We start from the raw sequence: 55,632 nt of genomic DNA on the forward strand, positions 1-55,632 counted from the left end.
GCAGCGCGCATTGAGGGTTCGATTGAGTTCGACGGGCAGAACCTGTTGAAGGTTCGTGAGAAGGAGCTCGAGAAATTGCGCGGCGATAAGCTGGCAATGATTTTTCAAGAGCCTATGACATCATTAAACCCGGTTCTGAAGATTGGACTGCAGATCGCTGAGCCGCTAATGTTCCACAAGGGGCTGTCTCAATCGACGGCGTGGAAACAAGCCAAAAACCTGCTCGACTTGGTTAGAATTCCGGATGCAGCCACGCGCCTCAATCAGTATCCTCATCAGCTTTCTGGTGGCATGCGTCAGCGTGTCATGATCGCTATCGGTTTGGCGTGCAAACCGGACGTTCTGATCGCCGATGAGCCGACAACCGCGCTCGATGTGACCATCCAGGCTCAGGTACTTGCTCTGCTTAATGATATACGCAAAGAACAGGACCTCTCGATAATTCTGATCACCCACGATCTCGGTGTAGTCGCCAATGTAGCGGATCGTGTTGCGGTAATGTATGCTGGCGAACTCGTTGAGTTGGCCGACGTCGCGGATTTGTTTGAACGGCCGAGCCATCCCTATACGCAAGCGCTGCTGTCGAGCATACCGCGAGCGGATCGCACCGACCACCTTGTTCCAATTCGAGGCCAAGTGCCGCCGATCCACTGCATGCCGACCGGGTGCCGCTTTAGCCCTCGATGCGATGAAGTCACCAATCAATGCGATGCGAAACCTTACCTGCGGGGCGACACGCATTTAACAAGGTGCTGGATGCGGGGAGGCGATTAAATGACGCAAGACGTAATTCTGAAGGTAGACGGGCTTTCCAAGGTTTTCGAAAGTGGTGGCATTCGTTTTATAAAGGATCCGTATTCAGTGAAGGCAGTGCAGGACGTCTCATTTTCTCTGCTGCGAGGGGAGACGTTAGGTGTTGTAGGAGAATCTGGCTGCGGAAAATCTACCCTGGCGAGGTGCGTTCTCAATCTCATTAAGCCGACAACCGGCATGGTTTCTCTTGATGGAAACTCCCTTGAATATACGAGCAACAAAGAGTGGCGAAGGCTACGTCAGAGATTGCAGATCATATTTCAAGACCCATTTTCCTCCCTCAACCCAAAACTTAAGATTGGAAGAATTCTCGCTGAGCCACTGAAAGTTCATCGAAGGATGTCTTACAGGGATGCACTTCCCGCGTTGACTGAACTGATGCAGCAAGTTGGATTACCTGAAACGGCTCTAGATAAATATCCGCATGAGTTCTCCGGTGGCCAACGGCAAAGGATTGCAATTGCAAGAGCCTTGGTGCTCGAGCCTGATATTATCGTTGCGGATGAAGCAGTTTCCGCCTTGGACGTGTCTATTCAGGCGCAAATTCTCGAAATGCTAGGGAGGCTAAAGAAAGAGCGAAATCTCAGCTTTCTCTTCATAACTCACGACTTGGGTGTTGTCCGCAATTTCTGTGATCGTACTTTGGTCATGTATCTTGGTCGCGTCGTTGAGGCTGGACCGGTTGATCTTTTGTTGGATGCACCGCTCCATCCTTACACAAAGAGCTTGCGCGATGCCGCTCCCATACCGGACGTAAGCACGCGCCAAGATGTAGCGCTTCTAGAAGGTGAAATTCCGTCCCCGGCCAATCCGCCGTCTGGCTGCCCGTTTCACCCGCGGTGTCCAAGTGCGATCGACATTTGTGCCTTTGAGTTTCCAGAGACTGTTCAACTGGAGGGGCGCTCGTATGCCTGCCACAATCCAAATAACTGACGGATATATATTACTGGACACTTTCCTGGGCGTCTTTCAGTGCTCGACCGAAAATCGCGAGAAAATCATCAATGGTCGCGTCTCGACGCGAACTTAGGGCCCGAACGACATGAATTGGTAGCGTAAGTTTGTCTTTCAGCGGTACGAACTTTACGCCCGCTATCTCGGTTGTATGCTGGATTGGATGAACGACAGCAATGCCAATACCCTGGGCGACAAGTTCGATTACGGTGTTTGCTGTCGTGGCTTCAAGGACGACATCCAGCTTCAGTTCATGCAACAGCACCAGCCGTTCCAGAACATGGCGCGAGGCACTGCTTTCAGAATAGCCTATGAAAGGATGAGAACACAGATCATTCACGCTCAATGACCGCCTTTTCGCAAGTTTATGGTTCTCGGGAATGACGGCTACGAGAGGTCCGTCATCGAGCACCTTTGAGGTAAACTGGTCATGATCAAGCGGCTTCAAGACAATGCCAAAGTCGAATTTCCTTGCGAGGATACCATCGACGATGAATTCCGAACTGCGGATGTGAAAGGAGAGGAAGACATCTGGATATTTGCTAACGAACTCCTTCGTCGCTTGGGCAACCAAGGCCCCTGGAACCGCTGGCATCAATCCGATAGTTAGATGACCGCGATCCTCCTGACGAATAGTCTCAATTGCCTGCCCAATCTGATCGACACCACTGAATATACGATCGATTTCATCATAAAGGCGCATACCGCGTTCGGTAACGTTCATCTTACCGTGACCACGATCGAGCAGATGAAGGCCTGTATCTTGCTCTAAATGCGTAAGTAGCTTCGATGCGGCTGGCTGACTGATGAACAAAAGATCTGCAGCTTTGCTCACAGTCCCAGTCTCGACGAACGCTTTAAATGCCTGAATTTGACGGAGGGATGGTTGACGCAAGTTATAACCTTTCGACATATGCAGTGGCCAATTTCTACTTTTACTTTCTATAATACGCTTTGTAAATTCGTCCTATGAAAAACTACGATCTATGCATTATTGGCGGTGGAATCGTCGGCCTGGCCATTGCGTTTGGAGAAGTGCAGCGCGGGAAAAGCGTTGTTGTTCTCGATGGCGAGAGATCCGATAGGAAGGCATCTTTCGCCAATTTTGGCTTGGTTTGGGCGCAAGGTAAGGGGCGTGGCATGCCTGCCTACCAAGCGCTTACACAGAGATCGACGGACGCGTGGCTGGACTTTACTGGTCTGGTCGAGGACGCAAGCGGAATGACGCTGCAGTACGAACGGAACGGCGGGTTGGTTTTCTGTCTAAGCGAGGAAGAGTTCGATGCTCGCCAGCGACATCTAACTGCCCTGCAATTGACATCAGGTTTTGCTACTGATTGGGAAATGCTTGGCCGTAACGAGACCCAAATGAGGCTGGGGGATATTTCTCTCGGTCGAGAGGTTGTCGGAGCGAGTTATTGTTATCGTGATGGCGCGGTCAACCCATTGCATTTGGTACGATCTTTGAGCGTGGCAATCGAAAAGCTTGGTGGCAAGTTGAAGCGCGAGGCATTCGTCCAAACCTTACAACAGCAGACAGGCAGTTGGATCATCAAGACAGCTACTGAAAGCATACAGGCCGAAACCGTGGTCGTCGCTGCTGGTCTGGGATCGAAGAAGATTGCTGCTGATCTCGGTGTCGACCTGCCCATCGCTGCAGATAAAGGCCAGATTCTGGTGAGCGAACGACGGCCACAGGCGATGCAGCTTCCTGCAAGTGGGCTGCGACAAACCCAAACAGGCTCGTTCATGATCGGAGCGACCCATGAAGGTGATCTGGACCGAAGGTCAACGATATCTTCCGGTGCCAAGTTGGCCCGGAGAGCGGTTCGAACTCTCCCCGAACTCGAGCACGTTCCAATCGTTCGGCAATGGGCGGGGCACCGGATCGTAACCCCAGATACATATCCAGTTTACATGCAGCCGCTGGAGGGGCTCATATTCGCCGCCTGCCATTCGGGTATAACGCTGGCCGCCTTCCACAGCTCAAACTGGCTTGAGGATCCCAAAGTATTTGAGAGCTTTTCGGTGGAACGCTTTGTGGGCAAAGACAAAGAAAAAACTGCGGTGACGGCGTGATGATGGAATCAGGACGCAAACAAATAGACATCGCGCCATTTCGCAAAATTACACCTCGAATGGTTTGGAGTGTCACCACATGGTTGGTTTAGAAAAGACCTCCTTGCTTCAGCAATGTAGCATTTCTTGCAGAGAAACTCGGTCGACAGTTGCGAGCCGCGCGAATGTAACTGTCGGCTTCCTCTATCAATTTACCCGCAAAGTAATCGTTAACCAATCTCCTATCAGGGGTGCGGGTATTTCCTCTCGGTATCGACGAAGGCGTGGTCTGGAGCCGTTCTGGATATTGAAAAGTAGCTGACGCGGCGCAGGACAAAGATCATCAGACGAAGCCAGCAGAAAATTTGGACACAGAAACGAAGGATTAGCCCGATGGAGATCCTAAAATGCTAAAAAGTTCCAGCTTCGAATACCTCAAGTATCAACCGCCGTCGCGATGGGCTTGGGAGTTCTTGCGCCGCAATAGCGAATATCAAACGGACGCAGCGTCTCGGCCCGTTCTACGACCCGAAACGACGCCATCTACAGCTTCCGTTCGGGTGTATCGGATCGGTTCAGTACTGCCCGAGGCGGAGCGATGGGGACTGTGCTGCTTTCGCTGATCCGCTCTTGGACGCGCAACAAGCAGACGTTTTCTGGTGCTCGGATACCTATCGCCGTGTTCTTACCGCGATTGTCACGCGAGACCCCCAAGAAGGTCTGACGAGTGAATTTTTGTTGACTGAGTTCGAGAGCGATGTGGCGGTACTGATCGAGCCGTGCGGTGTTGAACAGGTGCTTTTGAGGCGCGACACGCGTATCGTTCAATTGCGTTGCGTTGGTGACAGCATCATTGTTGAACCGAGTGCGATTGGTCCGGTCATCAACGAATTCCCACAGATTCAAAATAAGGCCCAAGTGTTGCAGCGCCTCACGGAGCTATATCAAGGCGATGGTAAGCCAGACAATACGGCGTGGGCACCAGCCGCTCTTCGGCTTCGCGACGCGCTGATAGCTTTCGATGGCAGGGCGTTAGGAATGACTTATCGTGAGATTGCCATGCTGATTTTTGGAGAAGAGCGGGTCCACAGAGACTGGTCTGATATCGACCGCATCCTCAAAAACCGAACGATCAGAGCCGTGAAACGGGGGCGACGATTTGTTGATGGCGACTACGTCAAACTGTTGAGCTGACGAGCGCATTTTGCGCCTTCCTAGACGGCACAAAAAGACTACCTATTCGAGTTTTTCATATCGTCCAATCGCGTTTCTATGTCCCCGATTGCTCTGCGCAGCGTAGCGGCCAATGCGATCAGCAGATCCTGCGGATGATCTTCTGCCGCGAGTGTGTCTGGATCGAGCGCAGATGCCAAAAATTCTGTCAGCGTTGTCGCGCGAAGGCCAGCGGTAAGAGCTTCAAGAGCTTCGTCGGAAAGATCGTCGGATTCAGCAAATATCTGTCCGATTGGACCGAGCCTGATTTTGAACTCCACACTGTTCAAGACAGCAGATTCAACAATATGCGCTGGTATCAGTACTTTTGCCTCCCAAGCATCACCGCAGGACGTCTCAAAGAGCGCTTCATATCCGCTTGTTCCTGACCGCAACGTGGTTTCGTCTGCTCGGCGAAACACTGGAAACAGTGTAGTTAGGTTCTGATTGTTCTCATCTGTCGACAAGAGGACCTCCAAAAAAGCAGAAAACTGCAAATCCTTATTTCAAATGACTGGCTCAGGTAGCAAACTCGACATAGCGATCAAGCCGCTCCGGTTGAACGCTTTGTTTTCAATCAAGACGGTCTACTCTCGGCTCAAAAGTTCGGTGTGTCGAGAATACTCCGTGGTTAAATACTCTGCAACCACGGTTTCTCGTATACATGTCAATACGAGAAATCTTCGCTGCCAATCTGAAAAAGTACAGGCATGCAGCCGGCCTGTCTCAGGAAGAGCTTGCGCATCGTGCGGATATTGATCGCACCTATATCAGCTCGCTTGAGCGGTGCCAGTATGCGGCCAGTATTGATGTAGTTGCCAATCTCGCGCGCGAACTTGGCGTTGAGGCGGCAGATCTTTTGACGCGAACGCCTTCCGGCATGGATGAGTAAAGAACTTTGAACGGATGAGGCAGGACCGTCTTTGGTTCATCTCCGATCGTTGCGCGCCTGTCTGGCATCGCCAGACACCGGGCTCGCGTGAACCGAGCCGCGCCATGCGCGTTGCGGCCCTGTTAGGCGTTGATCCCTGGCGCTAGCTGGCGCGTGCCGCTCTGGAAAAAGGGCGCCGGGCAAGTCCGGCGACGCTATTTTAAGCTATTCCCCGGTCGGGCGGGGGGCCGTCGACCCTTGTAGCCCCGAGCGGTCCCGGCGCAACCGCTTTGGCTTTGTGTTCGTTTGAATTGTCTTTGATCTCCTACCAAACCGGTTGCGCCGCGCCCTGAAGGCTCGGGGCAGCGGGCCTCTTCGCCGCCCCCCACCCTCGGGGGGAACAGCGGCGCGGAGGACAGGAGGTGCGGGCATGCCGCAGCACAATCGACAGACCATCTATGAAAGCATTACACAGCGTATCGTGGGCGAATTGGAGCAAGGCCGCGTTCCTTGGGTCCAGCCTTGGGGCACTCCGGAGGTGGACACCCCGCTCGGCTTGCCGCGCAACGCCAGCACAACCAACAGCTATTCCGGGATCAATATTTTGATCCTCTGGGGCGCGGCGATCAAACACGGACGGCGCACCCAGAACTGGCTCACCTTCAAACAGGCATTGGCCTTAGGCGGTTGCGTTCGCAAAGGCGAGAAGGCCACCACGGTGGTCTATGCCGACCGTTTCGTGCCGAAGAAAGAGCACGCCAAGGCGCAAGACAGCGGCGATGATCCGCAGGCCATTCCCTTCCTCAAACGCTACAGCGTGTTCAATGCCGATCAATGCGACGGTCTGCCGGACGACATCTTTGCCGGGGCCGCACCGCTGCCCGACTCCGAGGCCATACCTCTTGCCGAGGACCTGATCGTAGCGACTGGCGCTGATGTTCGCATCGGCGGTGATCGGGCGTTTTATGTGCCTGCCCATGACTATGTGCAGGTGCCGCCGCAACCGGCCTTCCGCGCCCAGATCGACTACTACCGGACCTGTTTTCACGAGCTTGGCCACTGGTCAGGCCATGAGCGCCGTCTTGCGCGCAGCTTCAAGGGCCGGTTCGGATCAAAACCCTATGCGCGTGAGGAATTGGTCGCCGAATTGGCCTCCGCCTTTGTCTGTGCGACCCTGCAGATTGTGCCGACTGTGCGCCATGCGGACTATATCGCGGCATGGCTGGACCTGTTGCGCGAGGATGATCGTGCGATCTTCCATGCTGCCAGCCAAGCCTCGAAAGCCGCCGATTTCGTCCTCGCCTTTCAAGCAGCGGAAGCGGGCGGGGAGCAAAAGGAAGGCGCGGCAGCATGAGCGCCGCGCCTGACAAATTTGCAACCGAACGGACCGACGCAGGCGCGCAAACCCTCGTCCATGGCGTCCGCCCCATCACCTTGGATGACCGGCTCGCCTGCCGTGTCGCCGCGCAGATGTCACCAAAACGCAATCCGAATACCGACCAGAAGCCCTGCAATCTGGGCCTGTTCGATAGTGAGACTGATCAGAAAACACTCCGGGGGAGCGTTTTCCGGTCGAACGCGCGCGATCAGTTGGACCTGATCGACGCGGTCCGCGCCACATCCGGCGCATTCACCCCCGACCAACCCAAGGAGTAGACACATGCAATTGCATCATATCCCGCTCGACCATCTGAAAATCTCCGCCCTCAACATGCGCCATTCGCGCAAGAAGCCGGACGTGTCCGACATCCTGCCGTCGATCCGCCAGCGCGGCATCATCCAACCGCTGCTAGTCAAGCCGAACGGCAAGCCCGATCATTACGACATCTATGCCGGGCGGCGGCGGTTCTTCGCGATGAAGACCATTGCCAAGGAGGCCGACAACAACCCAGTTCTGCCCTGTCTGATCCTCGATCAGACCGAGGATTTGGACGCGGTGGAAGCCTCGATCTTGGAGAATGCCGCCCGTGTCGCGCCCAATGAGATGGAGCAATATGAGGCGTTCGAAAAGCTGGCAGACAAGGGGCGCAGTGTGGAGGAGATCGCGGACACCTTTGGTGTCACTGAACTGACCGTGAAGCGGCGGCTCGCTTTGGCGAACCTCTTGCCTGCGATCCGCAAGGCCTATGCCGACGAAGACATCGACGGGCGCACGGTGACCGCGCTGACTTTGGCGACCAAAGACCAGCAGGCCGAATGGCTGGCGCTGTTCCAATCGGAGGACGACAATGCCCCGCAGGGTCAGCAGTTGAAGGCGTGGCTATGCGGCGGCGCGCATATCACCACCGACAAGGCGATCTTTCCCATCGACGCGTATAGCGGCGCGATCCTCGCTGACCTGTTCGGCGAGCACAGTGTTTTCGCCGATGCCGATCTGTTCTGGTCGCACCAGAATGCCGCCATTGCCAGCCTGCGCGATACACACATATCGAAGGGCTGGAGTGATTGCGAGGTCTTGGATCTCGGTAACTATTTCGCGCGTTGGGACCATGTGAAGGCGACCAAGAAAGAGGGCGGCAAGGTCTTTATTGAGGTGCGCAACAGCGGCGAGGTGACGGTCCATGAGGGCTATATCACCGAAACAGAGCATCGGCGGCGGTTGAAACAGGCGGCGGGCAAGGGTGAGGCCGCAACCCCGACCGTCAAACCCGAACTGACGGGACCGGCGCAGAACTATGTCGAATTGCACCGCCACGCCGCTGTGCGCGCAGCACTTCTCTCTGCACAGCAAGTGGCGTTGCGTCTGGCGGTGGCGCATATGATTGGAGGCTCGGCGCTCTGGCAGGTGAAGCCCGATCCGCAATCGACCCGCAAGGACGAGACTGCCGACAGCGTGGCCAAATCCGCCGCGCATGCCGCGTTTGATGCCGAACGGCGTGAAATTCTGGCGCTCCTCGGCTTTGCTGAGCACGGCCATTCGGTCACCCGCAACAATGGCGACGACTGGCGTGTCGCCGAGGTGTTTGCCACGCTGACGAACCTCACTGATGACGTGGTTATGCGTTTGCTGACCTATCTCATGGCCGAAACGCTTGAAAGCGGCACATGTGTCGTGGAGTACATCGGCGGGCAACTGGCGGTGGACATGATCGACAGCTATGCGCCCGACGACGCCTTCTTCGACCTTGTCCGGTCAAAGCCTGTCGTCAACGCCATGCTGGCCGAAATCGGCGGCAAACCGGTTGCCGACGCGAATGTCAGCGCGACCACCAAGGTGCAGAAGGGTATCATCGGCAACTTCTTGACCGGTGCCGGTCGGGAGAAGAAGGAAAACTGGCTTCCTAGATACTTTCGATTTCCGCTCTCCAGCTACACGTCGGGCGGGGCCGGACGGCTCTCGCAAAATGCGGCCAAAGCGGCGCAGCTTCTCCCCTCATCATCTGATTGAGGACGGCGGGCGCGGTGCTCTTGCCCCCATCGGGGAGCGCCGCGATCCGCTGTTCGATGCGAAGTCATCGTTCGCATTATCGGGTCGGATGGAGCGGAGGAGAGCGGTGGGGTGAAGACCCACCCGCCTCCCAGCACGCGCCGCCTTCGCGGCGCGTGCCCCGCTTTGATGATTGAAGTCGAAATGCGTCTCGGGGTGAGAGGTGCACTGTTGCCAACGGGCTAACGTCGGCCCGTGAACCGACCTTCGACATTGCGCGATGCATCCTGAACGCTTTGTTTGGAAACGCAGTTTCAACGGGAAATTGACGATTAGGCACCCAAGCCGAACTCTGGAGTACGCGGACACGTCACCCTCAAGGGCGCGGGCGGCATCGTGCATGGCTATGACCAGTATTCCTGTCCGGCGGCCCGACCGAGAATGGCGGGATTTGACGCAAACCGAGCAAATGTGGCCAAGATCAGCGCGGCTGGGGTCACCGAGTACCCGGTCTTACCGATCCGGTTTCAGCCGCCAGTCTCCGGACGTGGTCTTGTCGCGATCTGATACCAGCCGGGCCGAGTGTCACTCTCTTCCGCCGTAGAAAAGGAGCGAGGTGAATGCGCTGCAGCGGCGCATCGAACCGCGCGGAACCGTCTCTGCCTTGGCCCGCCAGCATCACATAGCACGAGCCGAACGTGCCATTGCGTCCCCTGAAATCTGTGCTCTATCGGGGTCCATTCCCTGCTTTTGCTCTTAGACCTACGGCGGGCGGCGGTCGCCGGAAACCACCGGCCCGCGCTTTTTTCCCCGCCCTTCGGGCTCCTCGCGCATGGCGCTACGCGCCCAAAAAAGCCCGCGCCAGTGGTGCTTCACCTGCGTTGCGCCCCTGCGGGTTCAGCCGCTCGCCGCCCGCCATGGCCGGTCACGCGTCAGCAGGGGATGGTCCCCAGCGACAGACAACATAGGAGACTTAAAAATGGCACAAGCACTTGGATATGTGACGCAGACGGACAAAGGCGGATATGAGGGCACGCTCGCAACGATGAGCCTCAAGAAGCGCATTCGCATCCTGCCCAATACGGCGAAAGAGAGCGACGCCCAGCCCGACTTCCGGGTCTATACCGAAGACCGGGTGGAGATCGGTGGCGGCTGGAACCGGACCGGCAAGACCTCGGGCAATGCCTATGTCTCGCTGACCTTTGCCGCCCCCGAATTCGGGCCGCAGAAGGTCTACGCCAATCTCGGTCGGGCCGCCGGACAGGACGACGCAAGCGTTATGGCGATCCTCTGGAACCCGCGGGACTGAGGTGAACCGAGTGCCCCGCGCAAATTCGCGCGGGGCATACCACAGCCGAATGCGCACTCGCGTTTCCGATGTTGCCCACGCTTTCCGTGAGCTAATTTCTCGAGTTCTTGTATTGCGTTCCAGTTTTCGTGAGCGGATTTTTGCAAATTCGGATAAGTTGAGCCAGTTCGGGCCAAGTCTCTTCGTATCGCCGCGCGCACAACCTAAGCGCGATACTGTTCTTTTTCAGACCATTAGCCGATTTTATCTCTCCATAGCAAAACATTGCTGAAAGGAGATGACGTATGACGGAGGAGCCGGACATCAGCACGTTGGGCAATCCCTTTCGAACCACGAAAGAGGCTGCGGCATTCTTAAAGCTGAAACCGAACACATTGGAGAAAATGCGCGTCTACGGGGGCGGTCCGATCTATCGCAAACATGGCCGCCATGTCCGCTATCATATCGATGATCTGAACGCCTGGTCGGACTTGCGCAAGAAAGATTCAACTTCCGATGACTGACTATTTGAGCTACATTGAGATCGCTTTCTATCCCGACTGCATCAACTACTGGCTGCGCTTTGGTGATCCGGATGTGGGCTATGATCTCGACCGCACGCGGTCACTTGCGCTGTTCAAACCGAACAAAATCTTCGGCTATGTGCGCTGGCAGTCTGACGAGTATGGCGCGGAAGATTGGCGCATCGCCGTGGTGCAGACGGGCGCTCCGAAGCAGAGCCTATGCCGATGTCCGGGCGTGTGGCCGGGAGGTGAAATCCTCCTATCAGTGGTCGGCTCGACGCGGGTCAAGCGGGTGCTCACGCAGTTCGATGCGCTCAAGACTGCAGGGTTCCACCCATGTGATGTGTCGCCCTTTTACTATCGCCATCTGCATAGTCGGATCGCAGTCGGTAAGACCGTGCGGGCCTATTCCAGCACCCAACATGCAGCGCATGTGGCAGCGCGGGCGGTCTTGGCATGAAGGGCATCTGGCTTATCGGAATCGCTGTTCCGATCCTATTGTTGGGCGTCGCGTCGGTCATCTTGCTGCCAAGAAAGCTCATCTACAATCCGTCCGAAAGCGCACCTGTCGGCTTCTACTGGATCGATCAAAAGCCCGTCCGGCGTGGTGATTTTGTCGTCGTGCGTGTGCCTCTCTCTCTGCGCGATCTGGTCGAAACACGCGGATATCTGCCGCCAGATGTGCCACTTTTGAAGCGTGTTATGGCCCTGCCTGGCGATGAGGTTTGTCGTCGTGGACAGGATATCACCGTCAATGGAGGGGCGGTCGCGATGGCCCAGACCCGCGACAGATCAGGGCGCGACATGCCTCGCTGGCACGGCTGCCAGATGCTAGACGGGGAAGACATCTTTGTGTTGCAGGACCATCCGCAGTCGTTCGACGGGCGCTACTTCGGCCCTCTAAATCGCTGTCTAATCATTGGGCGGGCAAGGTTGTTGCGGTTTCCAAGACGGAATGACGGGAAGTGGTGATCCAGCGTCAGGAAGGATTTGAGGCGGGAAAGGGATCTGGAGAGGCGGAGGGCAAGATAAAAGGGAGTGGTGCAAAGCGGCGCTTTTCCCAGTCTGCACATCGGGTTGGTTTGCACATGGGGTGGTGGCCCCTGTGCAGGAGATCAGCGCTAAAGCGCTGAGACGATGGAAGAATTCATGGTGCAAGCCAAGACTCACGATTTGATCAGCCTGGCCGCGCCTCCTATGTCTGTAAGAGAACATGGCGGAAAAGAGCGACGATATCTTTAAACCCAGACTCGGGCGCATTCGCAATCTCGGCGGTGCCCGCTCCAAGTCCTACGTGAACCGTTTGCTCCACAAACTGTCGGCGGCCGGCGGGAGCGGATTTGGAACCAGCGCACGGTTCTCCGGCAGACTGATCGGACGCGGAAATGACGTAATGCGGTATCGGCGCGCCGGCCACCGCTTCGGACCCTCCTATCGGCGCGTCGTCATCAAGACGCGCATCGTCAAGCTGAAGGCGGGCGGTCTGGATGCGGCCCGCGCGCATCTGCGCTACATCCAGCGCGACGGCGTCTCGAAGGAGCAAGAGCCGGGTCAACTCTATGACGCAGCGCGTGACGATGCGAGCGGGAAAGAGTTTCTCGAACACAGCGACAGCGACCGCCATCAGTTCCGCTTCATCGTCTCGCCTGAAGACGCAACCGAGCTTGCCGATCTCAAGCCATTCGTCCGCGACCTGATGGGCGCGATGGAACAGGACCTCGGCACCAAGCTCGACTGGGTCGCGGTCGATCATTTCAACACCGACAATCCGCACACCCATATCGTGCTGCGCGGTAAGGACGAGTTCGGCAAGGATCTCGTCATCGCGCGCGACTATATCGGCCACGGCATGCGCCGGAAGGCGAGCGAGATCCTAACGCTCGAGCTCGGGCCCCAGACCGAACAGGAAGTCAGGCAGAAACTCGAACGGCAGGTCGACCAGGAGCGCTTCACCGATCTTGATCGCGAACTGGTCCGCGACGCCGTCGAGGGCCTCGTCGATGCGCGGCCGGATTATTCAGGAGAGCAGGATCGCGCGAAACAGGCGCTGAAGATCGGCCGCCTTCGGGTGCTTGAAAAGCGCGGTATGGGCGAGGAAATCGAACCGGGCCGCTGGCAACTCGCACCGAGGCTGGAGGAGACGTTGCGGCGGGCTGGCGAGCGCGGCGACATCGTCAAGACGATGCACCGGGGCTTGGGACAGGCTGGTCTCGATGCTGGCGCGGTGGATTATGCGATCTATGACGCCGGCGATCCGCGAGCACAGATCGTCACCGGGCGGATCATTGATCGCGGACTGCATGATGAGATCAACGACGGTCACTACATCATGGTCGACGCTACCGATGGCCGGGTCCACTATACTGCGCTCGACCCGCGGCAGGACATGGACGACCTGCCGATGGGCGCGGTCGTCGCGGTGCATCCGGCAAGCACCGGTGGAAAGCCATCCGACCGGACGATCGCGGACGTGGCGCGGGTAAATGACGGTCTCTACACCGCTGATGCCCATCGCACTCTCGATCCAGACGCGTCGTCTGACTTTGTCGAAGCTCATATCCGTCGCCTCGAAGCGCTCCGCCGTCAAAGCATCGTGCGGCGTTTTGCCGACGGCTCCTGGGATATCCCCGAAGATCTTGGCGAGAGGGTTGCGACGATCGCTCAAAATCAGGCGCACTATCCGGGGCGCGTCGTGGCCCTTTCCTATCTGTCGCTGGAGGCGCAGACGACGTCAGGTGGGGCAACGTGGCTCGATCGTGAGCTCCTGACAAAAGACCCGGTACCGCTTCGCGGTGATCGGTTCGGCGCGGCGGTCACGACGGCACTGCGCCAACGTGAAGATTACCTTGTCGATGAAGGCCTCGCCCAGCGGGATGGGCAAAAACTGCGATACCAACGCCACCTGCTGCGGGTGCTGCGCCAGCGGGAATTGGCTGCAACGGGCGACAAGCTCGGCAAGGAAATGGGGCTGGAATACACCGCGCCTCAGGACGACGAGCGGATCGGCGGCGTCTACAAGCGACCGGTTCAGCTCGCGAGCGGCAAGTTTGCTATTCTCGCCCAGTCGAAGGAGTTCACACTTGTGCCTTGGCGGCCGGTATTGGAGCGCCACCGCGGTAAGACTGTGGGCGCGGCAATGCGCGGATCGTCGGTGTCCTTCGAGTTTGGGATGAAGCGCGGGATTGGGATTGGATGATTGCCGATCTCTAGATCGGTGTGACTCGACAGGAGTCCCGGGCTGAGCGCGGCCGGTTCCAAAAGAGTTTCTCTGCGCGGCCTCAAAAGGTTAGATGCTCGTTACCAACACGAAAAACGAGGGGAATAATGTAGCGTGGCACGCAGACCGGGGAACAAGTTAGAGAAATGGGAGGTGGCGATCGTCAAGGCGATGCTCGTGCGCAAATACGTCCCCCAAGACATTCAGGCCTATTTCTCACGACCAACGCGGTCCATCAATCATGCGCGCATCTCTGAAATTCGAGACGAAGCAAAGCACAGGGCGATCAAGCCAGCAACAGATGACGAACTGGACGCCTTCCTTGCGGCCTGGCCCAACATCGACCCAGGGACCGGTCTTCATCTTCAGGGTGACGAGCTCTTGGTCAAGGCGCGCGAGGCGATGATCGCCGCCGTTCATACGTTCAACAGTGCCGGGCTACATTTCCGGGCCGAACTGTTCATCGTGACGTGTGTCATCGCCTGGACTTATCTTTTGCATGCATATTACAAGCGCGAAGGTGTCGATTATCGACATAAGAGAGGGGGTCAAGTTGAGAAAACGCCAAGCGGCGCCGATAAATATTGGGAGCTCGGTCAATGTCTTGCACATGGGGATTGCCCGCTGGAAAAAGGCGTTATCGTCAACCTTAACTTTCTCACCGAAATTCGGCATGAGATCGAGCACCGGTCGACAAATCGGATCGACGACGCACTGAGCGCCAAGCTTCAAGCATGCTGCATTAACTTCAACGACGCCATCAAGACGCTCTTCGGCAAGGAGTTCGCGCTCGAAAAACGACTACCTATTGCCTTGCAGTTCGTGACCTTTGACGGCGCGCAACGGGCCAGCCTGATTGGCGCCGACCTTCCCCCTAATCTGGCAACGGCAATGGACAATTTCCATGGAGGGCTGACAGAGGAGGAGTTGAACGATCCGAAATTTCGGTACCGCGTGGCCTTTGTTCCGAAAGTCTCCGGCAAACCTTCCAAAGCCGATCTTGCAGTTGAGTTTGTCAAACCGGGGTCACCAGAAGCCGAAGCCGTCGAACGGGTGTTGCTGAAGGAAACCGAGCGGCCGAAACATCTGCCGTCGGAGATCGTCGCAAGGGTGCAGGCGGCGGGGTATCCGGAGTTCAGCATGTATGATCACACGCAGCTTGCTCGACAACTTGATGCGCGCAATCCTGGCAAGGGGTATGGCGTCAAAGTCGCCAAGGCCTGGTATTGGTACGAGAGTTGGTTCGAGAAGGTTATCGAGAAACTGGCTGAGGGTTGGAGCAGGCCTTAGACGGCAACGGCGTTGAGGGGGTCAGAGTCTAGTCCACTCTCTGCCCCATTCGGTGACAGTCTTTGCCGAGCGGCTGCGCTCCAAAGGATAGAACCGCTTTTGGAAACGGCGGCCTTCGAATTCAACGATCTCCTTGCTCCGCGCATTCGGGAAGGCTGCATCCAGCCTCGATTGGAGCTCTTCCTCGAAGGTTCGCTTTAGCGTTCCTGTCGCCTTGAGCGCCTCGGTTACGTGGCGGACCTTTCGCCGTGCGGTTTTCAAGTCTGCTTGGTATTTGTCGGGATTGTTCCCGTTATAGTTTTCGAGGCGACGTTCCCAAACCGTCAGTTCGGCCTTTGCTGCTTCAAGATCTTCGATTGAATACATAAATTCCTTCCAGGCTCGACCTAGCCTTCACATCGGATGAATACCCTTTCTTCCCCGCCAAGCAATAGGGCTTCCGGAGAAAATCCACCCGCAGTGGCCGCCAGCCTCAGTTCATCGTCACCGGCATCTTGGACGTCGAACTGGACGGTTTCATCAATTGGCTCATCGATGCGGGTCTGTGTGAAGCGGCGATACTCAACCCGGTGGTCGAAACTCATGATGACGGTGCTATCGCGCAACTCCCAGGAACCGCTGCGCCAAGGAAGAGGCCCGGTTGCCTCATCGGTTGTGCGCCACCATTGCACGGCGCGGTCGTCGCCTTCCTCGGTGAGCGCAAGCCACTCGGTGCCGCAATCGGACTGGCTTGCCGCCCAGTTGCCGATTAGCGCGTCGCTATCGGCGTTTCCATCGCATGCGGACAACGAGATGACAGCAAGGGCCATCAATATCGGGCTGTAGGTCTTTTTCCGCGTTTCCATAGCTGATCTCCTAACAGGGAGGTCGGAGTCGGCCCAATAGATCAGAATTCGGAGTTCTACCGCGGCCGCTTTCCAGTGTTGGCGCCAGCGTGGGGCCCAGGTCTTCCAAAAACTAGCCATGACGTTCTTGACTTGTGCTGGCTTGTCTTGGCTCAACCCTGATCCTGCTTCCCAACTTGGACTACGTTGCATGCAAGTACATTGTCTAAACGCCCGTCTTTCTTCGATTTTAAGCGCATCCCAAACGGCCCCCAGGCCCCCAATGCGCGAAGAAATCGATGACCCCTACCAAACTCCTTGTCGGCCAGATTTTCAGCGTCTTCGCGATCGTGATCGGTGCGCTCTGGTTCGCGACGCAATGGGCGGCGGGCCAACTCGGGCATCAACCCCGCCTCGGTGAGGCCTGGACCTCGGTCGGCGACTATCCCGTCTGCTACCCTTGGCGGTTGTTCGAATGGTGGTACGCCTACGAGGCCTATGCGCCGTCGGTCTTCAATCAGGCGGGCGCCATCGCTGCATCGGGCGGCATTCTGGGTGTCGTGGTTGCGGTTGCAGGATCCCTATGGCGCGCGCGGCAGACCCGGCTGGTCACGACGTACGGCTCGTCACGCTGGGCTTCGACGCGCGAAATCGCCAAGGCGGGCCTGTTCGATCCGGCGGGCGTGTTTCTCGGACAGCTAAAGGACCGCTATCTGCGCCATGACGGCGCGGAACATGTCATGTGTTTCGCGCCAACACGGTCGGGCAAGGGCGTCGGGCTTGTTATCCCAACTTTGCTCAGCTGGCCGCACTCCGCCGTCATTCACGACATCAAGGGCGAGAACTGGCAGCTGACTGCGGGCTGGCGATCCAAATTCTCGCATTGCCTGCTGTTCAATCCGACCGATCCGGCGAGCGCCAAATACAATCCGCTGTTGGAAGTGCGCAAAGGCCGGTTCGAGGTTCGCGACGTCCAGAACATCGCCGATATCCTCGTCGATCCCGAGGGCAGCCTCGAACGTCGTAATCATTGGGAAAAAACCGGCCACTCCTTGCTCGTCGGCGTGATCCTGCATGTGCTCTACGCCGAGAAGGATAAAACGCTCGCCCGCGTCGCGGCCTTCCTCTCTGATCCTTCGCGCTCCTTCGAACGCACGTTGCGCGTCATGATGAGCACCAATCATCTCGGCAGCGATGCCGCGCCGGAAGTTCACCCGGTCGTCGCGCAGGCCGCGCGCGAGCTCCTCAACAAATCCGAGAACGAACGCTCGGGCGTCCTCTCAACCGCGATGTCGTTTCTTGGTCTTTATCGCGATCCGACGGTCGCCGAGACGACCAGCGCCTGCGAATGGCGGATCACCGATCTGATGGACGCCGACCGTCCGGTCTCCCTTTATCTCGTCATTCCGCCGTCCGACATTTCACGGACCAAGCCGCTCGTCCGTCTGATCCTCAACCAGATCGGCCGCCGTCTGACCGAGCGCTTGGAGGGCGAACCCGGCAAGCGGCATCGCCACCAGCTTCTGATGATGCTCGACGAGTTTCCGGCGCTCGGGCGCCTCGATTTCTTCGAAAGCGCGCTTGCCTTCATGGCCGGATACGGCGTGCGCAGCTTCCTGATCGCCCAAAGCCTCAATCAGATCTCGAAAGCCTATGGCGAGAACAACGCCATCCTCGACAATTGCCATGTGCGTATCGCCTTCGCCTCGAATGACGAGCGCACAGCGAAGCGCATCTCCGACAGCCTCGGTACATCGACCGAACTGCGCGCGCAGCGCAACTATGCCGGTCACCGGCTCGCGCCCTGGCTCGCCCATGTCATGGTCAGCCGGCAGGAGACCGCGCGTCAGCTTCTGACGCCCGGCGAGGTCATGCAGCTGCCCCCAGAGGACGAACTGGTGATGGTGTCCGGCCATCCGCCGATCCGCGCGAAGAAGCTGCGCTATTTCGAGGACGCGAATTTCACAGGCCGGGTGCTCCCCCCTCCCGGTCTGTGCGCGGACGGTCCCTATGTGGATCGTCCGCAGCAAGGGGGAACCGACTGGGCCGGACAGGTCCGGAGGCCTCACGCGGATCTGACCAAGCCTTGGTCCGAGCTCGTCTCTGAAGCGCATGAGGATGAGGGCGGGCTCAAGCGTCATCCCGCGCTGCCCGAGGAAGCTCCCAAGGCTCCCGCATCCGAAAAAGCGCCCGACGCGGGTCTTCTTGATGATGAGTTCGACCCCAATGACGCCCGCCGGATGGACCAACTCGCCCGCAACACGGCGACCGTCCGGCGTGCCCACGCCATGGACCAGGCCGATGACGACCTGATCCCGAGATTCTGAGGAGGGATGCGATGAAACCCCGCCTCAACGTTCATGTCGCCCACGAGCTCTTCGAGAAAGTAGAGATCGCCGCCAAACGCCCGGACGTCACCAAAGCGGCTGTCGTCGAGGCAGCGCTGATGGGCTTCTTCTCGAAGGAATTCGACGATCAGCGCGATGGCGCGCTCATTCGCCGGCTGGACCGACTGACCCGCCAATATGACAAGCTCGAGCGCAATCTCTCAATCACCACCGAGACGCTCGCGCTCTACATCCGCTTTTTCCTGACCGTGACCCCACCGCTCCCCGGGGCCGATCAGGACGCCGCCCGCGCGCTCGGCAAGGAGCGTTTCGACTATTTCATCACGCAGCTCTCACGCCGACTTGCGGGTGGCAAAAACATGGTCCGCGATGTTCTCGAGGAGATCAACGCGGACGAATCCGAGTTCTTCACGGCAAGGGAACTTGATGCCCTTCGAGCAGTGAAGACGGCCGCTTCCCCACAACAGAGCGAGGGACAGAAAAAACCGAACGGGGAAGCGGCCAGCAAACACACCGGTGCGAGCGTCGCAGGCGAAGATCAGGAGGACGATCATGTCTGACCGGTTCCATCCCGACACGCTTGACCGGCAACGCACCATGCTCCGCACGGCGATGGGACCGGCGATTGCCACTGCGCTTGCCGATCCCGCCGTCATCGAGGTGATGGTCAATCCGGACGGGAAGCTTTGGCTCGACCGCCATGGCGATGGGCGGATCGATACCGGCCAGGCGCTCGGCGCGTCCGAGACCGAACGCATCATCCGGCTTGTAGCGAGCCATATCGGGCAGGAATGTCACCGCGACCAGCCAGTCGTGTCCGCCGAACTCCCTGAAAGCGGCGAACGCTTCGAAGGTCTGTTGCCGCCGGTCGCGCCCGCACCATGCTTTGCGATCCGCAAGCCCGCCAAGGTGCTCTACCGGCTCGGCGATTACGTCGACGCGCAGATCATAACCGCACAGATGGCGACCGCGCTGCGAAACGCCATCGATACGCGCAACAATATCGTGGTGGTGGGCGGCACCAGCTCCGGCAAGACCACGCTGGTCAACGCACTGCTCGCAGAGGTCGCAACCGGTGGCGATCGGGTCATCCTGATCGAGGACACGCGCGAGCTCCATTGCGCCGCGGAGGATTGCGTCAGCCTGCGCACCAAGCCCGGTGTCGCAGCGCTGGCCGATCTTGTGCGCTCGACCATGCGACTCAGACCCGACAGGATCATCGTCGGTGAGGTGCGCGGGGCCGAAGCTCTCGACATGCTGAAGGCGTGGAACACGGGCCATCCGGGCGGGATCACCACGCTCCACGCCAACTCCGCCCATGCCGGCCTCTACCGGCTCGAACAGCTCATCCAGGAAGCCGTCGTCACGGTGCCGCGTCGGCTAATCGCCGATGCGATCGACATCGTCGTTTTCCTGAAAGGCCGCGGGTCCGGCCGCCGCGTCGAGACTGTCGCGTCCATCGAGGGTCTGACCGAGGGCGGCGATTACCGCCTCAAACCACTCACACCCGTCCAGCTCGTGTCGCCGGTTCGGACAGAAGGAGATCCTGCATGAACCCTAAATTCCCAATTCTTTCGTCCGTGTCGACACATCACCCGGCGACGTGGTTCTTGCTACTAACCGTCCTGGCTTTCGCTGGCGCAGATCCGGCCGAAGCCGCGGGCTCGGGCATGCCATGGGAAGCGCCGCTAACAGCGATCCTGGAATCCATCGAGGGACCGGTGGCGCGGATCATCGCGGTGATCATCATCGTCATCACCGGTCTGTCGCTCGCCTTTGGCGAAACCTCGGGTGGTTTCCGCCGGCTGATCCAGATCGTTTTCGGCCTCTCGATCGCTTTTGCCGCGACCAGCTTCTTCCTGTCCTTCTTCTCCTTCGGCGGCGGGGCGCTGATCTGATGGCTGGCGCGCTTCCCACCGCCGACGGGTTCGAGATTCCGCTCCACCGGGCGCTCACCGAGCCGATCCTGATGGCTGGCGCACCGCGCGGCGTGGCGATTGTCAACGGCACGCTGGCCGCCGCGCTCGGCTTGGGCCTCCAGCTCTGGCTGGCCGGTATCGTCGTCTGGATCGTTGGTCATTCGGCGGCCGTCTACGCGGCGAAGAAGGACCCGGCCTTCATGGAAGTGCTGGTCCGCCACATCCGCCACAAGGGACACCTGGCATGTTGAACCTTGCCGAATATCGCGTTCGGCCACCGCTTCTGGCCGACTATCTTCCCTGGGCCTCGCTGGTTGCGCCCGGCGTGATCCTCAACAAGGACGGCAGCTTCCAGCGGTCGGCGCGGTTTCGCGGACCTGATCTGGAAAGCGCTACATCGGCCGAGCTCGTCGCGACCTGCGCACGGATCAACAATGTGCTCAGACGTTTTGGCTCGGGCTGGGCGCTGTTCTTCGAAGCCGAGCGGTACGCGGCGCGCGACTACCCGGCGTCTGACTTCCCCGATCCGGTCTCGCGCCTCGTCGACGAGGAACGCCGCGCCGCGTTCGAGGAGGCCGGCGCGCTCTTCGAGAGCGCCTATGTGCTGACCTTCGTCCATCTTCCGCCGCCTGAAAATGTCGGGCGCGCTGAAAAACTGCTGATCGAGGGCGCTGAGGAAAAGCGTGGTCTCGATTACTCCGATCATCTCGAAAGCTTCATCCAGCAGACCGACCGGGCCCTCGATCTGATCGGACAGTTGATGCCCGAAGTCGCGCCGCTCACCGACGACGAGACGCTCACCTACCTGCACAATTGCATCTCGAACAAACTGCACCCGGTCGCAACGCCCGAGGTGCCGATCCATCTCGATGCGGTGCTGGTCGACACGGCGCTGACGGGCGGACTCGAACCAATGCTCGGCGAGGCGCATCTGCGCGCCCTGACCATCCTCGGCTATCCCGGATCAACGACGCCAGGACTCCTCGATGCTTTGAACCATCTCGGCTTCGAATATCGCTGGATGACGCGCTTTGTGCCGCTCGACAAGGCGGCGGCGGAAAAGGTGATCAAGCGCTTCCGCCGGCAATGGTTCGCCAAGCGCAAATCGATCGCCGCGATCATCAAGGAAGTGCTCACAAACGAGCAGTCGGTGCTAGTCGATACCGACGCCGACAACAAGACGGCCGATGCCGACGCGGCGCTTCAGGAACTTGGGGCCGATCTCGTCTCCTACGGCTATGTGACGACCACCTTCATCGTCTGGGATGAAGACGCTTCCACCGTGCGCGAGAAGGTGCGCGCAGCGCAGCGCGTGATCGATGGGCGCGGTTTTGCCACCATCGACGAGACCGCCAATGCGGTCGAAGCCTGGCTCTCGTCGCTCCCGGGCCATGTCTACGCCAATGTGCGGGCCGCACCGGTCAACACACTCAACCTCGCGCATTTGATGCCGCTGTCGGCCACTTGGGCTGGCCCGGCGCGCAATGAGCATTTGGACGGCCCGCCGCTGATCACCGTGCGCACCAACGGCACCACGCCGTTTCGGCTCGTGACGCATATCGGCGATGTCGGGCATATGCTGGTCGTCGGTCCGACCGGCGCGGGCAAGTCTGTCCTCCTGTCGCTGATTGCCCTGCAATTCCGACGTTACCCGGGCGCGCAGATCACGATGTTCGACAAAGGCGGCTCGGCACGGGCGGCCATTCTCGGCATGGGCGGGGACTACTTCGATCTTGGCGCGGCCAAGGAGGGTGAAAAAGGCGCGCTCGCGTTCCAGCCCCTAGCGCGGATCGACCAGACATCAGAGCGCGCCTTCGCGCAGGACTGGGTGCTTGGCCTGCTCACCCACGAAGGCGTCACGGTAACCCCGGAGGTCAAGGACGCGGTCTGGTCGGCCTTGTCGAACCTTGCCGCAGCACCTGTTCCCGAACGCACGCTCACCGGTCTCGCAACGCTGCTACAGGTGACCGCGCTGCGTCAGGCGCTGCAACCCTACACGCTCGAAGGACCCTATGGCCGGCTCCTCGACGCCGATGATGACCGGCTCGAGCTGAGTTCTGTTCAATGCTTCGAAATGGAAGAGCTGATGCACGAGACCGGTGCAGTCCTGCCGGTGCTGACCTATGTGTTCCACCGTCTCGAAGAACGGTTTGATGGGCGGCCATCTCTGCTGATCCTCGACGAGGCCTGGCTTTTCCTCGACAACCCCGCTTTCGCGGCACGCATCCGGGAATGGCTGAAGACGCTGCGCAAGCAGAACGTCTCGGTGATCTTCGCGACGCAAGGTCTTTCCGACATCGCCGGCAGTTCGATTGCGCCCGCGATCATCGAAAGCTGTCCTACCCGCATCTTCCTACCCAACGACCGGGCGATCGAGCCGCAAGCCAAGGCCGTCTATGAGGCGTTCGGCCTCAACGACCGGCAGATCGAGATCATCGCCCGCGCCGTCCTCAAACGCGACTACTACACCCAATCCCGCGCCGGAAATCGGCTCTTTGAGCTGGGGCTCGGCCCGATCGCGCTGGCCTTCACCGGATCGAGCACCAAAGCCGACCACGCCCTGATGACCGGGCTTCTGGGCGCCCATGGTGAGGAGGAGTTCGCCGACAGCTGGCTGCGCGCCAAGGGGCTCGACTGGGCAGCCGACCTGATCACCGATCCGGGCGCAGACCAGCCCGATCAATCACAGGGGGTCCTCGAGTTCACCCAAGACATGGAGACCGACAATGAAACGTCCGCTTGAGATAGCCGCTGCGCTCACGCTTGTGTTGTTGGCCTCCACGCCTGCAGCAGGTGCCAGCATCGGATGGCCCAAGTGCTCGCGCGACTATTGTCCGGGGTCCTATCTGAGTGTCATCACATGGCGGGGCAACGCCACTTTGTCGGTCGGATCCGTATGTCCGCGCGAATGGCGCCATATCTGGGGCCGCTCGGACGCAAGTGGTTCGATCCTGCAATGGTTCAACGAGAATGCCGAATATGGAGAAGGTCGGCTTTGCATTCCGCTCCATCCCGATGTCGATGATATCCGCATCAAGTCGACCGGCGGAGACTGTGGTTATGGTGGCAATGACGTTGCTGCTGCCGCGAACTCGCCCATGCAGGGTGTCAGGCTGCGCCGCGGTGGCGAAGCGGCAACCGTGCTGCGCGGCTGTCACGCGACCATCGGTAACGAACGGGTCGGCCGGGTCGCCTATGGCGGCATCGCGCTGAACTTCGCCGATGGCTACACGTTCGGCGACAGCTATGTCCGCGACCATTTTTACGGCGTCTATGACGGTCTGGACACGAAGCGGGTGAAGCCCGCCGATGTCGGCATCACCGCCATCAGCCAATTCAACACCTACCACTACCGCATAGAAATCCTGGCCAATGGTCGGGGCGATTGGACGTGGGGCAAACCAGAGGAGAACGAACGATGAAATATCCCCGTTTAGCAATAGCCTGTGCCGCCTTGGCGCTGGCCGTGACCACTGCGACGGTCACCCCGCCGCCGGCCTACGCGATCACGGTCTTCGATCCGGCCAATTACAGCCAGAATCTACTGACGGCCGTCCGAAACCTTCAGCAGATCAACAACCAGATCGCGCAGCTCGCCAACGAGGCGCAGATGTTGGTCAATCAGGCGCGCGAGCTGACCAGCCTGCCGACCTCGGTCGCCGGCGAGCTGCAAGCCTCGCTCGGCCAGGTCGACAACCTCATCCGCGACGCCCAAGGCATCGCCTATGACGTCTCCGAGATCGACCGCGAATATCAGCGGCTGTTTCCCGAAGAATATGCTTCGAGCGTCGCGACCTCGCGGATCGTCCAAGATGCGCAAGAAGCCTGGCAGAACGCCCGCGAAGGCTTTCGTCACAGCCTGCATGTTCAGGCCGAAGTTGTGGGACAGGTTCGCACAGACGCCGCCACCCTCGACAGGTTGATCGCCGAGAGCCAGGACGCGGTCGGCAATCTGCAGGCCGTGCAGGCCGGCAACCAGCTGACCGCGCTTGCCGCGAAACAGTCGATGCAGCTCCAGACGTTGCTGGCGGCTTCGGCGCGCGCTGACGCGCTCGAAAGCGCCCGCGCAGTTGCAACGCGCGAACAGGCCCGCGCCCGCTTCGAACGCTTCATGGGCGATGGCAGCAGCTACACGCGCTGAGGCGGAACACGAGCGAGAGAGACAGACACTATGGATGATGTCGGCGTCATTGACGAATTCACCGAGACCTTTGTCCGGTACATCGATTCCGGCTTTGGTCTTCTGGGGGGCGATGTCGCCTTTCTGACCACGATCCTGATCGGCATCGACATCACCTTGGCCGGCCTCATGTGGGCGCTGGCCGATGACAAGGCGGTCATCCCGGCGCTCATCAAGAAGGTGCTCTATGTCGGAGCCTTCGCCTTCATCCTGAACAATTTCGCTTTTCTGGCGAACGTCATCTTCGACAGCTTCGCTGCACTTGGTCTGCAGGCCACAGGCACCGGAATCACGGCTGCCGATCTGATGCGGCCCGGTTTTGTCGCGCATGCGGGTTTTGAAGCCGCGCAGCCATTGTTGGGCGAGACCGAGGATCTCCTGGGGCCGGTCGGTTTCTTCGAGAATTTCATCCAGATCGTCGTCTTGCTGATCTCCTGGCTTATCGTGCTGCTCGCCTTTTTCATTCTGGCGATCCAGCTCTTCATTACCATTCTCGAATTCAAACTGACCACATTGGCAGGCTTTATCCTGGTGCCTTTCGCACTCTGGGGGAAGACTGCCTTTCTTGCCGAACGCGTACTCGGCAATGTGGTGGCGGCGGGCATCAAACTGATGGTGCTCGCCGTCATCGTCGGTATTGGATCGACCTTGTTTGGGTCGTTCGCGGCCTCGTTCGCGCCGGGCGAGATCACCATCGAGCAGTCTCTCTCCACCGCACTTGGCGCTCTCGCGATCTTCATGTTGGGCATTTTTGGTCCCGGTATCGCTGCGGGTCTGGTGTCTGGCGCGCCCCAGCTTGGCGCAGGCGCGGTTGTCGGATCGGCCGCCGGTCTTGCGCTTGGCGGGGCCGCTGCAGGCGGTGTGGCGTTGGGCGGGGCGCGTGCCATTGCCGCTGGCGGTGGCGCGGCAACCCGTGCCGCCTCGTCCATGGCTGGCGGTGCAACCGGCGCTTACACGCTGGGCAAGACGGCTTCGGGCGCAACGGGCGCTGCCGGTGTTGCCGCTGGGGCGGGCGGTATCGCGCGCGCGGGAGCGGGTGCTGTTGGCCAGGGTGCACGCCGCATCGCAAGCAAAGCAACCGCCGGGGCACGGCAGTCTTTCAGAGACGGTCAGCGTGGCGCCATCACCGCGACGGGCGGCACATTCTCTGGCGGAAGCGGCGAGGCTGCGGCCTCCGCCTCCGCGTCTGCCAGTGGTGCACCGGACTGGGCGCGCAAGCTGCGCAGTGAACAGCGGCTGCGCGAAGGCGTCAGCGTAACAGCCCACACCGTCCGCGACGGCGACCGACCCGCTTCCGGCGAGAACCCGAGACTGAGAGAGGACGACTAATGTTCAAACGCCCGACAACGACCTATGGCAACACGCCCAAACCGGTCACGCCCTATCAGAAGGCGGCCCAGGTCTGGGACGAACGCATCGGGTCGGCCCGAGTGCAGGCGAAGAACTGGCGCCTCATGGCTTTTGGATGCCTGATCCTCGCGCTCGGACTGTCGGGCGGGGTGATCTGGCAAGCCGGGCGCAGCACCATCACGCCCTATGTCGTCGAGATCGACACACTGGGTCAGACCCGGGCTGTGGGTCCGGCAATCGCCGCGTATGAGCCCACGGATGCCCAGATCGCATATCATCTCGCACGTTTCATCGAGAATGTCCGCTCATTGTCGATCGATCCGATCATCGTGCGTCAGAACTGGCTCAGGGCTTACGATTTCGCCACCGACCGAGCGGCCAATACGCTCAATGACTATGCCCGTGAGAACGACCCGTTTTCGCGGGTCGGGGAGCGCACCGTCACTGTCGAGGTGACCAGTGTGGTGCGATCTTCCGACAGCAGTTTCGAGCTGCGTTGGCGCGAGCTTGCCTACGAAAATGGCGCGCTTGCCGAGACCACACGCCACACCGCCGTTCTCTCAATCGCCCTTCAGCCGCCGCGCACGGAAGAGGCGCTGCGGAAAAACCCGCTCGGCATCTATGTCCACGCGCTCAATTGGAGCCGGGACCTCATTTCAGGAGATACCCCATGAAAACCATATTTGTTTTCACCGCGCCGATAGTGCTGGCCGCCTGCGCTTCCAAACAACTTCCGCCCGAGATCAGCTACGATCCGATCGATTTTGAGGCCGCCACTCTGACCGAAGAGCCGCCGAAGCCCGTCGAAATCGTCTCCGTTCCAGAGCCGCTGCCGCTGCTGGGTCAACTGATGCCGCTGCCGCCCGATTGGGAGCCGCCTTCCGAAGATACCCGTCCTCCTGAAGAACGGGTTGGCGATGCCAGCGAAGCTGCCGCCGTTGAACCGACCAAGGACGGCTATATCAACGCTATCCAAGTCTACCCTTATAGCGAAGGCGCGCTCTATCAGCTTTACACATCGCCGGAGAAGGTGAGTAACATCATGCTTCAGCCCGGCGAAACGATCGTTGCCGTATCGGCCGGTGACACTGTCCGCTGGATCATCGGCGATACGGTCAGCGGAGAGGGCGACGCCGCCCGCGGCCATGTGTTGGTGAAGCCGACCACCGAGGATCTGCGCACCAATCTGGTCATCATCACGGACCGCCGCGCCTATCATCTGGAACTGACCAGCACGCCCGAAACCTACATGGCGTCGGTTTCCTGGAACTATCCGCGGGATGCCTTGATCGCCCTCAAACGCCGCAACGCGGTTTCCGAGGCGGCGGCCGAACAGGTCATCGACAGCGGTCTCAACATCAATGAGTTGCGCTTTCGCTACGATATCACCGGCGACACACCGCCCTGGCGGCCCGTCCGCGTTTTCGATGACACGCACAAAGTCTACATCCAGTTCCCCGGCCGCCTCGATCAGGGTGAGGCGCCACCGCTCTTCGTTGTCGGTCCCGATGGCGAGAACCAGCTTGTGAACTATCGGGTACGCGGTCGCTACTATATCGTTGACCGACTCTTTGCGGCCGCTGAACTGCGTCTTGGTGCCGATCCGCAGCAAATCGTGCGCATCACCCGTACCGATGGTCGCTCGGCCGGGCGCGGGACCCGCGATCGCAATATTTCAGCATGGCAGCGGGAAGAACGGGATGGCGGACGATGACCCCTTCGCGTGAAGACGACGGGACGGTCCCGAATCCGCCGAAGGTGCCGCCGGAGGATCTTGCGATCCGGGCCGCACCGCGTCCCGTCACGCGGATCAACAGACGCGTCTTGATTGCTCTGTCCGGCACAGGACTCTTGCTCATCTTTGGTGCCACCATCTTTGCGCTTGATCCACCAAGGCTGTTCGACCATGACGATACCGGGCGCGAGCTCTATCGGACTGGCAACAACCCGACACCCGATGGTCTGGAAGCTCTGCCGCGCCGCTATAGCGATCTGCCGAAGCCGCCAGTCGAACTCGGCCCCCCTCTGCCTGGCGATCTCGGCGGGCCAATCCTCGATGCGCAACGCGAGCGCGGTATCGATCCCACCGGCGATCAACCGTTTCGCTCCGATCCGGAAGAAGATGCCGCACGCGCCGAGCGCATCCGGCAGGCACGGCTTGCGCAGCAAGGGCGCGAAGCCGGCGTGTTTTTCACCCTCACTTCTCGTACGGCGGGGGCGACCCAGGGCGGCGGGGTAACACCAGCCGGCATACCGTCAGTGCCGACCGGCGCAGCGAGTACCGCGTCCTCCGCTCGCAATCCATTCGAAGTGGCGAGCGTTACCCCGGCTCGTAATGGTCTGGAGCTCGACCGCGAGAACGACCAGAACCTACAGGGCCGGAAGCTCGACTTTCTGGATCAGGATGTCGACGCCGACATCTACAATCCGCACGCGCTGCAGGACCTGGCTTCGCCCTATCAGGTGATGGCGGGAACCATCATTTCCGCCAGTCTAGTCACGGGGATCAACTCCGATCTGCCGGGACGGATCATCGCTCAGGTCACCGAGAACATCTATGACACAGCCACAGGTGCCCATCTGCTGATCCCGCAGGGCGCACGCATGATCGGCACCTATGACAGCGTCGTCGCTTTCGGTCAGGATCGGGCGCTGGCTGTCTGGCAACGCATTATCATGCCGAACGGCTCGTCGGTCGTGATCGAGAACCTGTCAGCGACTGACACGGCCGGCTATGCCGGTCTGAAGGATGAGGTCGATTTCCACACCTGGCGTCTTCTAAAAGGCATTGCTCTGTCGACGCTGCTTGGCGTTTCCACCGAACTCACCTTCGGCGATGACGAAAGCGATCTCGTCGAGGCAATCCGTGAGTCCACGCAAGACAGCGCGAACCAGGCGGGACAACGCATCACGGAGCGCAATCTCAACGTCCAGCCGACCATCACCATCCGCCCTGGATGGCCGCTGCGCATCATCGTCAACAAGGACATGGTGCTCCGACCCTATCGCGACCTGGGAGTGGCCCGATGACGCTTAAACTCGAAAAGCTTCCTGATCGCGCCAGCACGAAAATTTCCTTCACGGCCGATGCGGAACTGAAGGCTGCGCTCAACGACTATGCTGAGATATATCGGAAATCGTACGGCCAGAAAGAGACCGTCGCTGACCTGATCCCCTTCATGCTGCAGGCGTTCATGAACGCTGATCACAGTTTCAAACGCGCGCGCAAGGAACTGGCCGCGCCTCGACCAAAGACGCACCCAGCCACCCCCAATCCATCACAAACCAAGGAGGAATAGATGGCCACGATAGGAAGCTTCACCGCCGGCAAAGACGGTTACGCAGGGACGATCCGCACCCTGACAGTCAACATCAAGGCGCGGATCGTCGCCAACGATCAGAAGAAGAGCGACGGCGCGCCGGATTTCCGGGTCTATGCGGGGCGTGCAGAGCTTGGGGCGGCATGGAAGGCGCAATCAAATGGGGACGAACCACGGGACTATCTCAGCATCCAACTCGACGATCCGAGTTTTCCGGAGCCGATCCGGGCGGCGCTGTTCGAGGATGAGGAGGGGGCCGCGTTTCTGGTGTGGAATCGGCGGGAAGTCTGACTCCCAACGATTGATGATATCGCAGTCTTCACACTAGTCGCGGACTTAGGAAGATAGAGCTACAGTTCACCCTGCCAGTTGCTGGCCATGACGACTTGTCATTGGTGTCTTTCGATATGCAAGGTTTTTGATTGAGAATACATTGGAATGGAATTATCGCGCACATGAAATGCGTGATAATTCTTGACATCAACCCAAAGGCATGGAATTATCGCGCACCTGAAAAGCGAGAAAATGCCATGACCATCCACCTTGTCGGCGAGACCATTGACGCCAAACAGGCGCATCTCCGCGCCCAGGCAGGAAATCTGATCCAGCTTGTGCGTGGGGTCTATGTTGCGCATGACGCCGACATTGATCGGGCGATCCTCGCGCATGCTGCACGCATTGCACATTATCTCTATCCCACCGCCTATCTGTCGTCCGCGAGCGCGGTTCTTTTGGCGCCGACCGAAGATGGACGGTTGTTTATCAGCGGCAAACGCAACCAACGGACCCGATTGCGCAATGTTGAAATCGTCCAAAACCAGGCGCCTGCACATCCTTCAACCGCTCCCGCCGTCATCGGTGATGAGCTTGGCGAGGTACATCTGCAGGTCGCCTCGCCGCAACAACGTTTTTTGGAAGCCTTTCGGTTAAGAAGCGAACATGCCAGTGCAATGACATCAGATATGCGCAGACAGATGGCCGAGCGACTGATCGAGGAGCATGGCTCCCCGAAAACGGCTGCTGATGCGGTCTGGGCGCTCGCACGGAAAAATGGTTGGTATCGCGAGGGCGAAGGTGCGGAACGTTTTCTGCTGGCCGAGCCAAGCACGGTAAAACCACCCGCCAACAAGGCGGCGCTCGATCTGCTAATTGCATGGCATGGCAAGCCAATGGGACAATTGACCCACGACGGCTTCGAATGGCGATGGACACCCCGAAAGAGAAGAGGGCCCGTGCTTGTGCGCGAAACGACGCCCGGCAAACTTCCTGCATTTGTCGAGTCTCTCCTGCCGGAAGGCTGGCTTGCACAGATCCTGCACGACCGCAATGAACGGGAAGCTTTGCGGCGCGGCCGACGCTACATGTCCAACATCACAATCGTCGAGAACCGCGCGGAACTGCCCAAATTGCCTGCAGACGTCCTGAGTACTCCACTATCTGCATTCACGGATGCTGGACGGTTTACAGGCCACTATGCCGGGCCAGCGCGCGGCGAAATTGAAGAAACCTTTGAAACCAACCTCGCGCGCGTGTTTGCGCGCGCCGAGACACCACGTCTATCGGGTGTCCAGATCAAGGCCCCAATGAGTCTGTTGTCAGATGGAGCGCTGGTTCCTGCGATTGATCAACCGTTTACCCATATTCTGAAACCGGCAGGGACGGCAGGTTTTGAGACGCTGCCGATTGTCGAATGGCTCTGCCTGGAACTAGGGCGTGTTGCGGGATTCGACGTGCCAGATGCCGCATTGATCGAGATGCCGGACGGTATGCCGCCAGCGCTGGTGGTCGAACGGTTTGACATCCGGCGCGGTCCGGATGACATGCGCCAGCTTGCACTTGCAGACTTCTGTTCGATCCTCGACCTTCCAGCTTCCGCCAAATATGACGGCACCATCGAGCGGGTGGCCAGAGGATTGCGCCCGCTGTCGACGGACCCGACTGCTGATCTCGATGTACTATTCCGGCGCGCCGTGTTTGCATGGCTCATCGCGGATGGCGACATGCATCTCAAAAATCTCGCGATGTTGAAGATAGCCGACCCTGACGCAAAGAATTTCACCTCGGTCCGTTTTGCAGCGCTCTACGATGCTGTGACGACGCGGGTCTTCCCTGGCCTTGCTACTGACCGTATGGCGCTAAAACTCAACGGTAAGGATGACCGGCTGAAAATGGCTGACTTTCTGGCACTTGCCCGGACGATTGGTTTGGCAACCGGTGAGGCTGAGGCCACAGTGATTGCCCTGGCGACAACGCTATCAGAACATGAGGCGGAGATGGGCTTACCGAAATTTTTGTCACAGTTGGAAACTGCGACAGGGGTAAGCCGGCAAATCAGCGCCCTTGCCCGCGGGCGTTCCGCCAGTCTGACAGCACAGTGATAACTTACATGATAAGGCTAGGTGTCTCGGTGACGGCTTCGCTGCGGGCGTATTTTGTTGAAAAACTCTGGCTTGATTGCGAGGTAAGTCGCTGATTCAATTCCTCCTGAAGGGAGGGATTGGCGATGATGGGACCGAGGCAGGAAGCGCAGGCGGCACTGTTCTACGAGCTCTCGTTGGAAGACCATGTTCCCCAGGATCACCTGCTTCGGTCGATTGATCGCTTCGTCGATCTGAGCAGCATTCGGGCGCACCTGGCGGATTTCTACAACCACACAGGTCGCCCGTCCGTTGATCCTGAGTTGCTGATCAGGATGTCGCTGGTTGGGTATTGTTTTGGCATCCGGTCCGAGCGACGGCTCTGCGAGGAGGTGCATCTGAACCTCGCCTATCGTTGGTTCTGCCGTCTCGATCTGAACGATCGGGTGCCGGACCACTCGACCTTTTCGAAGAACCGCCACGGTCGGTTCCGCGAGAGCGAGCTGCTGCGCCACTTGTTCGAGACGACGGTGGCGCGGTGCATCGCGGAGGGTCTTGTCAGCGGTCAGCGCCTGGCGGTCGATGCCAGCCTGATCGAGGCGGATGCCAACAAGCAGTATTCCGCATCGAAGGAAGACTGGGACATTGCGCGGATCGATGCGGACGCGACCCCGCGCGCGGTTCGTGAGTATCTTGATACACTGGACGAAGCCGCCTTTGGCGCGGCGACACCGGTCGAGCCGAAGTTCACGTCCTATTCCGATCCGGCCAGCCAGTGGACGGCGGCCCGCAAAGGCCCTGCATTCTTTGCCTATTCCGACAACTATCTCATCGATACCGATCACGGTGTTATCGTCGATGTGGAAGCGACACGGTCGATCCGCCAGGCCGAGGTCGGATTAACGAAGACGATGCTGAATAAGGTCAGGGAACGCTTTGACCTGCGTCCTGAACGGCTGATCGCCGACACGGCCTATGGGTCGGGACCGATGCTCGGTTGGCTGGTAGACGAAAAGATCGCGCCGCACATTCCGGTCATCGACAAGGTCGGCCGCACCGACGGCACTTGGTCCCGTGCAGACTTCGAATGGGACGCCGAGAACAATCAGTACATCTGCCCAGAGGGTGAGGCTTTGAAGCAGTTCCGCCGGAACGACTCGGATCCCAATCGCGGCCCAACCGGTAAAGGTGTTGCTAAGTATCAAGCCCTCAAACACACCTGTCAGGCGTGTCCATCCAAACCCAAGTGCTGCCCAAAGGCAGACTGCCGCAAGATCACGCGTGAAGAGCACGAAGACGCCCGCGACGCGGCACGCGCCATCCGCAAGACAGCCCAATACAAGATCTCAGCAAAGCTCTGAAAGAAGGTCGAGATGCTCTTCGCCCATCTCAAACGCATCCTGGGGCTCGGACGCTTGCGATTACGCGGCCCATGCTGTGTAAACGACGAATTCCTCCTCGCTACCACGGCCCAAAACCTTCGGAAACTCGCCAAGATCTTTCCCGCACCGCAGCAAACTCGCAAAGCCTGATCAGAGAGGCGCTTGCGCGCTGATCAACGCACCACTTTCTGCGCAAGCAAGACATTGTTTTTCAACAGAATTCGGGCGGAAATCGGAAGTTCTCTGCTGTTGCGAACCTATCACTATAGCATGGAGGAAGCCGACATTCAGCCATTTTGGTAACTCTGTGGACCGCGACAAATCCAAGATCACCTGAATGAACGCCACACCGAGCCAACACGGTCGAATATTCCTAAGTGGTTTTGATCGAGCCAGTATGCCTGACTTACTTCAATTGGCGGCGGCGCACCCGCGGTGATCATCCGAAAGTCTCGCATCCCGATCCGATTTGCGCGATTTCGGACAAATCTGGCCACGCTTGGGACAAAATACCAGTTGTGCGTTTCGTGAGATCTACAAAGATGCCATCAATCCTGTGTTCGATCTACAACCTTGGATTGAGAAAGGTAGCCTGAAGATGAAGGTATATTCGAGGACCATTGCAGCTGCCCTAATGACCATCTGTGTTGGCGGCATAACGTCTGCTGCTACAATTATTGAAGTGGACAGCGCGGATGACTACGGCATCAGTCTGAACAGCGGCAGCGCACAGGTTGCTGGTACATTTTTTACTCTTGAGGAAAGCTATACGAACGTCTCGATCAGCGCTCCGATACTCTGTGTCGCCTGCCAGGGTTCTGTCGTGTTGCACGGTGGACCGCTCGGGGTTGGAGCTACTGTTGCCGATTCCGTTGCGGGGCTTTTCTTTGACACCAGCGTGAACAACCTGTTTTCCGGGCTGAGCCTGGGGCCGGGAACCTATTCCTTGATTGTCGGCGTGACAGCCGGGACCGGCGGCTGGAACGGCTCTGCTGTCCCCACAGTCACAACAGATGGAAACAGTTCCGACGGTTTGGATTTCGTGGGATCGTCGGCGGAGTTTTTCATTCCTGCTTCAGTTTTCGTGCCGACGTTTTCGGCCAGCCAATTAGCCTATCGCATCACCGGCGATATCGTGACATCCCCGCCAGTCAACACTGTGCCGCTTCCCGCATCTGTTGCATTTTTGCTGGCAGGTTTTGGGAGCCTGGCCTTACTGCGCCGCAAATCCGGGTAGTCAAATACGTTGAACGGGCGGTCAGAACATTGCCCACCAACCATAGCTACTGCACGCTGCTTGCCAAGCGCGCGTGTCCCACACTGTTTCTCGAAACACCCGATCGAGGATGCTGTACATGCAGAACCAAAAAAAAGAAGTCCAAAGAGGCGTGCTCCTCAAAGCGCCGCAATTTCTGCCGGTTCAATTCTATCTGGCATCCGAAAAAGATATCTGGGGCGCTGGTGCTTTGACGCAATGGAAGCAGCTGAATGCGGGAGGGTCAGGAGCTACTGCCACATTATCCTTCACGATCGCATCGGGCCGCATTGGATATCAACCGAAAGGTTTGACCGACCTGACAGGTACCGAAGTGATCGTCGAGGTGAGTGTCCCTCTTCTGACACCTGCTGATCCGCACAAAGACCCGCCTGCGTTCGTTACGATCCAGGTTGATAGGCGCAGCCCGCCACTAACATTTGAACAGAACTCGATTATTTCAGCTTTGATTGCTGACGCATTCGAGCTGGAAAAGAGCTTGTTTGCGGCCGCATTCGGAACCTCCGTCTGACGGCTCTTTAATAATTTTCAAAGAAAGTTTCCGGAGGAAACTGATGGACCTTTATGGCTGGGATACGGCGTATGCCGTCAATATTTCAGTGCTCAATGATGCATTGAAGGGATCGCACGATCTGCCGCAGACCTTTTTGATCGCGGATGGCTATTTGAAAGCGTCAGGCAGCCTGAAGAACTGGCGCATCGTCGCGGGTGGCTCCGGCATCCTGCTTCATGTTCAGGTTGAAATCGCGACGGGTACGATATCGGGCGGTGCTGATCCGAAGGCTGATCTTGCAGGGTATCAGTTGATTTTTGAAATAGACATGACCCTCTTGCCCGCTGCTGTGGATGGAAAGCAGGAGATCAGGCTGTATCTGAAGTCCGCAGCGAAGAAAGGCCAGTCGCAAGGTGAGGGTGTTGTTGCGCCATACTCCATCACACCCCAAGGGAAACTTGGATTTGAGCAAGAACAGTTCTTGCCATTCTTTATGGCTAAATATCTGGTCACACAGGCTGATAAATTTACGTTCGCCTTGGCGCAGGTCAACCTGGTGCCGCCCACCGCTGCGGACAGCTGGCTAACCCCGGTTGAGATTGCATTCACATACTATGCAAGTGGGTCTGCGGGCGATTTTTTGGTGATCTACGGGGCCACCAGAAAGCGCGACGTAAAGGGGCTTAGCAGAAACGTTGATCCCTCTCTGTTCGCCGGTAAGGGCCCTGCCTACTACGCGATCTCGGGTGACATGTTTCTGGAGCATGTGGTGATGCCCCTGATGCCCAAGGTCTATCCAGGGTTTGCTTCGTCCTATTTCGAATTTGATGCCGGAAATCACGAAATCATCAACACCAAATCGATGAAACTCCACGGCGTGAAATCGGGGGCCATCACCTATTATCCGGTGGTCCGTGACCTGAGGATCAAGATCAGTGGCGACACACTTGTCTCCGACGTCAAGGGCCGTGCGAACATGTACATGGGGATGAGCATGACCTTCTCGGTCACCTCGCGCTCCAAGACATCTTATGACGCCGCGCACAACAAGTTCAGCGCCGCCAAAGACGCCCATCCAAGTGCACACCACAAGAGCCACATCCCCTGGTACGACTATCTGTTCGGCGTCATCCCGGACATCATCATGGCGATTGTTGTGCCCGCTGTCGCGGATGGGATCGCTGACGGCCTGAACTCTGCCCTGTCGGGAATGGAGCTGGCCAATACCGGACCACAATTAGTGGACTGGCCGGGGTTGGATACGTTCAAACCTAATGCTGGCGGCCTGAATGGCGCTTTTCAATTGTCCGGCAGCTGACTGCATCTTTTGCGCCAAAGATTTTTCCAACCGAAGACAAACAGGAGGAAGACCAATGACCGTAGATACAAGAAACTATGAAGACGTCTCGAAAAGTCCGCCACCCGCAGATTGGGACGGCAGCCAATACCATGTCCGTTTTCCACATCTGACGACGAATGTGGATGCCAAACCTGACATCCATGCCATGATGCAGGCGACCCGGGCACAATCAATAAAAGAGGCTGATACCTACGATTGGGACACTGTCTTTGCCGTGAAATTCAAAGACGTCAACAAAGCGATTGCCAAGCCGGGCAATACGCCGACCGAATACGATCAAAGCGAGTCGACAACAGACTCAAATATCAAAGGAACCTTTGGTGCCTGGTCGCTGACAGGCGGTGGCGACACGCTTTTGCATATGAATGTTGCGCTAACGTCGGGAACTTTGACCTACAGAGGAAACGAGAGCCCACCTCAGCAGCATGTCGTTGATCTCGCCGGTGTCTCTGCAACAATCGAGATCACTCTTGATCAGCTGCCCCAACCTAAACCTGTGGCAAACCACAAGACGAAAAAAACGACGACAGGCGGCAATACTGTGGGTCTGCGGGTTAGCCAAGAGGACACTGTAGACGTCACACAAGTCAATAACCTGCCATCCAACGCCGGGTTCGAGGCCACGCTTCTGGTGCAAGGGCTGCTGAAGCTGTGGTTCAACGCCAACCTTGACAAGTTTACCTATGCGTTCGCCAGCGTCGATCTGAACGCTAAAGCAGACAAAGGGGGGTATCAGTGGCTTCAACCCAAATACGTCGGTTATGCAGTCTTGCAGGGACCTACCGTTGAAGACAGTGTTTTTGGCGTCCTGTGCATGGTCGATGATGCGGTCACTGCCCCGCCGACCGCGCAAGTGTCGCCAAATGCGATCCCAGAGGGACAGGATTCCGGCTTTCTGATTTCGCAGAAGAAATTCTTTCAGCATTTGGTTCAGCCGGGCATCTACACGATGTTTGACGGGGCCAAAAAAGACGATTTTGAAGTCAGTCCTGATGGATCGAAGATAACCAACAAGAATACGGTGACCATGAATAAAGTCGGTGACAGCGACTATCAACCTGTTTGCGCCGAAAACACTGTTCAGATCACCCTAGACGGGGCAACGACAATCAAATTTGAATTGCTGAAAGCCGTGGTCGATTTCAGCCCCGGCATCACGATTGTGATGACCTACACCATGTTTTCCAACATCGTGCTGCAGACGAACTCCAAGGGGGGTCAGGTGCTGGATTATAAGAAAGCACAGGAGCCGATCATCGACCACAACGTCGAGGTTGCATCCTGGGTGACCTGGACAGAGGTTGCGGCCTCCGTTTTGGTTGCTGTGGCGACGCTTGGTACCGGCGCTGCGATCAAGAAAATGTGCGAAAGAATTGCGCTGAAGATAGTGGCTCTGATCATTACGGCCCTCGTGTTGGAGCTTATTGCAAACATCGGCGCGATCATCACTGCCGTCGCCGAGGGGGATAAGGACAAGCTGCCAACAATTGATTTGATGGCCGTCAACGCGACCAACCCGATCACTTGGACGGATTCCGGTGACTTCCTGATCACGTCGGCGGGTTTGGCTAAATCGCTGCAGCTGGGTGGAAACCCCAACTTCATAACCAGCTAGGACCCGGAGAAAGCTGACATGAAAAAGGAGAGCTGTGATGAATGATATGTCGCCGATGGATTTGTCGGGGGATGCGCTGCGGGAATACGCCTTGTGCGACGACGCAGTTCACGCGTTTACATTTCCTGAGCACCAGCAGAAGTTCGATCTTGAGTTGCACGTGCTCGCGGCAGAGGCCGATTGCGCACCGACCTTCGGCTGGGACACCGCGTTTGCCATCCGGTTCCCGGATGCCAATGCGGCGATCATCAGACAGCACAGCTCTCCAGCATCTTTTCAAATGACCGCCCCGGATAACTCATGTTCCGCGTCAGGCTCCTTTGGGGACTGGCAGCTTACAGGCGGCGATGGGGTGGACCTGCACATGTCCATCCCTGTCACTGCTGGCACACTGGTTTACAATGGAAAGAAATATGACATTGCCGGTGTGACAGCCATTGTCGAAGTGCAGCTAAATTATTTGCCGCCGCCACCGTTAAAGAGGCAATCGCCGTCACCACCGCCCAGCACGCACGACCTGAAGATCAAGCAAAAGGCCCGAGGACCGGTCAAGGTCGTTTCCGTGCTCTCTATCACCGCGCCAGCCGGGCTGGGCTTTATGCAAAAAAGTATGGCGGGCGGGCTTTTGGGGCTATGGCTGAACGCAAATCTTGATGAATTTGACCACACCTTCAACGCCGTGACCTTGAACCGCATAATCGATAATGCAAGTTTCAAATGGCTAGCGCCTACGACGACGGGGTATGCCTGCGTCAAAGGCTGCACGTCTCAGGATTCCATTCTTGCGGTGCTCTGTATGACCGAAGGTCGCGGCACCGCAACGCTAACGGGGCAGATCACGCCAAATGCGATCCCGAACGGTTCCCACGCGGGTTTTTTGATCGCGCAGGAGCGTTTTCTGGAAAAGATGGTTCTACCGTCGTTGCCTGGTGTTTTCAAAGGATCCAGACGGACTGATTTCAAAATGAGTGATGATAAACTGTCAATCATCAACACCGCCCGGATCAAGACCAAAACAGTCAGCAATGCTGGTACAACCTATCAGCCCGAGATCACGACGCTGAACATCTCCGTCGTCGGAGATGAGATTGTCGTCCATACGGAAACCGAGACGGATATCGGTTTGGGCAGTGTTTCGGAGGTCACGGTGACGAGCTTCCAAAACTTGATTTTGGCCGATAAACCGGACGGCACCCAAACGCTAAGCTACAAGCAATCGCGAGGACCGATCAAAGACAACAGCACGAAGACGAATGCGTCTGGCGAGGCTCAAAAGATCATCATAGAAATTGCAGCGGCAATTCTGGTTGCTATTCTGACGGTGATCACCGACGGCGCTTTCCTGATTGTTGGCTTGATTATTCTGGCACTCTTGATGGGACTTCTCAAAGCCATCCCGAAACAAATTTCGGACATCGTTGGTAAGAAAATTTCGAACAACTCGCCATCTATGGCATTGTTGATATCAAATTCGACAGATCCGATTGTGTGGCAGGGCAGTAAGGCATTTCGATTGACCGAGGCCGGCTTAGCCGGATCTGTACGCTTGGGCGGCAATCTTGGGTTTGCCTAAGATGACAAAATGCTCACGTTGCACCGATCCGGATCATTGCCAGACTATCCGTTATCTTGATTTTGCGTGGATCCATGGCTGCTTTAAAGAGCGAGCCCACCTCATCTCAATGGTTTGATTGTTCGGCGCGCTGTCTTTGGTGCTTTTTCGCCACTTTTGCACATCTAATCTGGAACTGATTACCAGCTTGCAAGCTACTCTGTCAGCCTCATCCGGGATCGCAATTGGCAATGTCGTTGGTAGCAATATCTGCAATTTTCTGTTGATTCTTGGATTTGTCGCCATCCTTGCGCCTGTCGTGGTTGATTTAAAGGCCTTCATGTAGCCAGCGCACTCAAATCCTTTGCGCATACCTAAGCAACGGAGACACTCAGCTTCGACAATCCTACGAATTACTGCTATTATAGACGCATCATTGGGCGTCGTTATCCCCAACTCAAAGTCAAAAAGAAATTGCTACGCTGCCTAGGAAGGATGTCGCCATGAGGGAGCCTCCGACGCAACGTGCAGCCGTGAAAGCGCCCGATAGATCAAGCACAGAACAGCAAGATACAGTAGCTTCGGACCGAGGGAATGCTTCAGGGATTGAGCTACTGCAGCGAGCGGCTGATAGAAGTCTAGGCGTCCTTCAATTGAATGGATTACAGCGAGCAATTAGCCTTGGTGTCGTCCAAAGATGGCCAATTTTCCCTCCGAAAAAGAATGGAGATGAGCGTATCGACCGTGCGGTCCGCCACCAATTGACGTTCATGGATTTTATGCGTTTTCGTGTTGCTTCCAGCGGATTTCGAAATTGGATAGACAACGTGTTCTTCAAGCATTTCCTTGAGGATTTGCCGCCACAGGATCTCCTGGGTCTGATGGAGGTGGGCGTAAGGCAAGCGATGTCGATGAGGGAAGTTGAATTTTGGATGGCCAAGTTCAAATCCTATCGCAGTTCGCTTAGCAAGCCTCGGCAGAAAACGCTGCCCGATATCTTGCGACGCGTTCGATCCAGCGGGCTCCGCTTCGTCCGTTTTGAGGACCTGATTGCCCATATCCGAAAAGAGATGGGCTTTCAAAAGGCGGGAATGCAATCTTCCGGCGACTCCGAACCGCCGATCCCAATATTCTGGATAACCGGGATCAATACACGGCGAGGTGAGAAAGGGCATTTCAAAGGCAAGAAGGGTGACCATACCTCAGCCCATGTCTTGTTTAGAAAATGGCTTACTTCGACCTTTAGGGGCCTCAGCTTCGGCAGCATTACTGCAACCGCGCTGGATCTCTTGGCAGAATTGGACTCGTTGTTCAGCGAAGTATACGATTCCCATGCAGATGAAGCACTGGAGCGTGGCATTTCTGACGCCTGGTCGGAAGCGAGGAGCGCATTCTTTGACGCTCTCGATAAGTGGGAAGGGTGTTTCGCTGAATTCTCAAAACTTCACTTTGCTGGGAAATTCTCAGTTCCAGCTGAAATGGCATTCCTAAATTTATGTGTAGCCTTGATGAATTTGCGAAATAGTCTGCCTTACGCCGCTATGGAGTTTGGCGGAACGGGTGGTTCGGAGGGGTACGCGAGCAAAGGTATTCAGGAACTGGACGACATGTTTCGCAAAGGTATCAAGGTCGATGGTATACCCCTTGTTCGTTTAACAATCGCGACGGATTGGGAAAAATTCATGCAAAACACACTCAAACTGGTTGATCTTGAAAGAACCCACGCCGAACTTTCCTTTGGTGATGAATCGCTTGATCTTGAGTTAGTGCCTGGGCGTACTGGCGATTATGAGACTGATATTAACAATATTGTTTTCCTTCACCTGGAAAGCATAAGGATGGCCTACCCATCTCTTTGGGCCGGGTTGCAGGCGATGGGTTTGTTGCAACGCTTTAGAAACTCTATTCGCTCAAGAATCTTAGATGTTTCTGGTGATGAATACATTCCAGATGCAGACGATGGCGAAGAGGGCTACGCCTACGAAGCCGACCAGAAGCGACAAAAACGCTAGCCGGAACGGCCAGCGGGTGTTGGTTGGTTCGTAACCGAATCCGGGTGTGATACTCAGTCTGTCATCCAGCTATTGCCAGGTGCCAAAAACCATCCCGCTGTTTGCGCGACAGCAGTCAGCTTGGACGCACTGCGGATATACACAGGGTCGTTGGTCTGAATACGGATGTTGCCGGACAGCGAGTTTCGCCCTCCCAGAGTAGTCTGTGGCCCGCGAGCCACTTCTAACTGCTGTGTGTCCCACAGCCCAAATGCCGCACTCACAATGCCTGATGCTAACTGGGGACGTGTAACGCCATCGACAATCACATTGACGCGTGCCTGAGCGCCCGCCGTAATTGCCCCACCAACAACCGCCCCGGCTGTCGGGTCGATGCCGCGGATGGTCGGCAACCTGAACGATGTGGGATCATAGTAGACGTTCGGGATACTGCTTTCCGAGAGTGTGGCGGCGCTGGAAGAGATACGAAAGGCTGGGAAAATCGACATGATTGGCCTGTCAACCACCTCCATGGCGAGAAGATCGGTATCTTCTCCATGGTAGCTGCCGGCAACCGGAGCGACCTGTGATATGTTCCGCGCAACGGCCACCGGAATCAGATTGGCCGACCCCACCGACCTGTTCGTTGGGTCGAACGGGATCCGGCCTGCCCCGGGAACGAAGACTTCGACCCATGCATGCGTAGAGCTCGAGCCAGCAGCTCCGAGCCGGTCATCACTGGGGTCGTAAAGATAGCCGGACACCAGACGCGCCCCGAAACCCAGCGTTCGGATAGCCTCGGCATAGAGGACCGCAAAGTCACGACACGACCCGTAGCCCCGGTCGAGGGTTTCGAGTGGTCCTTGCGTGCCTTCGCTTTCGCGGATCTCATATTTGATCTGCGCTGTGGTGCCATTACTCACGTCCTTCAGGAGCGACAGCGTATCCGTTGGTCGTCGCATAACGAATTGCTCGACCCAGTTTGACAAGCGCCCGGTGTCGTCTTGGTATTGTGGCGCAGCAAGCGCCCCGAGATCTGTCCAGTCTTCGGCGGAGTAAAGGAACGGGTAGGACGTCGCAGAACCCGCAATCGGGAAGACAGGCCAGTCAGGTGCCTCGAGGACGACGGTCGTATGGGACCGTATCGAAAGCGTGTCTGTTGTGACATCAAAGTTGGCGATGGCAATAGCGTTTCCGGCGACATCGTGGGACCAGTCGATGCGGGCGGTCGGAGCGATTTCAAGGTCGAAGGTCGTCAATGTAAGGTCCCGCGTTTCACGAGGACGCAACATCAGCCTGTGCGGTCCAAGGATCACGGCCATGCGATAGCGATAGATGGTCGTGTGTGCGATCGTGATCGTCGGCACGCAGCAGATCTAAGTCGACTGACCGCCGGAGCGAGACCGACCTTTGCTGACGCCTTCGGGCACTGCCGCGCGCCATGCTGTCGTGCCTTTGCATCTTGCACAGATGCGCTGGCCGAACCCTTCGCTCCAAAACGAAGCATTACAACGCAAGCAGAACCGCAGCTTCGGCACATCGCCAAGCGCGCGGCTGGGGTGATCCATCAGGATGTCGTCGACTTTTGCTTGCATCAGATCCTCGCGTTCATTTGATCCCTGAAATTGCGTGTCCGACATCATACGGAAACGCTTGAAGTGCGTGATCGGCACGGCATCCCTTCATTCTCGGCGTCTTGAATGTCCAAACCGTCCCGCGAAGGCTCCAGTTCGGTTCCGGTTTCTGTCTAGGTATCGAGGACATCCTTGTCTGTCTGTCTCGTCCGCGTTCCCGAGTAGAGATGGCGGATTTGAGCCTCGGACACCCCGTCTGCCTGCATGACGAGTTGCACCATCGGATCGGACAGCATTTCTTCGAGAAAGACCTGTGACAGGTCCTTGCCGGACAGTTTGTCTCTCGCACGGGCGCGGTCAAGATCGAGAAGCGACACAGTCAGGCTCCGCGTTAATCCCGGATGGGACAGGCGTGGATGCAGATGGACCACGACGGAGGCCTTCCAGGCCTGAGGGTCCTTGTGATCAGGTGGTGAGGCGAATTCTGTCTCGATATCATACTCTCCGGCGGGAAGCGTTTCGTCCAAGCCGGGAAGTTTGAAAGGCCGGTCAAAAACCGCAATGGTTTTCGCTCTTTGGTCGTCCATTGCGTTTGATCCTTTCAATTGAACAGTTTTCCATGACATCGAGCAAAACCAGCCCTTTCCGGTGCATGCTTCAGGTCTTCTTCGGACCCGGAGAACCCGGTTTCGCAGCAGCGTCCGGCGCCTTGAGTGCCGTTTCTTTTTTCGACGGTTCCGCAGGTTTGGCTTTCAGTATGGCGGCAGCTTTGGTGGTCAGGTCTTTGAAAGACATGCTCTTCATCCTTTTTGGGTTTTCCGCTGGAATTTCCGGGCCTCGATCAGGCACGAGTTCTCGAGTGCGGCTTATCGGTATATGTGTATTGACCGGCCCTTTTACCATGGCGCGGTGTGGGACTAGTCGGCGGGGTATGATCTTCATAGGCCCCGCCGACGACCATTGTGGACGTCATACCAAGGTCAGGAAGGGGTGGGCCTCGCGGTCCTTTGCACTTCCGTTCATCTTTTGCTTGCCATGAACAATCTTGGCGACATCTGGGGCGCTCATCGCCCGCATAAGGGCGCTGTAGTTCATGCCCATTTTCATCTCGGAGCCAACGGGCACAGCGGCTTTGGCTGAGTCGACAACGGTGTGGTCGCTGGTCGCGCCAATAAACGCCGTTCCCGGGGGAAACATAAGACCGCCTGCGTCGGTGTCCTGCTGCCCGACAGCAAGGATGGTTCGGGCTCGGAGGTCATCATTTCGAACCAAATTGAGCATCCCAAGCTCCGGAGCAATTGACATGGTCGGCACCGGGCTTGGTTTGCGGCTTGTTTCGATCACTTCGGCAAAAAGGGTAAAGGCATCCGTATGAAGGCCAGTGATTGGATGCCCTGTCACGGGGTCCGTGCCCAGAAGGATCGCCTCACCCAGACGCAGGTTGTCGACCCGCCCGGTTGAAACGTCGCCAAGCGCCCATGGCAAATTGGCCGAGCCACCTCCTGACACAAGATCTACAACAGGTCCGCAGGCGCCTTCGACTTGGTCGGCCAGGCCCGAGAGCCTGGCTATGTCATCGCTTGTTGGCGCCACGTTGTCCATGCAGGCAAAATTTGCAGCGATGCCTTCGAGAGCAACACCGGGCGTTGCGATGACCCGAGCGGCGAAGTCATTGAGGTTCTCTTGTAAAATGCCTTCGCGCATATCGCCCATTTCGACCATCAGGATGACACCGTGCGACGTACCTTGTTTATTCGCGGCTACGCCCAGCTTCAGGATCGTGGCCATCTCTGTGTTGTAGCTCGTGTCACAAGAATTGATGACGTCTTCCATCTCGCTCAGCAGCGGTGCGCGGATCATTGAAATTGGGCAAGTGATCCCCGCCTGCCGCATCCGAACGACGTTTTTGATGCGCGCGTCTGCAAGACCGGTAACGCCACCTTCCAACATTGCCTCGGCTACGTCAGGATGCCCACACACTGCCTTGGTCACACCGGTGACCGAGATTCGACGAGCGCCAAGACGTCGGACGAGATATCGCGCGTTGGCCTGGATCTTGCCCAGATTAATTTCCACTCGCGGCGAGGTCATTCCGCGGCCGCGAGAGGCACGGGCCGCAACTGCGGAAAGGCGGCCAGGACCATGTCGCTGAGGTGCACTTCCGGCCGAGTCAGCGCGTCCGTCACCGGAACGCCAAGATCCCTTGAAAGACTGTCAATCGCACGATCGACCTCGGCGTCCGTCATCGCCTCGTGATTGATTGTGATACCAATCACCCTTGTGTCAGCAAAAGCTTCGATGAGGGCGATTTCGCTTTTCGGCTCGGGCATCGGCATGGTCGGAAAGTCGCAGCGATGGGCACGCTTGGGCGCATGCTGAAGAACGACGGCTTGCGGCTGGCTGCCGCGCAAAATGAACGCCGATGTGCAAAAGGCTGGATGGCTGAGCGCCCCCTGTCCTTCGATCAGGATGACGTCCGGGTCTTCGCCCTCGGAAGCCGCGACAATCACGCGTTCAAGTTCCCCGCAGCAAAACTGTGGTGGCACGGCGTCCATGGCGATGCCGTATTTTGCGCCCTGCATAAGTCCCGTCTGGCCGGTGCCGACGAGGACGGTCTTGATTCCACGCTCGTTCAGTTCCCTGGCCAGAATGGTCGCTGTCGTCCGCTTGCCAATCGCACAATCCGTTCCCAGCACGGCGATGCGGATGGCCTTCACCTCGGACACGCTTCCGTCAAACAGGCGCATGTCCTTGCTTGGTCGGGGCTTGCGGATATCCCGGATCGTCACGTTGGCCGCGTCGGCAGCACCTCTGATCTCGGGATCGTCACCGAGATATTCGTGCAGGCCACTGACGACGTTCATGCCAAGCGCGATAGCATCCAGCACGACCTCCCGATCTGCCGGTGACATCTTGCCAGTGGAGGGGGCCATCCCATAGATCAAAGTGTCGGGGATATTTACCTCTCGCGTAACCGCAGCCTCGAGGTCTTCGACGACCGGGATGCCGTTGCGCACATTGTCCAGCACCTGCCCGCTGTCGCGCCCATCAAGTTTGCTGTCTATGACCGAAAGAATGCGGTAGGCTTGGCTGTGACGGACAAGCCCGTTTCCGGTCTTGCCGTCGATCTGTCCGAAGTTCCCCTCACAATAGACAACCGCTGTGGGCACCCCTTTTGTTTCAGCCTTTTTGGCAAGAGTTCGGCGGGTTGAGGGCACATCGGGTGGGGCTTGCGGCCCCATCGTTGACAGCCTTGTCGTCGGTTTTTCTGGATTGCCAGAGTCCATGATTATTCCTTTGCCAAGCGGGTTCTTCCGGGTCGGAACACACAAGGCGTTCTGGCCGGTAGCCGCGTTTCAATTTAGATTGCGGGCGCTAGTCGTTCAGGATGCAACGCCCTTGCGAGCGCTGGAAATTCCTATGGCACTCCCACCGGTTTCCCGATCTGTCGAGATGCGCATTCTCAGGGAGGTCAATCTCAGTGCAGCCATCGTCAGACTCTGCAAAGCCGCGATTGCACTTCCAGCCTGGGCCATAGTTTGCATCGTCGAAATAGGCATTCTCCGGAACGACAACGGCCTCACAGATGTCATCGCGTTCGAAGTAACCCCGCTCACATGTCCATGGCTGCCCGTATCCGGCTCCGTTCAGAAAGGCATTCTTGGGAACGGCAATGGCAATGCATGTGTCGCCGTCAATTTCGTACCCCCGGTTACATTGCCAAGCAGACCCATATGTGTTGTCTGCAAGATAAGCATTTGGGGGTAAATCGATCTCCAGGCAGAGGTCGTCGACCTTCATGTACCGACGAAAGCAGCTCCAGCTCTTGCCCGACGGGTCGAGATATCCGCCATCGGGCACGACGACCTCAAGACAGGTCGCTTCATTGACCTCCTGGAACCCGTGCAGGCACTCCCAACCTGCGCCATAGGTTCGGTTCGTCGCATAGGCGTTCTCCGGAACGATGATGGCAAGGCAGGCATCGCCGTCACGCCGGTACCCACGATCACACTCCCATCCGTCGCCATAGCTTTTGGGCTGCGCATTGACGGGCATCGGGGCAGACTGAGATTGGGCGAAAGACGGCGATCCGATTGCGATGAGCGTGACGAATGCGAGCGCGAGGAGTTCCGCGGAAGCCATTGCAGAGTGGAACGATACCATTGCAAGCACGCCTGCGATGCCTTTTGACGAAACAGGCGACAGTTGGAGGCTACTACGATGCATCAAGCTCGAGACCTTCGATGCATGCCTGCGCCAGATCTCGGTTCGGGCCATCCGATCCGGGCATCGTCGCCCAGCCTGTTTCCATGACAGCATCGCGCCGCTTGAACGAGGACGCCTCGCGGATTGTTGCGAGCTTTGCCATGCGTTCATTGTCGGCGCGGGACATGTCGAGGCAGAAGGGCACAAGCGCCGCGATCACTTCTTCCTGCACCATCTTATTGGCCATCTCCTCCGCGCCGCCTCCGGTCATCCATCCGCCCCAGGAAAATCCAACGATGCCGACGAACGCCACGCCAAGGAGCGCGCCGTAAATGCCGGGTTTCAGCCATTCGGGTGTGGTCATGTCGTGCCCTCCTGCGGAGAAAGCGCCGCTTCGCTGTCATTGGTGGTTTCGGAGAAGGCCCGATCACATGCGATGGCATGTTCCAGATCCTCCTGTGTGATCACTTGCATCGTCGTTTGACCCGCATTGCTCCCGCGCCCTTGGACCATCAGATATGTTGCGGTGCGCCGGTAAGCCTCGAAACTTATGCCTTGTAGAAGCTCTTCCTCGACAAGGATTTCATACGTTCCGGCCGGAAACTGTCGCTGGCTGTCGCCAATCATGAAGTCGTTGGAAAACGTCACCATTGATCTGGTCGAACGCGTGAGCATCCCAGGTCTCCATTGAACAGAATGTTGAACTTTCCGCAGCCGCCATTATGGCCCGCGTCGTCGCAGCAAAGCGGTTGAATAGACACTATCCGAACTTTCGGTGTGTGATGCTGATCGAGGTTAGCCCCAGTCGGTTTCTTGGCTGTCAAGGTGAGAGGCAAAGCCGTCGCGCGGCTCCAGACACCTGCGCGCAAGTCTTCGCATCCACCGCACGCCGAAAGGAAATCCATGTCCGCCTCAGACGTCCTTCATCCGGATGGCAGCGACTACGATGCCTTCCTCTTCGCGGAATTGGGCGAGGACAAAACTGGTGCAGCCGTCACGGTCTTGTCAGCGCTTGCGCGCCTTGACCTCGAGCCTTGGACCGAAGCGCGTGAGCTTGCTGGTCTGGGCCGGGAGGACGCGAAAGTACGATTGACTACGCATTTTGAAGCGATTACCGACATTCCGGCGCTGGCTCTGGCAAGCGAGGGCAGAGCGGCAAAGCTGATTTCATTGCTGCCAAAGCGCGCGCCGCTTCGCGTTTCGAAATCGCTCGAAGCAGGCACCAACAATTCTCCAAAAATATCAATCTCCTGGACAATGATGGCCCTCGTTGGAGTCGCGGTTCTAACGTGGGTCTACTATCTGGCTCAGGCGGGCTAACCTACGTCAGTGCTTAGACGCAGAGAATCCGGATAGGTGATCCTGTCCACCGAATGTCATGGTGGTTTTTTCCGAGTAGCTCAGAGGCGCGGGGCACATGCAGTTCCTCCAAAGAACTGTATGAATTCTGCGCCTCTTATTTTCGGACCGTCCAGGAAAGGACAATTCCATGAGTGAAGAAAACCAAACTGAGGAAAACCAGACCGTGAAACACATGGCTTCCGTCAAGGCTGCCTGGGACAAGGCACCCGAAGGCCCCAAGAAGGCCGCAGCGCTGAAGCACTATCAGGCCGCTGAAAAGGCCCATGAAGCCGAAAACGACGAAGAGGCCCACAACGAGCTCAAGCAAGCGAGCCGCGCACTGATGTAATGTCGGTATGCCTTTGAAGAGACGACAGGGCCGCCCAAACTTAGGGCGGCTTTTTCACGGCAAAAGAGGCCGCGACTGATCAAGATAGGCCGGATCGAAATCCGCCAATGCAACCAGCCCCTCGTAGTCATCGAAGGTGACCAGCCCGCCCTGAAACGTGACGAGTCCGCGTTCGCGGAGCTTACGAAGGACGCGGTTGACGTGGATGGCACTTAACCCCAACGCATCTGCCAGATGATACTGTGTGAGCGGACAGGCGTAGCCTTCCCTGCTCCCTAATCCGACGAGTGACAGTCTCACGCCAAGCTCCAGCAGAAAATGCGCCATGCGCGCATCCGCATCGCGCCGCCCGAGCCCAACAAGATGCTCGACAACCATCGCTTCGTCGCGCGACACGGCCCAGAGAATAGCCGTAGCCAGCCGTGGTGTCTCTGCGAAGGCTTGCAGAAGATCGCTCACCAGAACCTCCGCCGCCTCGATATCGACGATTGGTTCGATCCCATGATCGGATGTGTGCAACAGGACGCTGCGCAGCCCCAAAAAGTCCCCCGGTATCTGGAAATCAACGATCTGCCGCGACCCGTCAGCCTGGATCTTGTAAGAAACGACCCAACCTGCCGCCAGGATGTAAGCAGCCTGTTCCAATTGACCCTGGTGAACCAAGTCTCGCCCTGAAGAGAAAGACTTCCTCCGCTGATGCAAGCGCTCCAGAACGACCAGTTCCGTCTCCGAAAGAGCAACAAACGCAGAGAGCTTTTGGGTAAGTGGGCTGGCTTTGATGTTCATTACCGGTCCCTCCCGAACCGCGCATACTCCCGTAAGAAATCGGCGCTGCGACTGCTTTCGATCAGTACGGACTACCTAAATTATTGAGATGTTCGTCAATACTATCACGACCTCGCCCGGTTGCGTGGCAAGAAAGGAAGAGGATTGTCCCCAATGTCAGATCAACGAGACCCTTCAGGGATGGCCGCCTTCTCCATTTGCGAGGCCCTCCTACTTGCCCTGCAAGATCGCAAGCTGCTGCCGGAAGGCGAGATTCTGGGAATTCTTCGGGATGCGGCAGCGACCCACGAGAATGCCAGAGGTCCAGAAACCGAACAAGAAATGCATATGGCAACCGCCAAACTGATCAATGAGATCATCGTTGGCGGTAACCTTTCGCGGCGCCCGTAGCGTCAACCCTCATAAGCTGAACACGAGCGAAGCCTATTTGCTTAGTCGCACCTTTCAACCCATCTACGGATCAGTCGCTTCGGTCTTTGAGTCCGGAGGGTGGTCGGTAGACGTCTGCGATTTCGTATCTTCTTCTTGCGAGGCCTTTTTGTCGGTGGCCTCTTTCTTCGCCAAATCGTTGAACAACATTCTGGCTTTCCTTTTCTGGCTGCCAGGGTATCCAGCAGCTTGTGAGCTATAGGGGATCGATGCTCTCTTGGAAAGGAAACATCAGCCGAAGCACCGCGTGCACCTTGTAACACTATTGGGGAGATACCACGTTTGTTATGCTACTGACCTACATTCGAACCCCTGTTTTCCTTTGCCGGCTCTCAGCGCTCGACACTGTCGTGAGAAGCCGGGTTGCCGCATATCGTGGGCAGCGATCAAACAAGGAAAATTCACATGGCCAATGGCACAGTGAAATGGTTCAACGCCGCAAAAGGCTTCGGCTTCATCGCACCTGAGACTGGTGGAAAGGATGTGTTTCTGCACATCTCCGCACTCGAGAACTCTGGGATGACCACCTTGAACGACGATCAGAAGGTGACCTTCGATGTGGAGGCCGGCCGCGACGGCCGTGAAAGCGCAGCCAACATCGCGCTCGCCTGATCTTTGCAAGTGGGCGCTCCTTTGGAGCGCCCTATCGCCCGACGGCCACTTGTTTTTTAGTTTTCTTCCACCGACTAACGCAGCAGTTCCATTGCCCGGATCGGTAACCGCCGAACTGGCGCTGCGACTTGCCATCCTCAGGAGACCAGCCGATGTCAGACTACACAGCGCCAAACAGATCAGATGCGGGACGTGGCGTCTTCAAGGGTATGTCGAAGAAATCGAAGGCCAAGGAGACCAAGAAAGAATCCGGTATGTCGATCCACGTGGGCGAGTATGGCAGATATCAGATCAAGTCCGGTCGTCTCGCCGGCGCATACGGCGCTCGCGCCTTTGCCAAGCCACCCACGAAGGCGCGCGGTTCGATTGCCGAGGCGGCGGGTGAGACCGAAGAAGCTGCGATCATCGCATTGCATTCCGCCATTGATCAGCGCGAAGTCCGTAGGGCCGAAGACTCGCAGCCGTCGATATCGGGAGGCTTTGTTCCAAGCTACGGCTTGATGGTCCAGGTTCATCCAAGAAGCGGTGCTACTCAGATACTCTGCTATGCCGCGAACGCGCACAAAAGATCACAGTTCCGATCAGGGCCAAGACGACAGAAACGGCATAGCCGCCAACGCCAGGCACAACGGTATCGGCAATCACCGTCAGAGCGATCCCCAGAACCCCGCCAATTTGCAGCAGTGTTTGTTGAAGGCCCGCCGCGACACCCTGATCTTTGGCTTCAACGCCTCGAACAGCCTCTATGGCCAGAGGCGCATAGGCCAATCCCATTCCGATACCACCTGCAAGGGTCGCGGCACCTGCAAGGGTCAATACGTCTGCGTCTTGACCGGCACTGGACAGAATGATCGCCGCCGCTGCAATCATTGTGAGGCCAGCCGCGCCCACAAATCTGAGATCAAACAATTGCAGCAGCCGTGGCGTGACAACCTGAGCCACCACAACACAGAGCAGGCCCATCGGAAGCAAGACCAGCCCTGCATCCAATGCGGATAGGCCATGCTGCACACTGAGCGCCATATTCACCAGGATATTCAACCCGAAGAAAGCTCCCAGCAAAGTCAACGACGCAAGGTTTGCCATTCGTAAAGTGGGCAGAGCGAACAGAGACAAAGGTAAGAGCGGCGACGGGTGGCCTCGCTCGAATGCCACGAATAGAACGCCGATCAAGACAGCTGTCAGGCCGAGACCGATTTCAATGTGTGTCACGCCATGTTCGGCGGTGAGGGTAAGCGCCAGTGTGATCAATGACAGCGCTGTCACCACCATGAATGCGCCAATCCAATCCAGTTTCTGGACGGCGGCCCTGCGAATGGAGGGAATGATAAACAGGCCCAATGCAAAGATGATCATGGCTACTGGCAGGTTGAGGCCGAAGGACCACCGCCACCCGAGGTATTCGATAACAGCGCCACCAATGACAAGCCCTGCGGAAAACCCGGCTGCTCCGGCCGCATTGAATGTGCTCAGCGCCTGATCCCGTTTCGGGCCGTCGGGGAACGCTTCTGTCAGAATCGACATGGCGGCGGGTATCATGAACGCAGCGGCTGCACCTTGCAGTCCCCGTGCGACGAACAACAGCGTCAGCGACGGTGCTGCGGCCACCGCCCCTCCCGCCAGGCCAAACAGGACGACAGCTGAAAGAAAAACCGTCCGCCGCCCGTAAAGATCAGCGAAACGCCCGCCCAGCAACAACAGACCCGCAAAGCCGATGATAAAGGCCCCGTGCGTCCATTGCAGAGAGGCGAGCGACACGCCCAAGTCCTGATGCATGCGCGGGATGGCAATCGCGGTGATCGAAATTGTCATGGCTTCAAGGAACAGGGCAGCTGAGACGATGGGTGTCAGCCCCCGGTGTACACCCGATCCAAGTGATGCATCAGGGGCTGTTGTTTCTGCAAATGCCATGATCGCTTCCTATGCCGCTTTGCGGGTGCGGAATGTGTCGATCCGCGCCCTCATCTCGTCCGCTGAGAGAACGACGTTCCAGATCGGGCTTTGTGGGTCGAGCGCGGCGGAGGCTTCCAGGTCGCCGATGTCGACCGGTACCAATCCAGCCTCCCGGACGAGTGTGCCGACAATCTTGCGATCCGCTTCAACGTCGGCTGCGAGTGGCATCGCTACCGATGGGGTGTCGACGTCCGAATGTTGTTCGACGTGGCCGGTCCAAAGTGAGGTGAAGCTTTTTGCGACGCGCGCCCCGGGCAGTTTGGATTGCATGACAAGGCCTGCGACTTCATTCTCAGGAATTGTCCGTTCGAGGCTGCCATCGGGTTTGAAGGTCAGAGGGTTGGTCGCGTCAATTACCAGTTTGCCTGCAGCCCGGTCACGGATGGCAGTGGTGACATCGTCGACACTCGGATAGTTCACAGCCAGCAGGATGACATCGCCAAAGGCTACCGCCTGATCCGGATCACCGAAATAGGCGCGATCCCCAAGCCCTTCTGCGAAGGGCCGGAGTTTACCGGGATTGCGGGAACTGATGAATATCTCATGCCCGGCTTGATGCCAAAGACGGCCATAAAGGCGTCCGATACTGCCGCCACCAATAATTCCGATTTTCATTCCATCTCTCCTTTTGCGGTTTGTCTGTTGGTGAATTAATGATATTCACTCCGCAAACGTAGATAAATTGGCTCTGAAAGAACCCAGAATGCACTTTCACTCATGAATGGATTGCCACCTCTCAGCTCTATCACCGCCTTTGTGCAAGTGGCGTTGCATGGCGCCTTCAATGAAGCGGCGCGGAGCTTGGATCTGTCACCCTCTGCTACATCGAAAGCAGTGACACGCCTGGAGGATCATCTGGGCGTCAAACTTCTGCATCGCACAACCCGCAGTGTCAGCCTGACCCCCGAGGGCGAGCGTTATCTGGAAGGGGCGAGGCGGCTGCTGGACGAGTTTCGCGGGCTCGACGAGGAGATTTCTTCAAATACCTCAGCGCCGCGTGGGCGGCTGACGGTGAATGCGCCTGCGGCCTTGGCGCGCATTTGGCTGTCGCGTATCTTACCGATCTTTCATGCCAAGTTTCCGCAGGTTCAGGTCGAACTGGTGCTGGATGACAAGACGGTGGATCTTGCAGCAGAGGCCGTTGACGTGGTCATACGCTCGGGCAGTCTTGCCGACAGCGTAAATCTCGTCGCAAAGAAGCTCTATGAAGGGAGGCTGTATGTCTGCGCGACGCCCGAGTATTGGGGTGCAAACGGCAGGCCCGATCACCCGGAACAACTGGCTTCACACAAATGTCTGAACTTTCGCGCAGCACAGACCGGCAGATTGTTCCCGTGGGTATTCTCGGTTGAAGGTGAAGCGCGCAGCATGACGTTTGAAGGCCCGCTGACAACAAATGATGGCGAGACTGTTGCCCGCGCGGCTCAGGCCGGATTGGGGGTCGCTCAATTGCCCGGCTATATGGCCGCAGCCGCACTACGCCAGGGTCATCTGGAGAAGGTGTTGGAAGAATTTGCTCCGCCACCAACCCCGATGACAGCCCTTTACCTGGACCGTCGTCTCGTCTCACCCAAAATCCGAGCGTTTGTCGATTTTCTCGTCGATTCAGTCCGCGATGAGCGTAATGAGCGCATGTTAGGCTGATCGGCGCCTTCGCTCGTTGGTCAAGAGGGATACTTTGATGCTCCTGACCAACGTTGATTTTTGTCAGCCAGTAAAACTGGCAGGCATTTAGCCAGCTTGTGCAGAAGTTGCGATCGCGGCTTGCTGCTGGGGTCAGGACCCGTTTAGGCTTCAGGCGCTGTGGAGGGTGCAAACAGATTGATATGATCGCGAGCGAAGTCTTCAAATGTTTTCAATGGGTGCCCTAGTAGCCTCTCTGCGTCCGGCCGGGCATCGCCGTAAGCACCGGTGCTGAACAAAGCCTGAATTTCAGCAAGCGCCGTTGCGGACCAATCCGGCATACCCTGTTGGCGCATCGCACTTTCGGCCGCATCCCGGCTGATGGGAACGTAAGTGACGGGCTTCCCCCGCAGATCGCCGATTGCGCGGGCGACATCATAGAACGTCAGACCCTCAGGACCGGTCAGATCCATAGGATTTGCCGACATGCCCATCCTCGATCATGATGTTCACAACGATGTCCGCAATGTCACGCACATCGATTGTGCTCTGTGCAGCGTCAGCCAGTGGCAGATAGAACTGGTCCGTCTGAGCAACGCTTTGTGCCTGCCACAGCATATTTTGATGAAACGAATTTGGACGGATGATTGTGAACGGCACCCCGCTCTCACGGAGCAGGTCGTCGCTGGCCCCATGCTCGCGCATGATCTCTGACGGGGATGAAGCCGACGCGCCGAGGCCAGAAAACTTCACGAGCTGCGAGACATTCGCCTCGCGCGCCGCCGCATAGACATTCTTGAAAAGCTCCACAGTGTTTGGCTGAACGGCGGTCACGACGAATGCCTTGTCGACACCGGCAAAGGCGCGCCGCAAACTTTCCGGTTGTGTCAGATCGCCCTCAACAAGCTCCACGCTTGTCGAAAAGACACGCCGCGCGGCGTCACGATTGCGGACAAGCGCTCTGACTGGAATGTTCTTCTTTTCCAGGCTATCGACGACTGAACGACCGTTTGTTCCTGTCGCTCCGATGATGAGAAATGGTGACTGAGACATTTTTCCGATCCTTGTCGCTTGTCACTGAGATGAGTCTGAGGCTATGGCTCCGCTGGCCTGCAGGCGCAGACCCGGGTCTTCTAATACGGCGGCTGTAACAGCGAATTGGTCGTAGATTCGGTGCTTGATCCGCCATCGACCGCCC

The 55,632-nt window shown here is 57.7% G+C and carries 61 protein-coding genes and 1 pseudogene (2 of these 62 only partly in view); 43 read left to right on the forward strand and 19 right to left on the reverse strand.

Features of this window, described 5'->3' with window-relative positions; translation table 11 throughout:
- Together Q1A20_RS20490 and Q1A20_RS20495 are read left to right on the forward strand one after the other, a co-directional pair.
- Window positions 1-774, forward strand: the 3' portion of a protein-coding gene (locus Q1A20_RS20490) for an ABC transporter ATP-binding protein (RefSeq protein ID WP_299918423.1). The gene continues 177 nt to the left of window position 1, outside the view; the window shows 774 of its 951 coding nt (coding positions 178-951); its start codon lies beyond the left edge, outside the window; it ends in the stop codon at window positions 772-774.
- Entirely contained in the window at window positions 775-1,746 is a 972-nt protein-coding gene (locus Q1A20_RS20495) for an ABC transporter ATP-binding protein (protein WP_299918425.1), read from the forward strand. It begins immediately after the preceding gene.
- 10 nt (window positions 1,747-1,756) lie between these two features.
- On the opposite strand, the gene Q1A20_RS20500 is transcribed toward Q1A20_RS20495, so the two are convergent.
- Complete coding sequence (locus tag Q1A20_RS20500; RefSeq protein ID WP_299918426.1) at window positions 1,757-2,680, reverse strand: LysR family transcriptional regulator; 924 nt, start codon at window positions 2,678-2,680, stop codon at window positions 1,757-1,759.
- 56 nt (window positions 2,681-2,736) lie between these two features.
- Between Q1A20_RS20500 and Q1A20_RS20505 the strand changes: the two genes are divergently transcribed.
- From Q1A20_RS20505 to Q1A20_RS20510, 3 genes are all read left to right on the forward strand, one after another.
- On the forward strand, window positions 2,737-3,846 hold the full coding sequence (locus tag Q1A20_RS20505) for an FAD-binding oxidoreductase (protein ID WP_299918427.1): 1,110 nt from the start codon (window positions 2,737-2,739) through the stop codon (window positions 3,844-3,846).
- Window positions 3,847-4,232: 386 nt separating this feature from the next.
- Window positions 4,233-4,448 carry a DUF6499 domain-containing protein gene (locus tag Q1A20_RS26165; RefSeq protein ID WP_367180948.1) on the forward strand — a complete coding sequence of 72 codons (216 nt, stop codon included), beginning with the start codon at window positions 4,233-4,235 and terminating at the stop codon, window positions 4,446-4,448.
- A gap of 7 nt (window positions 4,449-4,455) precedes the next feature.
- On the forward strand, window positions 4,456-5,019 hold the full coding sequence (locus Q1A20_RS20510; protein ID WP_299918429.1) for a DUF2285 domain-containing protein: 564 nt from the start codon (window positions 4,456-4,458) through the stop codon (window positions 5,017-5,019).
- A gap of 38 nt (window positions 5,020-5,057) precedes the next feature.
- Here Q1A20_RS20510 and Q1A20_RS20515 read toward each other — a convergent pair whose 3' ends face one another.
- The gene (locus tag Q1A20_RS20515; RefSeq protein ID WP_299918432.1) at window positions 5,058-5,504 is read right to left on the reverse strand and encodes a hypothetical protein; all 447 of its coding nucleotides are present in this window, start codon (window positions 5,502-5,504) and stop codon (window positions 5,058-5,060) included.
- Window positions 5,505-5,701: 197 nt separating this feature from the next.
- Here Q1A20_RS20515 and Q1A20_RS20520 point away from each other — a divergent pair, with 197 nt between their 5' ends.
- The 10 genes from Q1A20_RS20520 (at window position 5,702) to Q1A20_RS20565 (ending at window position 15,594) form a co-directional block, all read left to right on the forward strand.
- Window positions 5,702-5,929 carry a helix-turn-helix transcriptional regulator gene (locus tag Q1A20_RS20520; RefSeq protein ID WP_299918435.1) on the forward strand — a complete coding sequence of 76 codons (228 nt, stop codon included), beginning with the start codon at window positions 5,702-5,704 and terminating at the stop codon, window positions 5,927-5,929.
- Between the two features lie 409 nt (window positions 5,930-6,338).
- Window positions 6,339-7,262: a zincin-like metallopeptidase domain-containing protein gene (locus tag Q1A20_RS20525; RefSeq protein ID WP_299918438.1), complete on the forward strand. Its 924-nt coding sequence runs from the start codon at window positions 6,339-6,341 to the stop codon at window positions 7,260-7,262.
- The gene (locus Q1A20_RS20530; RefSeq protein ID WP_299918441.1) at window positions 7,259-7,564 is read left to right on the forward strand and encodes a hypothetical protein; all 306 of its coding nucleotides are present in this window, start codon (window positions 7,259-7,261) and stop codon (window positions 7,562-7,564) included. The genes Q1A20_RS20525 and Q1A20_RS20530 overlap by 4 nt, the downstream gene beginning before the upstream one ends.
- A gap of 4 nt (window positions 7,565-7,568) precedes the next feature.
- Entirely contained in the window at window positions 7,569-9,296 is a 1,728-nt protein-coding gene (locus Q1A20_RS20535; protein ID WP_299918444.1) for a ParB/RepB/Spo0J family partition protein, read from the forward strand.
- Window positions 9,297-10,254: 958 nt separating this feature from the next.
- Window positions 10,255-10,584 carry a DUF736 domain-containing protein gene (locus tag Q1A20_RS20540; RefSeq protein ID WP_299918445.1) on the forward strand — a complete coding sequence of 110 codons (330 nt, stop codon included), beginning with the start codon at window positions 10,255-10,257 and terminating at the stop codon, window positions 10,582-10,584.
- 284 nt (window positions 10,585-10,868) lie between these two features.
- The gene (locus Q1A20_RS20545) at window positions 10,869-11,087 is read left to right on the forward strand and encodes a helix-turn-helix domain-containing protein (protein WP_299918447.1); all 219 of its coding nucleotides are present in this window, start codon (window positions 10,869-10,871) and stop codon (window positions 11,085-11,087) included.
- Window positions 11,080-11,547 (forward strand): DUF2840 domain-containing protein, encoded by a 468-nt coding sequence (locus Q1A20_RS20550; protein ID WP_299918449.1) that lies wholly within the window; start codon window positions 11,080-11,082, stop codon window positions 11,545-11,547. Before Q1A20_RS20545 ends, Q1A20_RS20550 begins: the two co-directional genes overlap by 8 nt.
- Window positions 11,544-12,059 carry a S26 family signal peptidase gene (locus tag Q1A20_RS20555; protein WP_299918451.1) on the forward strand — a complete coding sequence of 172 codons (516 nt, stop codon included), beginning with the start codon at window positions 11,544-11,546 and terminating at the stop codon, window positions 12,057-12,059. The genes Q1A20_RS20550 and Q1A20_RS20555 overlap by 4 nt, the downstream gene beginning before the upstream one ends.
- A gap of 241 nt (window positions 12,060-12,300) precedes the next feature.
- Entirely contained in the window at window positions 12,301-14,283 is a 1,983-nt protein-coding gene (locus Q1A20_RS20560; RefSeq protein ID WP_299410361.1) for a relaxase/mobilization nuclease and DUF3363 domain-containing protein, read from the forward strand.
- A gap of 174 nt (window positions 14,284-14,457) precedes the next feature.
- The gene (locus Q1A20_RS20565) at window positions 14,458-15,594 is read left to right on the forward strand and encodes a DUF3644 domain-containing protein (RefSeq protein WP_299410362.1); all 1,137 of its coding nucleotides are present in this window, start codon (window positions 14,458-14,460) and stop codon (window positions 15,592-15,594) included.
- Window positions 15,595-15,615: 21 nt separating this feature from the next.
- On the opposite strand, the gene Q1A20_RS20570 is transcribed toward Q1A20_RS20565, so the two are convergent.
- Both Q1A20_RS20570 and Q1A20_RS20575 read right to left on the reverse strand, forming a co-directional pair.
- Window positions 15,616-15,960: a hypothetical protein gene (locus Q1A20_RS20570; protein ID WP_299410363.1), complete on the reverse strand. Its 345-nt coding sequence runs from the start codon at window positions 15,958-15,960 to the stop codon at window positions 15,616-15,618.
- A 20-nt stretch (window positions 15,961-15,980) separates the two neighbouring features.
- Window positions 15,981-16,439 (reverse strand): hypothetical protein, encoded by a 459-nt coding sequence (locus tag Q1A20_RS20575; RefSeq protein WP_299410364.1) that lies wholly within the window; start codon window positions 16,437-16,439, stop codon window positions 15,981-15,983.
- Between the two features lie 278 nt (window positions 16,440-16,717).
- On the opposite strand from Q1A20_RS20575, the gene Q1A20_RS20580 reads away from it, so the two are divergent.
- The 23 genes and pseudogenes from Q1A20_RS20580 (at window position 16,718) to Q1A20_RS20690 (ending at window position 41,582) form a co-directional block, all read left to right on the forward strand.
- Window positions 16,718-18,745 (forward strand): conjugal transfer protein TraG, encoded by a 2,028-nt coding sequence (locus Q1A20_RS20580; protein WP_299918454.1) that lies wholly within the window; start codon window positions 16,718-16,720, stop codon window positions 18,743-18,745.
- 11 nt (window positions 18,746-18,756) lie between these two features.
- Window positions 18,757-19,326 carry a CopG family transcriptional regulator gene (locus Q1A20_RS20585; protein ID WP_299410367.1) on the forward strand — a complete coding sequence of 190 codons (570 nt, stop codon included), beginning with the start codon at window positions 18,757-18,759 and terminating at the stop codon, window positions 19,324-19,326.
- Window positions 19,327-19,363: 37 nt separating this feature from the next.
- Window positions 19,364-20,320, forward strand: coding sequence for a P-type conjugative transfer ATPase TrbB (gene trbB / locus Q1A20_RS20590; protein ID WP_367180950.1), 957 nt, complete (start codon window positions 19,364-19,366; stop codon window positions 20,318-20,320).
- The gene (locus tag Q1A20_RS20595; RefSeq protein WP_367180949.1) at window positions 20,317-20,664 is read left to right on the forward strand and encodes a TrbC/VirB2 family protein; all 348 of its coding nucleotides are present in this window, start codon (window positions 20,317-20,319) and stop codon (window positions 20,662-20,664) included. The genes trbB and Q1A20_RS20595 overlap by 4 nt, the downstream gene beginning before the upstream one ends.
- The gene (locus Q1A20_RS20600) at window positions 20,664-20,936 is read left to right on the forward strand and encodes a VirB3 family type IV secretion system protein (protein ID WP_299410370.1); all 273 of its coding nucleotides are present in this window, start codon (window positions 20,664-20,666) and stop codon (window positions 20,934-20,936) included. The genes Q1A20_RS20595 and Q1A20_RS20600 overlap by 1 nt, the downstream gene beginning before the upstream one ends.
- A complete protein-coding gene (gene trbE, locus Q1A20_RS20605; RefSeq protein WP_299410372.1) occupies window positions 20,930-23,428 on the forward strand; it encodes a conjugal transfer protein TrbE in 2,499 nt (832 codons plus the stop codon). Before Q1A20_RS20600 ends, trbE begins: the two co-directional genes overlap by 7 nt.
- On the forward strand, window positions 23,412-24,107 hold the full coding sequence (locus Q1A20_RS20610) for a hypothetical protein (RefSeq protein WP_299410374.1): 696 nt from the start codon (window positions 23,412-23,414) through the stop codon (window positions 24,105-24,107). Before trbE ends, Q1A20_RS20610 begins: the two co-directional genes overlap by 17 nt.
- Window positions 24,104-24,826: a P-type conjugative transfer protein TrbJ gene (trbJ, locus tag Q1A20_RS20615; protein WP_299410375.1), complete on the forward strand. Its 723-nt coding sequence runs from the start codon at window positions 24,104-24,106 to the stop codon at window positions 24,824-24,826. The genes Q1A20_RS20610 and trbJ overlap by 4 nt, the downstream gene beginning before the upstream one ends.
- A 30-nt stretch (window positions 24,827-24,856) precedes the next feature.
- Window positions 24,857-26,194 (forward strand): P-type conjugative transfer protein TrbL, encoded by a 1,338-nt coding sequence (trbL, locus tag Q1A20_RS20620; RefSeq protein ID WP_299410377.1) that lies wholly within the window; start codon window positions 24,857-24,859, stop codon window positions 26,192-26,194.
- On the forward strand, window positions 26,194-26,889 hold the full coding sequence (trbF, locus tag Q1A20_RS20625) for a conjugal transfer protein TrbF (RefSeq protein WP_299410379.1): 696 nt from the start codon (window positions 26,194-26,196) through the stop codon (window positions 26,887-26,889). Before trbL ends, trbF begins: the two co-directional genes overlap by 1 nt.
- Window positions 26,886-27,929: a P-type conjugative transfer protein TrbG gene (trbG, locus tag Q1A20_RS20630; protein WP_299410381.1), complete on the forward strand. Its 1,044-nt coding sequence runs from the start codon at window positions 26,886-26,888 to the stop codon at window positions 27,927-27,929. Before trbF ends, trbG begins: the two co-directional genes overlap by 4 nt.
- Window positions 27,926-29,245, forward strand: coding sequence for a TrbI/VirB10 family protein (locus Q1A20_RS20635; protein WP_299918459.1), 1,320 nt, complete (start codon window positions 27,926-27,928; stop codon window positions 29,243-29,245). The genes trbG and Q1A20_RS20635 overlap by 4 nt, the downstream gene beginning before the upstream one ends.
- Window positions 29,242-29,514: a DUF2274 domain-containing protein gene (locus tag Q1A20_RS20640; RefSeq protein WP_299410384.1), complete on the forward strand. Its 273-nt coding sequence runs from the start codon at window positions 29,242-29,244 to the stop codon at window positions 29,512-29,514. The genes Q1A20_RS20635 and Q1A20_RS20640 overlap by 4 nt, the downstream gene beginning before the upstream one ends.
- A complete protein-coding gene (locus tag Q1A20_RS20645; RefSeq protein ID WP_299410385.1) occupies window positions 29,515-29,826 on the forward strand; it encodes a DUF736 domain-containing protein in 312 nt (103 codons plus the stop codon).
- A 239-nt stretch (window positions 29,827-30,065) separates the two neighbouring features.
- Window positions 30,066-31,913: a HipA domain-containing protein gene (locus Q1A20_RS20650; RefSeq protein WP_299918463.1), complete on the forward strand. Its 1,848-nt coding sequence runs from the start codon at window positions 30,066-30,068 to the stop codon at window positions 31,911-31,913.
- A 125-nt stretch (window positions 31,914-32,038) separates the two neighbouring features.
- A pseudogene (locus Q1A20_RS20655) lies at window positions 32,039-33,424 on the forward strand (IS1182 family transposase).
- Window positions 33,425-33,773: 349 nt separating this feature from the next.
- Entirely contained in the window at window positions 33,774-34,511 is a 738-nt protein-coding gene (locus Q1A20_RS20660; RefSeq protein WP_299410389.1) for a VPLPA-CTERM sorting domain-containing protein, read from the forward strand.
- A 118-nt stretch (window positions 34,512-34,629) separates the two neighbouring features.
- Window positions 34,630-35,061 carry a hypothetical protein gene (locus tag Q1A20_RS20665; RefSeq protein WP_299410391.1) on the forward strand — a complete coding sequence of 144 codons (432 nt, stop codon included), beginning with the start codon at window positions 34,630-34,632 and terminating at the stop codon, window positions 35,059-35,061.
- A 43-nt stretch (window positions 35,062-35,104) separates the two neighbouring features.
- Entirely contained in the window at window positions 35,105-36,361 is a 1,257-nt protein-coding gene (locus tag Q1A20_RS20670; protein ID WP_299410392.1) for a TULIP family P47-like protein, read from the forward strand.
- Between the two features lie 55 nt (window positions 36,362-36,416).
- Entirely contained in the window at window positions 36,417-38,018 is a 1,602-nt protein-coding gene (locus Q1A20_RS20675; protein WP_299410393.1) for a TULIP family P47-like protein, read from the forward strand.
- A gap of 37 nt (window positions 38,019-38,055) precedes the next feature.
- Complete coding sequence (locus Q1A20_RS20680; protein ID WP_299918466.1) at window positions 38,056-39,591, forward strand: TULIP family P47-like protein; 1,536 nt, start codon at window positions 38,056-38,058, stop codon at window positions 39,589-39,591.
- A 139-nt stretch (window positions 39,592-39,730) separates the two neighbouring features.
- Complete coding sequence (locus Q1A20_RS20685) at window positions 39,731-39,916, forward strand: hypothetical protein (RefSeq protein WP_299410424.1); 186 nt, start codon at window positions 39,731-39,733, stop codon at window positions 39,914-39,916.
- Window positions 39,917-40,073: 157 nt separating this feature from the next.
- On the forward strand, window positions 40,074-41,582 hold the full coding sequence (locus Q1A20_RS20690) for a hypothetical protein (RefSeq protein WP_299918468.1): 1,509 nt from the start codon (window positions 40,074-40,076) through the stop codon (window positions 41,580-41,582).
- A gap of 53 nt (window positions 41,583-41,635) precedes the next feature.
- Here Q1A20_RS20690 and Q1A20_RS20695 read toward each other — a convergent pair whose 3' ends face one another.
- From Q1A20_RS20695 to Q1A20_RS20735, 9 genes are all read right to left on the reverse strand, one after another.
- Window positions 41,636-42,928, reverse strand: a complete 1,293-nt coding sequence (locus Q1A20_RS20695; RefSeq protein ID WP_299918470.1) for a transglutaminase N-terminal domain-containing protein — start codon at window positions 42,926-42,928, stop codon at window positions 41,636-41,638.
- 9 nt (window positions 42,929-42,937) lie between these two features.
- On the reverse strand, window positions 42,938-43,234 hold the full coding sequence (locus Q1A20_RS20700; RefSeq protein WP_298975041.1) for a hypothetical protein: 297 nt from the start codon (window positions 43,232-43,234) through the stop codon (window positions 42,938-42,940).
- A 74-nt stretch (window positions 43,235-43,308) separates the two neighbouring features.
- Window positions 43,309-43,722: a hypothetical protein gene (locus Q1A20_RS20705; RefSeq protein ID WP_298975042.1), complete on the reverse strand. Its 414-nt coding sequence runs from the start codon at window positions 43,720-43,722 to the stop codon at window positions 43,309-43,311.
- 70 nt (window positions 43,723-43,792) lie between these two features.
- Window positions 43,793-43,930, reverse strand: a complete 138-nt coding sequence (locus Q1A20_RS20710) for a hypothetical protein (RefSeq protein ID WP_299410399.1) — start codon at window positions 43,928-43,930, stop codon at window positions 43,793-43,795.
- A gap of 174 nt (window positions 43,931-44,104) precedes the next feature.
- A complete protein-coding gene (locus Q1A20_RS20715) occupies window positions 44,105-45,226 on the reverse strand; it encodes an alanine/ornithine racemase family PLP-dependent enzyme (protein ID WP_299410400.1) in 1,122 nt (373 codons plus the stop codon).
- Window positions 45,223-46,422 carry a DUF1611 domain-containing protein gene (locus tag Q1A20_RS20720; protein ID WP_299918472.1) on the reverse strand — a complete coding sequence of 400 codons (1,200 nt, stop codon included), beginning with the start codon at window positions 46,420-46,422 and terminating at the stop codon, window positions 45,223-45,225. Before Q1A20_RS20720 ends, Q1A20_RS20715 begins: the two co-directional genes overlap by 4 nt.
- A gap of 88 nt (window positions 46,423-46,510) precedes the next feature.
- Window positions 46,511-47,299, reverse strand: a complete 789-nt coding sequence (locus Q1A20_RS20725) for a hypothetical protein (RefSeq protein ID WP_299740991.1) — start codon at window positions 47,297-47,299, stop codon at window positions 46,511-46,513.
- A gap of 52 nt (window positions 47,300-47,351) precedes the next feature.
- On the reverse strand, window positions 47,352-47,705 hold the full coding sequence (locus tag Q1A20_RS20730) for a hypothetical protein (protein WP_298975048.1): 354 nt from the start codon (window positions 47,703-47,705) through the stop codon (window positions 47,352-47,354).
- The gene (locus Q1A20_RS20735) at window positions 47,702-48,016 is read right to left on the reverse strand and encodes a hypothetical protein (protein ID WP_298975049.1); all 315 of its coding nucleotides are present in this window, start codon (window positions 48,014-48,016) and stop codon (window positions 47,702-47,704) included. Before Q1A20_RS20735 ends, Q1A20_RS20730 begins: the two co-directional genes overlap by 4 nt.
- 228 nt (window positions 48,017-48,244) lie before the next feature.
- Between Q1A20_RS20735 and Q1A20_RS20740 the strand changes: the two genes are divergently transcribed.
- Both Q1A20_RS20740 and Q1A20_RS20745 read left to right on the forward strand, forming a co-directional pair.
- A complete protein-coding gene (locus tag Q1A20_RS20740) occupies window positions 48,245-48,661 on the forward strand; it encodes a hypothetical protein (protein WP_298975051.1) in 417 nt (138 codons plus the stop codon).
- 169 nt (window positions 48,662-48,830) lie between these two features.
- On the forward strand, window positions 48,831-49,031 hold the full coding sequence (locus tag Q1A20_RS20745; RefSeq protein WP_298975054.1) for a hypothetical protein: 201 nt from the start codon (window positions 48,831-48,833) through the stop codon (window positions 49,029-49,031).
- Window positions 49,032-49,085: 54 nt separating this feature from the next.
- On the opposite strand, the gene Q1A20_RS20750 is transcribed toward Q1A20_RS20745, so the two are convergent.
- Window positions 49,086-49,817, reverse strand: coding sequence for a Crp/Fnr family transcriptional regulator (locus tag Q1A20_RS20750; RefSeq protein ID WP_298975056.1), 732 nt, complete (start codon window positions 49,815-49,817; stop codon window positions 49,086-49,088).
- 153 nt (window positions 49,818-49,970) lie between these two features.
- Here Q1A20_RS20750 and Q1A20_RS20755 point away from each other — a divergent pair, with 153 nt between their 5' ends.
- Together Q1A20_RS20755 and Q1A20_RS20760 are read left to right on the forward strand one after the other, a co-directional pair.
- Window positions 49,971-50,207 (forward strand): hypothetical protein, encoded by a 237-nt coding sequence (locus Q1A20_RS20755; protein WP_299296828.1) that lies wholly within the window; start codon window positions 49,971-49,973, stop codon window positions 50,205-50,207.
- A 444-nt stretch (window positions 50,208-50,651) separates the two neighbouring features.
- On the forward strand, window positions 50,652-50,858 hold the full coding sequence (locus Q1A20_RS20760; protein ID WP_299918475.1) for a cold-shock protein: 207 nt from the start codon (window positions 50,652-50,654) through the stop codon (window positions 50,856-50,858).
- 528 nt (window positions 50,859-51,386) lie between these two features.
- Here the strand turns inward: Q1A20_RS20760 and Q1A20_RS20765 are convergent.
- Window positions 51,387-52,769 (reverse strand): MFS transporter, encoded by a 1,383-nt coding sequence (locus Q1A20_RS20765; RefSeq protein WP_299410411.1) that lies wholly within the window; start codon window positions 52,767-52,769, stop codon window positions 51,387-51,389.
- Between the two features lie 9 nt (window positions 52,770-52,778).
- Window positions 52,779-53,426, reverse strand: a complete 648-nt coding sequence (locus Q1A20_RS20770) for an NAD(P)-binding domain-containing protein (protein ID WP_299410412.1) — start codon at window positions 53,424-53,426, stop codon at window positions 52,779-52,781.
- A 102-nt stretch (window positions 53,427-53,528) separates the two neighbouring features.
- Between Q1A20_RS20770 and Q1A20_RS20775 the strand changes: the two genes are divergently transcribed.
- On the forward strand, window positions 53,529-54,455 hold the full coding sequence (locus tag Q1A20_RS20775; protein WP_299410414.1) for a LysR family transcriptional regulator: 927 nt from the start codon (window positions 53,529-53,531) through the stop codon (window positions 54,453-54,455).
- Between the two features lie 143 nt (window positions 54,456-54,598).
- Here Q1A20_RS20775 and Q1A20_RS20780 read toward each other — a convergent pair whose 3' ends face one another.
- The 3 genes in view from Q1A20_RS20780 to Q1A20_RS20790 are tightly spaced (at most 21 nt apart) and all read right to left on the reverse strand, a layout consistent with a single transcriptional unit that may run on beyond the window.
- Window positions 54,599-54,907, reverse strand: a complete 309-nt coding sequence (locus Q1A20_RS20780; protein WP_299410415.1) for a hypothetical protein — start codon at window positions 54,905-54,907, stop codon at window positions 54,599-54,601.
- A complete protein-coding gene (locus tag Q1A20_RS20785) occupies window positions 54,888-55,487 on the reverse strand; it encodes an SDR family oxidoreductase (protein WP_299740988.1) in 600 nt (199 codons plus the stop codon). The genes Q1A20_RS20780 and Q1A20_RS20785 overlap by 20 nt, the downstream gene beginning before the upstream one ends.
- Window positions 55,488-55,508: 21 nt before the next feature.
- Window positions 55,509-55,632 carry the final stretch of a nuclear transport factor 2 family protein gene (locus tag Q1A20_RS20790; RefSeq protein ID WP_299410419.1) on the reverse strand. It continues 488 nt past the right edge of the window, so the window shows 124 of its 612 coding nt (coding positions 489-612); the start codon falls outside the window, past its right edge — the gene reads right to left on this strand; the stop codon is at window positions 55,509-55,511.

The sequence above is a fragment of the uncultured Roseobacter sp. genome (genome assembly GCF_947501835.1).
Lineage (GTDB): Bacteria > Pseudomonadota > Alphaproteobacteria > Rhodobacterales > Rhodobacteraceae > Roseobacter.

Bases quoted from the DNA above. Each gene is read 5' to 3' on its own strand.
- Q1A20_RS20495 (WP_299918425.1), top strand. From the start codon at position 775: ATGACGCAAGACGTAATTCTGAAGGTAGACGGGCTTTCCAAGGTTTTC.
- Q1A20_RS20500 (WP_299918426.1), bottom strand. From the start codon at position 2,680: ATGTCGAAAGGTTATAACTTGCGTCAACCATCCCTCCGTCAAATTCAG.
- Q1A20_RS20505 (WP_299918427.1), top strand. From the start codon at position 2,737: ATGAAAAACTACGATCTATGCATTATTGGCGGTGGAATCGTCGGCCTG.
- Q1A20_RS26165 (WP_367180948.1), top strand. From the start codon at position 4,233: ATGCTAAAAAGTTCCAGCTTCGAATACCTCAAGTATCAACCGCCGTCG.
- Q1A20_RS20520 (WP_299918435.1), top strand. From the start codon at position 5,702: ATGTCAATACGAGAAATCTTCGCTGCCAATCTGAAAAAGTACAGGCAT.
- Q1A20_RS20525 (WP_299918438.1), top strand. From the start codon at position 6,339: ATGCCGCAGCACAATCGACAGACCATCTATGAAAGCATTACACAGCGT.
- Q1A20_RS20530 (WP_299918441.1), top strand. From the start codon at position 7,259: ATGAGCGCCGCGCCTGACAAATTTGCAACCGAACGGACCGACGCAGGC.
- Q1A20_RS20535 (WP_299918444.1), top strand. From the start codon at position 7,569: ATGCAATTGCATCATATCCCGCTCGACCATCTGAAAATCTCCGCCCTC.
- Q1A20_RS20540 (WP_299918445.1), top strand. From the start codon at position 10,255: ATGGCACAAGCACTTGGATATGTGACGCAGACGGACAAAGGCGGATAT.
- Q1A20_RS20545 (WP_299918447.1), top strand. From the start codon at position 10,869: ATGACGGAGGAGCCGGACATCAGCACGTTGGGCAATCCCTTTCGAACC.
- Q1A20_RS20550 (WP_299918449.1), top strand. From the start codon at position 11,080: ATGACTGACTATTTGAGCTACATTGAGATCGCTTTCTATCCCGACTGC.
- Q1A20_RS20555 (WP_299918451.1), top strand. From the start codon at position 11,544: ATGAAGGGCATCTGGCTTATCGGAATCGCTGTTCCGATCCTATTGTTG.
- Q1A20_RS20560 (WP_299410361.1), top strand. From the start codon at position 12,301: ATGGCGGAAAAGAGCGACGATATCTTTAAACCCAGACTCGGGCGCATT.
- Q1A20_RS20570 (WP_299410363.1), bottom strand. From the start codon at position 15,960: ATGTATTCAATCGAAGATCTTGAAGCAGCAAAGGCCGAACTGACGGTT.
- Q1A20_RS20575 (WP_299410364.1), bottom strand. From the start codon at position 16,439: ATGGAAACGCGGAAAAAGACCTACAGCCCGATATTGATGGCCCTTGCT.
- Q1A20_RS20580 (WP_299918454.1), top strand. From the start codon at position 16,718: ATGACCCCTACCAAACTCCTTGTCGGCCAGATTTTCAGCGTCTTCGCG.
- Q1A20_RS20585 (WP_299410367.1), top strand. From the start codon at position 18,757: ATGAAACCCCGCCTCAACGTTCATGTCGCCCACGAGCTCTTCGAGAAA.
- trbB (WP_367180950.1), top strand. From the start codon at position 19,364: ATGCTCCGCACGGCGATGGGACCGGCGATTGCCACTGCGCTTGCCGAT.
- Q1A20_RS20595 (WP_367180949.1), top strand. From the start codon at position 20,317: ATGAACCCTAAATTCCCAATTCTTTCGTCCGTGTCGACACATCACCCG.
- Q1A20_RS20600 (WP_299410370.1), top strand. From the start codon at position 20,664: ATGGCTGGCGCGCTTCCCACCGCCGACGGGTTCGAGATTCCGCTCCAC.
- trbE (WP_299410372.1), top strand. From the start codon at position 20,930: ATGTTGAACCTTGCCGAATATCGCGTTCGGCCACCGCTTCTGGCCGAC.
- Q1A20_RS20610 (WP_299410374.1), top strand. From the start codon at position 23,412: ATGAAACGTCCGCTTGAGATAGCCGCTGCGCTCACGCTTGTGTTGTTG.
- trbJ (WP_299410375.1), top strand. From the start codon at position 24,104: ATGAAATATCCCCGTTTAGCAATAGCCTGTGCCGCCTTGGCGCTGGCC.
- trbL (WP_299410377.1), top strand. From the start codon at position 24,857: ATGGATGATGTCGGCGTCATTGACGAATTCACCGAGACCTTTGTCCGG.
- trbF (WP_299410379.1), top strand. From the start codon at position 26,194: ATGTTCAAACGCCCGACAACGACCTATGGCAACACGCCCAAACCGGTC.
- trbG (WP_299410381.1), top strand. From the start codon at position 26,886: ATGAAAACCATATTTGTTTTCACCGCGCCGATAGTGCTGGCCGCCTGC.
- Q1A20_RS20635 (WP_299918459.1), top strand. From the start codon at position 27,926: ATGACCCCTTCGCGTGAAGACGACGGGACGGTCCCGAATCCGCCGAAG.
- Q1A20_RS20640 (WP_299410384.1), top strand. From the start codon at position 29,242: ATGACGCTTAAACTCGAAAAGCTTCCTGATCGCGCCAGCACGAAAATT.
- Q1A20_RS20645 (WP_299410385.1), top strand. From the start codon at position 29,515: ATGGCCACGATAGGAAGCTTCACCGCCGGCAAAGACGGTTACGCAGGG.
- Q1A20_RS20650 (WP_299918463.1), top strand. From the start codon at position 30,066: ATGACCATCCACCTTGTCGGCGAGACCATTGACGCCAAACAGGCGCAT.
- Q1A20_RS20665 (WP_299410391.1), top strand. From the start codon at position 34,630: ATGCAGAACCAAAAAAAAGAAGTCCAAAGAGGCGTGCTCCTCAAAGCG.
- Q1A20_RS20670 (WP_299410392.1), top strand. From the start codon at position 35,105: ATGGACCTTTATGGCTGGGATACGGCGTATGCCGTCAATATTTCAGTG.
- Q1A20_RS20675 (WP_299410393.1), top strand. From the start codon at position 36,417: ATGACCGTAGATACAAGAAACTATGAAGACGTCTCGAAAAGTCCGCCA.
- Q1A20_RS20680 (WP_299918466.1), top strand. From the start codon at position 38,056: ATGAATGATATGTCGCCGATGGATTTGTCGGGGGATGCGCTGCGGGAA.
- Q1A20_RS20690 (WP_299918468.1), top strand. From the start codon at position 40,074: ATGAGGGAGCCTCCGACGCAACGTGCAGCCGTGAAAGCGCCCGATAGA.
- Q1A20_RS20705 (WP_298975042.1), bottom strand. From the start codon at position 43,722: ATGGACGACCAAAGAGCGAAAACCATTGCGGTTTTTGACCGGCCTTTC.
- Q1A20_RS20710 (WP_299410399.1), bottom strand. From the start codon at position 43,930: ATGTCTTTCAAAGACCTGACCACCAAAGCTGCCGCCATACTGAAAGCC.
- Q1A20_RS20715 (WP_299410400.1), bottom strand. From the start codon at position 45,226: ATGACCTCGCCGCGAGTGGAAATTAATCTGGGCAAGATCCAGGCCAAC.
- Q1A20_RS20720 (WP_299918472.1), bottom strand. From the start codon at position 46,422: ATGGACTCTGGCAATCCAGAAAAACCGACGACAAGGCTGTCAACGATG.
- Q1A20_RS20725 (WP_299740991.1), bottom strand. From the start codon at position 47,299: ATGGTATCGTTCCACTCTGCAATGGCTTCCGCGGAACTCCTCGCGCTC.
- Q1A20_RS20730 (WP_298975048.1), bottom strand. From the start codon at position 47,705: ATGACCACACCCGAATGGCTGAAACCCGGCATTTACGGCGCGCTCCTT.
- Q1A20_RS20735 (WP_298975049.1), bottom strand. From the start codon at position 48,016: ATGCTCACGCGTTCGACCAGATCAATGGTGACGTTTTCCAACGACTTC.
- Q1A20_RS20740 (WP_298975051.1), top strand. From the start codon at position 48,245: ATGTCCGCCTCAGACGTCCTTCATCCGGATGGCAGCGACTACGATGCC.
- Q1A20_RS20745 (WP_298975054.1), top strand. From the start codon at position 48,831: ATGAGTGAAGAAAACCAAACTGAGGAAAACCAGACCGTGAAACACATG.
- Q1A20_RS20750 (WP_298975056.1), bottom strand. From the start codon at position 49,817: ATGAACATCAAAGCCAGCCCACTTACCCAAAAGCTCTCTGCGTTTGTT.
- Q1A20_RS20755 (WP_299296828.1), top strand. From the start codon at position 49,971: ATGTCAGATCAACGAGACCCTTCAGGGATGGCCGCCTTCTCCATTTGC.
- Q1A20_RS20760 (WP_299918475.1), top strand. From the start codon at position 50,652: ATGGCCAATGGCACAGTGAAATGGTTCAACGCCGCAAAAGGCTTCGGC.
- Q1A20_RS20765 (WP_299410411.1), bottom strand. From the start codon at position 52,769: ATGGCATTTGCAGAAACAACAGCCCCTGATGCATCACTTGGATCGGGT.
- Q1A20_RS20770 (WP_299410412.1), bottom strand. From the start codon at position 53,426: ATGAAAATCGGAATTATTGGTGGCGGCAGTATCGGACGCCTTTATGGC.
- Q1A20_RS20775 (WP_299410414.1), top strand. From the start codon at position 53,529: ATGAATGGATTGCCACCTCTCAGCTCTATCACCGCCTTTGTGCAAGTG.
- Q1A20_RS20780 (WP_299410415.1), bottom strand. From the start codon at position 54,907: ATGGATCTGACCGGTCCTGAGGGTCTGACGTTCTATGATGTCGCCCGC.
- Q1A20_RS20785 (WP_299740988.1), bottom strand. From the start codon at position 55,487: ATGTCTCAGTCACCATTTCTCATCATCGGAGCGACAGGAACAAACGGT.